At 35.7% G+C, this 40,822-nt stretch carries 40 protein-coding genes, 1 tRNA gene and 4 pseudogenes; 32 read left to right on the forward strand and 13 right to left on the reverse strand.

Features of this window, described 5'->3' with window-relative positions:
• Positions 1-244 precede the first annotated feature (244 nt).
• From P618_RS03350 to P618_RS03375, 6 genes are all read right to left on the reverse strand, one after another.
• Positions 245-850: an ISAs1 family transposase gene (locus P618_RS03350; protein ID WP_021827552.1), complete on the reverse strand. Its 606-nt coding sequence runs from the start codon at positions 848-850 to the stop codon at positions 245-247.
• 52 nt (positions 851-902) lie between these two features.
• Positions 903-1,193 (reverse strand): transposase family protein, encoded by a 291-nt coding sequence (locus P618_RS03355; protein ID WP_021827553.1) that lies wholly within the window; start codon positions 1,191-1,193, stop codon positions 903-905.
• Between the two features lie 259 nt (positions 1,194-1,452).
• Complete coding sequence (locus tag P618_RS03360; protein WP_162147074.1) at positions 1,453-2,325, reverse strand: glycosyltransferase family 25 protein; 873 nt, start codon at positions 2,323-2,325, stop codon at positions 1,453-1,455.
• Between the two features lie 94 nt (positions 2,326-2,419).
• Positions 2,420-2,719 carry an RNA chaperone Hfq gene (locus tag P618_RS03365; protein ID WP_021827555.1) on the reverse strand — a complete coding sequence of 100 codons (300 nt, stop codon included), beginning with the start codon at positions 2,717-2,719 and terminating at the stop codon, positions 2,420-2,422.
• A complete protein-coding gene (locus P618_RS03370) occupies positions 2,719-3,390 on the reverse strand; it encodes an HAD family hydrolase (RefSeq protein WP_021827556.1) in 672 nt (223 codons plus the stop codon). Before P618_RS03370 ends, P618_RS03365 begins: the two co-directional genes overlap by 1 nt.
• 18 nt (positions 3,391-3,408) lie before the next feature.
• Positions 3,409-3,482 (reverse strand) — tRNA-Met (locus P618_RS03375).
• Positions 3,483-4,052: 570 nt separating this feature from the next.
• Between P618_RS03375 and mraZ the strand changes: the two genes are divergently transcribed.
• The 6 genes from mraZ to P618_RS03410 all read left to right on the forward strand — a co-directional run bounded on the left by mraZ (position 4,053) and on the right by P618_RS03410 (position 11,282).
• Positions 4,053-4,502: a division/cell wall cluster transcriptional repressor MraZ gene (mraZ, locus tag P618_RS03380; protein WP_021827557.1), complete on the forward strand. Its 450-nt coding sequence runs from the start codon at positions 4,053-4,055 to the stop codon at positions 4,500-4,502.
• A 2-nt stretch (positions 4,503-4,504) separates the two neighbouring features.
• Positions 4,505-5,368, forward strand: coding sequence for a 16S rRNA (cytosine(1402)-N(4))-methyltransferase RsmH (rsmH, locus tag P618_RS03385; protein WP_021827558.1), 864 nt, complete (start codon positions 4,505-4,507; stop codon positions 5,366-5,368).
• Positions 5,369-5,449: 81 nt separating this feature from the next.
• Entirely contained in the window at positions 5,450-5,764 is a 315-nt protein-coding gene (gene ftsL, locus P618_RS03390) for a cell division protein FtsL (RefSeq protein ID WP_021827559.1), read from the forward strand.
• A gap of 75 nt (positions 5,765-5,839) precedes the next feature.
• Positions 5,840-6,694: a glutamate racemase gene (locus P618_RS03395; protein ID WP_024161156.1), complete on the forward strand. Its 855-nt coding sequence runs from the start codon at positions 5,840-5,842 to the stop codon at positions 6,692-6,694.
• Between the two features lie 171 nt (positions 6,695-6,865).
• Positions 6,866-7,564, forward strand: a complete 699-nt coding sequence (locus tag P618_RS03400; protein ID WP_021827561.1) for a CvpA family protein — start codon at positions 6,866-6,868, stop codon at positions 7,562-7,564.
• Positions 7,565-8,270: 706 nt separating this feature from the next.
• On the forward strand, positions 8,271-11,282 hold the full coding sequence (locus tag P618_RS03410; RefSeq protein WP_024161158.1) for a hypothetical protein: 3,012 nt from the start codon (positions 8,271-8,273) through the stop codon (positions 11,280-11,282).
• A 112-nt stretch (positions 11,283-11,394) separates the two neighbouring features.
• On the opposite strand, the gene P618_RS09315 is transcribed toward P618_RS03410, so the two are convergent.
• Together P618_RS09315 and P618_RS06735 are read right to left on the reverse strand one after the other, a co-directional pair.
• Positions 11,395-11,589: a hypothetical protein gene (locus tag P618_RS09315; RefSeq protein WP_084024582.1), complete on the reverse strand. Its 195-nt coding sequence runs from the start codon at positions 11,587-11,589 to the stop codon at positions 11,395-11,397.
• Between the two features lie 241 nt (positions 11,590-11,830).
• Positions 11,831-12,124 (reverse strand): annotated as a pseudogene (locus tag P618_RS06735) (transposase); the annotation flags it as partial.
• A 196-nt stretch (positions 12,125-12,320) separates the two neighbouring features.
• Here P618_RS06735 and P618_RS09320 point away from each other — a divergent pair.
• Positions 12,321-12,462: pseudogene (locus P618_RS09320) on the forward strand (IS5/IS1182 family transposase); the annotation flags it as partial.
• Positions 12,463-12,482: 20 nt separating this feature from the next.
• Here P618_RS09320 and P618_RS03420 read toward each other — a convergent pair.
• Positions 12,483-12,722: a hypothetical protein gene (locus P618_RS03420; RefSeq protein ID WP_021827566.1), complete on the reverse strand. Its 240-nt coding sequence runs from the start codon at positions 12,720-12,722 to the stop codon at positions 12,483-12,485.
• 131 nt (positions 12,723-12,853) lie between these two features.
• Here P618_RS03420 and P618_RS09325 point away from each other — a divergent pair.
• Positions 12,854-12,995, forward strand: a pseudogene (locus tag P618_RS09325) (IS5/IS1182 family transposase); the annotation flags it as partial.
• 20 nt (positions 12,996-13,015) lie between these two features.
• On the opposite strand, the gene P618_RS03425 reads toward P618_RS09325, so the two are convergent.
• Positions 13,016-13,414, reverse strand: coding sequence for a hypothetical protein (locus P618_RS03425; RefSeq protein ID WP_021827567.1), 399 nt, complete (start codon positions 13,412-13,414; stop codon positions 13,016-13,018).
• 93 nt (positions 13,415-13,507) lie between these two features.
• Entirely contained in the window at positions 13,508-14,197 is a 690-nt protein-coding gene (locus P618_RS03430) for a hypothetical protein (RefSeq protein ID WP_021827568.1), read from the reverse strand.
• 70 nt (positions 14,198-14,267) lie between these two features.
• On the opposite strand from P618_RS03430, the gene P618_RS03435 reads away from it, so the two are divergent.
• Both P618_RS03435 and P618_RS07330 read left to right on the forward strand, forming a co-directional pair.
• A complete protein-coding gene (locus P618_RS03435; RefSeq protein WP_021827569.1) occupies positions 14,268-14,678 on the forward strand; it encodes a hypothetical protein in 411 nt (136 codons plus the stop codon).
• A gap of 587 nt (positions 14,679-15,265) precedes the next feature.
• A pseudogene (locus P618_RS07330) lies at positions 15,266-16,016 on the forward strand (IS5 family transposase).
• A gap of 247 nt (positions 16,017-16,263) precedes the next feature.
• Here the strand turns inward: P618_RS07330 and P618_RS03450 are convergent.
• Complete coding sequence (locus P618_RS03450; protein WP_021827574.1) at positions 16,264-17,283, reverse strand: phosphotransferase enzyme family protein; 1,020 nt, start codon at positions 17,281-17,283, stop codon at positions 16,264-16,266.
• Between the two features lie 6 nt (positions 17,284-17,289).
• Positions 17,290-18,342 (reverse strand): S66 family peptidase, encoded by a 1,053-nt coding sequence (locus P618_RS03455; protein WP_040458400.1) that lies wholly within the window; start codon positions 18,340-18,342, stop codon positions 17,290-17,292.
• A gap of 965 nt (positions 18,343-19,307) precedes the next feature.
• Between P618_RS03455 and P618_RS03460 the strand changes: the two genes are divergently transcribed.
• The 22 genes from P618_RS03460 to P618_RS03565 form a co-directional block, all read left to right on the forward strand.
• Complete coding sequence (locus P618_RS03460) at positions 19,308-19,886, forward strand: winged helix-turn-helix transcriptional regulator (RefSeq protein ID WP_021827578.1); 579 nt, start codon at positions 19,308-19,310, stop codon at positions 19,884-19,886.
• Positions 19,883-20,257 (forward strand): transcription termination/antitermination NusG family protein, encoded by a 375-nt coding sequence (locus P618_RS03465; protein ID WP_021827579.1) that lies wholly within the window; start codon positions 19,883-19,885, stop codon positions 20,255-20,257. The genes P618_RS03460 and P618_RS03465 overlap by 4 nt, the downstream gene beginning before the upstream one ends.
• A 327-nt stretch (positions 20,258-20,584) precedes the next feature.
• On the forward strand, positions 20,585-20,890 hold the full coding sequence (locus P618_RS03470; protein WP_021827581.1) for a nucleotidyltransferase domain-containing protein: 306 nt from the start codon (positions 20,585-20,587) through the stop codon (positions 20,888-20,890).
• Complete coding sequence (locus tag P618_RS03475) at positions 20,871-21,248, forward strand: HI0074 family nucleotidyltransferase substrate-binding subunit (protein ID WP_021827582.1); 378 nt, start codon at positions 20,871-20,873, stop codon at positions 21,246-21,248. Before P618_RS03470 ends, P618_RS03475 begins: the two co-directional genes overlap by 20 nt.
• Entirely contained in the window at positions 21,248-23,008 is a 1,761-nt protein-coding gene (locus P618_RS03480; RefSeq protein ID WP_021827583.1) for an ABC transporter ATP-binding protein, read from the forward strand. The genes P618_RS03475 and P618_RS03480 overlap by 1 nt, the downstream gene beginning before the upstream one ends.
• Positions 23,001-24,575, forward strand: a complete 1,575-nt coding sequence (locus P618_RS08850; RefSeq protein WP_021827584.1) for a Gfo/Idh/MocA family oxidoreductase — start codon at positions 23,001-23,003, stop codon at positions 24,573-24,575. Before P618_RS03480 ends, P618_RS08850 begins: the two co-directional genes overlap by 8 nt.
• Positions 24,550-25,704 carry a DegT/DnrJ/EryC1/StrS family aminotransferase gene (locus P618_RS03490; RefSeq protein ID WP_021827585.1) on the forward strand — a complete coding sequence of 385 codons (1,155 nt, stop codon included), beginning with the start codon at positions 24,550-24,552 and terminating at the stop codon, positions 25,702-25,704. The genes P618_RS08850 and P618_RS03490 overlap by 26 nt, the downstream gene beginning before the upstream one ends.
• Entirely contained in the window at positions 25,695-26,486 is a 792-nt protein-coding gene (locus tag P618_RS03495) for an NAD-dependent epimerase/dehydratase family protein (protein WP_021827586.1), read from the forward strand. Before P618_RS03490 ends, P618_RS03495 begins: the two co-directional genes overlap by 10 nt.
• Positions 26,476-26,991 (forward strand): acyltransferase, encoded by a 516-nt coding sequence (locus P618_RS03500; RefSeq protein WP_024161161.1) that lies wholly within the window; start codon positions 26,476-26,478, stop codon positions 26,989-26,991. Before P618_RS03495 ends, P618_RS03500 begins: the two co-directional genes overlap by 11 nt.
• The gene (locus tag P618_RS03505) at positions 26,984-27,949 is read left to right on the forward strand and encodes an NAD-dependent epimerase/dehydratase family protein (RefSeq protein ID WP_021827588.1); all 966 of its coding nucleotides are present in this window, start codon (positions 26,984-26,986) and stop codon (positions 27,947-27,949) included. Before P618_RS03500 ends, P618_RS03505 begins: the two co-directional genes overlap by 8 nt.
• A 144-nt stretch (positions 27,950-28,093) precedes the next feature.
• A complete protein-coding gene (locus P618_RS03510; protein ID WP_021827589.1) occupies positions 28,094-29,458 on the forward strand; it encodes a glycosyltransferase family 4 protein in 1,365 nt (454 codons plus the stop codon).
• Positions 29,455-30,171 (forward strand): SGNH/GDSL hydrolase family protein, encoded by a 717-nt coding sequence (locus P618_RS03515; RefSeq protein WP_021827590.1) that lies wholly within the window; start codon positions 29,455-29,457, stop codon positions 30,169-30,171. The genes P618_RS03510 and P618_RS03515 overlap by 4 nt, the downstream gene beginning before the upstream one ends.
• 30 nt (positions 30,172-30,201) lie before the next feature.
• Positions 30,202-30,825 (forward strand): imidazole glycerol phosphate synthase subunit HisH, encoded by a 624-nt coding sequence (gene hisH, locus P618_RS03520; RefSeq protein ID WP_021827591.1) that lies wholly within the window; start codon positions 30,202-30,204, stop codon positions 30,823-30,825.
• Complete coding sequence (locus P618_RS03525) at positions 30,822-31,589, forward strand: HisA/HisF-related TIM barrel protein (protein WP_021827592.1); 768 nt, start codon at positions 30,822-30,824, stop codon at positions 31,587-31,589. The genes hisH and P618_RS03525 overlap by 4 nt, the downstream gene beginning before the upstream one ends.
• The gene (locus P618_RS03530) at positions 31,579-32,739 is read left to right on the forward strand and encodes an N-acetyl sugar amidotransferase (protein WP_021827593.1); all 1,161 of its coding nucleotides are present in this window, start codon (positions 31,579-31,581) and stop codon (positions 32,737-32,739) included. The genes P618_RS03525 and P618_RS03530 overlap by 11 nt, the downstream gene beginning before the upstream one ends.
• Positions 32,732-33,970: a glycosyltransferase family protein gene (locus P618_RS03535; RefSeq protein WP_021827594.1), complete on the forward strand. Its 1,239-nt coding sequence runs from the start codon at positions 32,732-32,734 to the stop codon at positions 33,968-33,970. The genes P618_RS03530 and P618_RS03535 overlap by 8 nt, the downstream gene beginning before the upstream one ends.
• Positions 33,971-33,974: 4 nt before the next feature.
• Positions 33,975-35,840 (forward strand): asparagine synthase (glutamine-hydrolyzing), encoded by a 1,866-nt coding sequence (gene asnB / locus P618_RS03540; RefSeq protein ID WP_021827595.1) that lies wholly within the window; start codon positions 33,975-33,977, stop codon positions 35,838-35,840.
• Between the two features lie 16 nt (positions 35,841-35,856).
• A complete protein-coding gene (locus tag P618_RS03545) occupies positions 35,857-36,780 on the forward strand; it encodes an NAD-dependent epimerase/dehydratase family protein (protein WP_024161162.1) in 924 nt (307 codons plus the stop codon).
• A 5-nt stretch (positions 36,781-36,785) separates the two neighbouring features.
• Positions 36,786-37,841: an NAD-dependent epimerase/dehydratase family protein gene (locus P618_RS03550; protein ID WP_021827597.1), complete on the forward strand. Its 1,056-nt coding sequence runs from the start codon at positions 36,786-36,788 to the stop codon at positions 37,839-37,841.
• Entirely contained in the window at positions 37,838-38,887 is a 1,050-nt protein-coding gene (wecB, locus tag P618_RS03555) for a non-hydrolyzing UDP-N-acetylglucosamine 2-epimerase (RefSeq protein WP_021827598.1), read from the forward strand. Before P618_RS03550 ends, wecB begins: the two co-directional genes overlap by 4 nt.
• Positions 38,884-40,089 carry a glycosyltransferase gene (locus P618_RS03560; protein WP_021827599.1) on the forward strand — a complete coding sequence of 402 codons (1,206 nt, stop codon included), beginning with the start codon at positions 38,884-38,886 and terminating at the stop codon, positions 40,087-40,089. The genes wecB and P618_RS03560 overlap by 4 nt, the downstream gene beginning before the upstream one ends.
• Positions 40,090-40,096: 7 nt before the next feature.
• On the forward strand, positions 40,097-40,822 hold a 726-nt coding region (locus P618_RS03565; protein ID WP_040458394.1), incomplete at its 3' end, for a glycosyltransferase.

Consider the following 40,822-nt stretch of genomic DNA (forward strand, 5'->3'; position numbering starts at 1 on the left):
CAAACAAATATTAATATAAAAAAAAATATTGTCAAGCCAAAATACGACTATAATCAGGGCCTACCCATGAAGAATTGTGTTGACACAATGAATAAGATGTTTAAAAGACATAGAATGTTTGCGCATGATAGACTTGATCGAGTGTTCTGGCTTGTCTTTTGCTTTATGCAGTAGGGTTAAAGCCCATTTTCTGAGTATATCCAAATTTTCGGCAGCGCAGTCATTCCGAATGCAGGCTTTGTCCTCATTGAAAACAACATCCAAAACCCAGTTGCAGTTGATTTTCAATTTCCCAATGCTGACGGGCAATCTCATTCAGTTCAAAAGCACTTAATAATTTTGATGAAATATAGTATCGGGTATCTTTTGATTTTTTCCCTTTACGAAGCACCGTTGAGGTAATGCGACCTATGGATTTTAAACCAGGCCATTGATGAATGTCATTCAGCCACTTTGTATGATGTGAAACAACGGCCACACGCTGTTCAATTCTTCCATAGCCTATGTCATTATTTTCGTTAATGAATTCGTGGTTATTTAACTCAGATAAAAAGAGCTTAACATCTTCAAACAATGTTCCTTGTTTGCCTTTGAGTGAAATAACATAAGCACCTTTCCTCTCAACGATTTGCTGACACATGTCCCTTTGAGCTCCCATGGCATCGATCGTAATGATTTTATTTTCAAGATCTAAAAGTTTTAACAATTTTGGAATGGCTTTGATTTCATTGCTTTTTTCATTCACTTTTTCTTGGGCGAACACCATTGTATTCTTATGGCACCAAGCACTTACACGATGAAGAGGCTTATTTGAAGAGCTATTCCGGATCATTTTCTCATCGATATTCATAATGTCACTCGTTATTTTTTGAAGACTTTCTAAAAAAGCGCCAAAGCAATCTCTAAATGGGGCATAAATTATTCCAAAGCCGTTGGTAAGTATCGTGACTTGGCACACCAGACGGAAAGTCAAAATATTTTTTCAACGCTTCCCTATGCATCTCAACAAAATCCTGCATTCCACTAAAACTGTCGATACCACAAAGAACTGCTAACAAACTGGTTGCTATCAAAGTCATAAAAGGGTGGCGTGGGTTCCTTGAGGAACGGGGATCTTCCCATGAACTAAAATGGCTTTCTATAAGTTCTCTCATTTCCTTAAACTCTCTGCTTAAGTTAAGGCAAATATACATCTTTTAAACACAGTTGTAGAATAAAATTTTTTCATGCGTAGGCCCTGGGTAAAACTTCTAGGATTTGAACTTCTTTTTGAAAAAAGGGGCTTTTAATTATGATACTTTTCTTTAAAAAGGGGAGGTCATTTTAGGCTAAATCTATCCTGTTCTCGATACCTTCTTAGTTTTTTTTGAGTTTGGAATTGACATTAATACAAGATTCGTAAAATTTACTCATTCATCAATTTAAAAGCGCTGAAATTGTTTTTTTCTATTCTCATGAACGAAACTTCCCCATTAACGTAAGATAAACGTTGTACATATAATACACAATTGATGATTTTAAATGAAATATTTGACTACGAATTCTTTGTAATTGATTGAAACAAAAAGTTTTTTTAGCTCTTTCTCTTCTGCCCTGTAGCTCTATTGCTGAATCTCCTTCTTTTTCTGTAACTAGCCCTGGAACCAATCCAGCAAATTGAAGAGAATTTCCGAATTCCCACGTGCGTTGAACGTAATGATCAACAGGAAGGACGTACCGTTGTGCTTTGGATAATAAAGCGCGAGCTGCGTTCCTATTAACTAACATTCCGACAGTTCCTGAAGTTTCTGTTAAAAATCGTACAATACTTTGAGAAAAAGAAAACTTTTTGATACAAAAAAAAGAACCAGAAAAACGGGGAGGAAGAAATAAAGAACATATATCCCATTGATGACGAAACTTTATAAGCTCTTTTAATACGCTTTCCAGATTAACCGGATCAAACGTTGCGTCATCTTCTAAAATTAATGCAAATTCAGAATTAGAATTTAAAAAAAGAGCCCATACTTTAACATGGCTTAAAAAACATCCTAATTCGCCTGCTCCCGGGGTTGCGCCATTAAACGCTAACTTGTACCCGTGCTTGTCTACAAATTTTTCTACAAAGGATTTAGAGAGAGTTTTTCCAATCACTCCAGAAACTCTAGAAAAAGGAAAACCTAATGTTTGGACTAAAGGAAGAATATCGTGATAGCGATGAATATCTTTATCTAAATTAATAACGAAGACAGAAATACCGGAACATTTTTTTTTTGAATCTTCGTCAAGAAAAGGGACGCCAATATTAGGCAAGTAAGAAGGTGCACGAACAGAATCAGAAAACAAAAAAACACTTCTTATACTTAAAAACCAGGCAAAGAATAAAAAAAATAAAATAATAGATAATTTTTTTAAAAGCTTCACGCAAAAGTAACCAGAGTTACTCATAAGAAGTAGACTTCAAAATAGAAGGATTAGAGAAATTAGGAGCAGTAAAAGGCGTCACTGGCATAATAGAAGAAATAGCATGCTGATACAAAATCTGAACGATTCCATCTTTTCTCAGCACTAAACAGTCATCACTGAATTGTTCTATGCATCCTTGAAGCTTGATACCGCTCATCAAAAAAATGGTTACAGAAACCTTTTGTGCACACAAAACAGATAAAAAATCTCTCTTCAAAGTCTGAATCTCAAAGATCTGATTTAAAGAATCGTTGGTATTTTTTTGAACAAACATTATTTATTTTCTCCCAAAAAATTATTTTCTATCGATTTTTTTATTTCAGCATAAAAATGAGCAATATTTTCAAAAGAAACAAAATTTCCATCAAAAGTTTTTGCCTGTGTTCCTACGGATACTGGAGTGCATCCTGCGTTTTGAGCGCACATCATATCCACCAAAGAATCTCCTACAAAAAGCACGTATTTCCCAGGAGAAATTCCAACTTGTTTAAGCGTTTGAATCAACGGCAAAGCTGAAGGTTTATCTTGCTCCCAATCTCCAGAACCTGAAACATAAGAAAAATACGACTGCCACTTCAACTTTTTAACCTGACGACGCAAAACATCCCCGTATTGATTGCTTACAATCCCCACAGGAACCCCCTTTTTATACAAAAACTCTAACAAACAACTCGATTTTTTAAAGGGAACAACTACTTCGCGTTGCTGATCTAAAAACAGCTTAAACTCCTGAACAGCCTCTCTATATTCTTCAGGAGAAAATAAAGAAAGAAACGCATCCCTTACAGAAAGCGAAGGAGAAACAACATAGCTATCTTTTTCTATCATCTCTTTCCCTTTATACGAAAGAAAATTATTCATGACAGCAAGACCAGACATCACCGTGTCTACTAAGGTACCATCCCAATCAAAAAAAACCGCTTCAACTTTCTTAAAAATACTCACACGGAATCTCCGAACATCTTGCGGAGGTAGGGTTCGAACCTACGACCTTCAGGTTATGAGCCTGACGAGCTGACCAACTGCTCTACCCCGCGATAAGGTCATTCTATCCTTTACAAATGTGCTTGTCAACACCTATTTTTTATTTTTTTATAGATTTCCTACAAAAAATTATACCGATCTCAAACAGTTATAGAGAGCGGTCCTTGGTGCTATACGATAAATCTTTTGTAATGCAGTACGTTTTGATGAAGTTATCGTGATCGTGTGAGTTTTTTTAATCTATTTTCTTGAATTTGAAAATCTGAAACGAAACAGTGAGCGCATTAGAAAACTTTTTTCTTTCTTTTGTGCCGGGAAAGTGAACGCAAAAAATAAAAAAACAATAAATTTTTTTGTTTCGTCCTTGGGGATTCTTTTCCTATTGACTTTTCATTAAGGCTTAATAATTAACCTTTAAACGCTTGGGATAATCTTGTCCCCATATGTGGATATTTTTTAGATAAGTCCTTTTTATTTTCTAGAATAAGCCTTGCTGTTCAAGGGGAAATCGATGGTTTTTTGTATGTGGATAACTCTGTGGAGAAAAAACCCAAATTATCCCATTGACTCCCAGATATTCCCATGCAATGCTTAATACAGTCCTAATGTATGTTTTGTAGTCGGTGCAACTATTTTTATCTACCTTCCAAAATAAGATCGATAAAAAAGGGAGAGTTTCTGTTCCTGCTTCTTTTAGAGCGGTACTTAGTGATCAGACTTTTCAAGGAATTGTTGTATTTCGCTCTTTGACTCATCCAGCAATTGAAGGATTCAGTATGACTCGTATGGAAAAGCTTAGCCAAGATCTTGATCAATTAGATGCGTTTTCTCAAGATTATGAAGATTGGACCGCAAGTATATTTGCAGATTCTCACCAGCTTCCATTTGATTCGGAAGGCCGAGTTCAATTACCAGAAATTTTTTGTAATTATGCAGGTATTACAGATGTGGTCGCATTTATTGGAAGAGGAAAAAGTTTTCAACTTTGGAATCCTTCGACTTTTGAAATGTATCAAAACCAAGCCAGAGATCGATTAAAAAATAAAGAACATGGTTTAAGAGTTGTGACGTAAAGATGCATACTCCTGTATTATCTAAAGAAATAAGCTTTTTGTTAAATTCAGCCCTTCCTTTTTTGTCTTCTTTTACATTCGTGGATGGAACTTTTGGAAGAGGAGGTCACACGAATATTGTATTAAATCTTTTTCCGGAAAATAAAATTTGGGCTTTTGATCGAGATCCTGAAGCCATTGATTGGGGGAAATCTCATTCAGAGTATCAATCAGTGTTCTGGGTGAACGATTGCTTTTCTCAGTTTGATTGTTATGTTGATCAACGCATATCTGGAATGATTTTAGATTTAGGTGTTTCTTCCCCTCAATTAGATCAAGCAGAGCGAGGATTCTCTTTTCGTTTTTGTGGCCCCTTGGATATGCGCATGAGTAAAACGGGACTGAGCGCAAAGGATCTTTTAAAAAACACTTCGGAAAAAGAATTAAGTCATATATTTTGGACTTATGGGCAAGAACGTCGAGCGCGATATTTTGCAAAGGTAATCAAACAGTATAAAGGCCCTTTAGAAACCACGACAGATTTGGCAACTTGTATTTGTAACTCTTTGGGAATTAGGCGCAAAACGTTTGGTTTTCATCCAGCTACTCGAATATTTCAAGCTCTTCGTATTGTCGTTAATCAAGAATTAGAGGTGTTATCACAAACGCTTCCAAAGGCTATTTCTGCTTTAGCTCCTTTTGGAATACTGATTGTGATTAGTTTTCATTCTTTAGAAGATGGAATTGTTAAGCGCGCTATACAATCTTGTCCTAAAGAAGCGTTTCGCTTTTCCAAAAAGCCATTAGTTCCTTCAAATTTAGAAATTAAGCAAAATCCAAGAGCACGTTCTGCAAAAATGCGCTGGATACAGAGATGGGAAAAATAAAGATGTTTTTTTTGCTCGTTTTATTTAGATCTATCAAAGTTTTTTGACGAGTTTAAATTTTGATCAATTGAAGGGGAAGTGATGAAAATCGTATTGTGTGTATCTTTTTTGATGGCAATGTTATCAGGAATGTTTTTGTTTCATGTCAAGTATCAAGTATTAGAATTGGAGCGAGAATATCAATCATCCCAAATGCAGTGCAAGGAGTTGGAGGATCAAATTTCCGTTCTTCAAAGCCAGTGGTGTTATTTAACACGCCCAGAGCGCGTTGAGTCATTGATTTATCAGCATTGGTCTCATTGGGGAAATCTTAACTTAGATCAAATTATATATTGGCCAAAAACAGTATTTATAGCCGGACAACTCTCAGAAACATCAATTAAAAATCATCTTTAATTCGTGTGTTGTTTAAAAAAATATTTTTGTCAAAATAGAAAAAGAATAAAAAAAATAGATATAAAAAGGAGTGTTATGAATTTGTCTTTTGCTTCTTCTTTTATTTTAAAATCTTTTGAAAACAGACTGCAAGATGTTTTTAAATATCCTATCGGAATCTATGACAGCGGGCTTGGTGGATTAAATGTATTGTTGGCTTTGTATAACGTTATGCCTACTAGGTGCTTTGTATATTTTGCGGATCTGCGTCATATGCCCTATGGAAATAGGTCGTCCGATTCTATTGCTAAATTATCCAAGGATAATGTAAAATTTTTGGAAAAACAGGGGTGTTCTATAATTGTGTCTGCTTGCCACACAAGTACAACATGCTTAAGTGCGATGAATATTGTGCCTTCAAAACATTTTGTGAGCATGGAAGCAAGCATGTACGCTATCATTCAAGAAGCTGTTATTCAGAATAAAATTTCAGAAGTGACTATTTTGGCAACACAACGTACGATTGATAGTTATGTGTATCAAAATTATTTATATCATACACTTCCAGACCTTAAAGTTCGTATGATCGCCTGTCCTTCTTGGGTAATCGCCATAGAATCTCAAGAAGAAAACAAAAAACGTAGCGCAGTTTTTGACATTTTACCGGATATTAAAAACTCTCACGCCATTGTTTACGGATGTACGCATTTTTCCGAAATGGACAAAATATTAGAGGAAGAGCTTCCTTTTGAATGTTTACGTTTAGACCCAAATCTTGCATTAGCTAAAGCTTTAAAAGAACAGGAAAAAACTTTACCTCTTAACGATGTGGAATTTAATCATCAAATTTGTGTGTTTACCAATGTTTCTTTTGCTCCTCAATTAGAAAATTTTCTTAAACAATTTCCTAAAGACTGCGCTAAAATTGAATACGTTTCTGAATTTTATTGATTTTTGGGCGCTTTTTAGTGTATTGATTTTTTATAAGTTTTAGTCTTGTAAATTTCAAAAAAATCTGATAGCTTTCAGCAGAAGCTGTTTTTGGATCGAGCGCAAGCTGGTTAATAAATAATCCTCAATCAGGTTTGCGTTTTTTGTACAAATATATTAAAAGAGAAAAATTTGAGTTTATTACAAGATTTTAACGTTTTTGACGGTCTTTTGTTGACTGTGATGATTTTTTCCGGATGTTTGGGATTTTTTCGAGGATTTGTGAAAGAGACGTTAAGTTTGCTTGCTTGGGGGACTTCTGGGGTGTTATCTTGGAGATATCATGAAGTAATGTATCCATTTTTGAGTAAGTGGATAACGTCTCCTACTATATTGAAAGTCTCGTGTTATGTGAGTATATTTTTGGGGATGCTTGTTATTTTTTTATGCTTTGTTCAGTGGATTGCTTTAAAAATTCGTTCAAGCATTATGGCGAGTGTGGATTCTTCGTTAGGGATCGTGTTTGGTGTATGTCGAGGAGTTGTGGTTATTTTAGGTGTCTATATGTTTTCTTTATTTTTTGTTGTTCCTGGACAACAACCGACAATTATCAAAATTTCTAAAAGTGAGAAATGGCTGAATCACGGAACCATTATTGTAGAACCTTTTCTTCCAGATAGAATAAAAACTAACAATTTTGTTCAAAGTATGAAACTTATACTGCAAGGTATGAAAAAAACAAATACGTTAATGAGCTCTCCATCGATGTCTGGAGATTGTGGATATGTTGAGGAGTCTTTAGGTTCTGAGGAAAATTTGAGTGTTTCTGATGAGCGATTATCGTCTCAAAATGATTCTGAACTTTCGTTGACACCTCAAGCAGTTCATTAAGATGATGTGTTCAGTCCCCGACAACATATGGTTTGGAATGCGATCAAAGTTTAACGGATTTCGCTCAAACTCTTTAAGAATAAATATCAAAAAAAGTTTGATGTTTCAATGATTTAAGTTTACGTTGATGATTATACTATAAAACAAAAGCCATCAAATTCTTCCTAAATTCTTATAATTACTGATAATATGTTTTTGTTGTATATTGTTTGATAATTTTGTTGGAAACTTCCACCTATCCTATTGGTCCAAGGATGTCTAAATTGTGTAAGCTTATGCTCAATTTTATGAGCTTTACAAATTGCATTAAAAGGATGAAGTTTTGGACGAAGATGCTCGGCTAGAAGCGCATAGGTAAATTGAGATCCATTATCAGTAAAGATTTTCGTAATTTTAAATGGATAATGCTCAATAATATTTCTTAAAAACATTGTAGATATATCCCAAGCTATCAATATGCAGCTCTATATAGGCGTTTTTGTAACCCGATAAATACTTTCCCTCTATGGTACGCTCTCTTTAGGTTTTTGTATTTTTTTTCTGAGTCTTAGCGTTGTCTTAGCATTGGCATGCAATAATATTTCCCATAAAGTTGTTTTCTTGCGTTCTTTATAGATTACAGCATAAGAGTTGGGAACTAAACAATTTTCTTGACAAAAAAGATATGTTAATTCAGTATAAGGTTATAAAGTGTTGATTTTTTTTTATGAAATTAAAATTTTTTTTGTTATTTCTATTTACAAACGGACAATCTTATTCTGTAAATAGTTTTCAAATTTTAATCAATGAAAAATGGGAAGATCCAAACCAAATTAAAAATACACTAGAGATATTAAAATCTGAAGGAAACAAGATAAATTTTAGTGACCTTCTAAAAATTTTAGAATTTATGACTAAACAAGCAAAAAATATTCAAGAAGTTAAAAATTTCTTTAAAGAGTATTTTTTTAAAGGTTCTGATCTTTATAAAAAAATTTTTGAAGCACCTCGTGATCCTTCTATAGTTTTTTCAGATAAAAAAAAAGTTTTTGAACTTGGATTGGAATGGCTGTACGAATTACAAGATACTTCTCATCTAACAAGCACTTTTTGGTCAATGTTATTATTAGAAATATTCAAAAATCGTGAAGAGAATGAAAAATTCAAAAATCGTGAAGAGAATGAAAAAATTTCAAGTTTTTCACAAAGTGATGAAAATGTTTTTCTAAAATTAAAAGAAGAAAATCACAATAAATTTGCTGTTTCTATGGGAGCGTTCTTTTCTTCTGGAGGTATCTTAGATCCGGGTATGATGGAAAAATTAGGATTTAAAGAAAGACTTAACGCTCTTGATGACAGTAATTTTGGATTTTTAATTGGAGAGCTCTGTAGTTCGAATCAAAAAATTTCTTTAAACTTTTTCGAAGACTTAGTTGAAAAAATCAATACTTTGCATAGGTATGACTTTATTCATGTCATAAGCTCTATCATGAAATGTAAGCAAACCATTTCTTTGCATGGATTTGAAGTTCTTATACCTAAAATCAATATGTTAAATGAAGAGTGTTTTTTAAGGTTTATGTTGGATTTTTGTAACTCTAATCAAAAAATTTCTTCAGAATTTTTTAAAAAATTGAATTTTAATAGAGATAATTTTTCAAATGCAGCTGACTTTTTTGGTAATATTATTTGTTACCTTTGTAACTCTAAACAAGAAATTCCTTCAGAAATTTTTGAAAATCTTGTGAAAAAAATTAATGAATTAGACGATTTTAATTTTTTTTATGCTATTGAAGAACTATGTAATTCTAAGCAAACAATCTCTTCCAAGGTTTTTGAACATATTGATTTTGAAAAAGTTAATTCATTGAATGATTTTTTGTTCTGCAATAGTCTTTACTGTTTATTTAGATCTAACCAAAAAATTCCAAAAATAATTTTTGAAAAGCTCGATTTCGAAAGATTAAATGACATAGAAGATTCTAAATTCGTAGAGCTTATTTCTTATCTGTGTCATTCTAAAAATGAACGTTTGATCAGTGTTTTTGAACTTATCAATTTTCAAAGAATGAATGCATTGAATGATTTTGAGTTTTCGCACGTTGTTTCTGAACTTTGCAACTCTGAGCAAAAAATTCCTTTAAATATTTTTCAAAACATTCTTGATGTCTTAGATTACAGTACCTTAAGCTATAGTAAACGCCTCATTATTGCGTCTTATTTTTGTAAAATGAAAGATAGCTTAAATTCCGAAATTCTTAAAGAATTTTATAAATTTTTTTTTGAAACTCCCGACTATGAAAAAATTAATCGATTAAGCGATTCAAGCTTTAATATCTTTGTGATTGGATTTTGTAATTATTATGATAAAAAAGAAATCTTGGACAAATTTTCGCAACTTTCTATTCGATTAAAACCAGCAATTTTAAAAAATTTAATTATTTCAAAAAAAATATTAGACGATATTGATACCTCTTTGCTTCCTTTACTTAAAGACAGTAAAAATTTTTCTCTTCAAGAAAAAACAAAGGAACTTATTTTAAGTGTGATTTCCTGCGTAGAAATTGAAGGATTTGCAAATACTATTTTTGAAGTTATTAACGCTCAAAAAGGTTTGGATTACTCAAAAAAATTTGCAAACCTTGTGACGAATTATATAGAAAATAAAAAAGAAGAAGAGGATAGTGAGTTTAACAAAAATTTAAAAATCCAGATATTTCAAGACAATCCGGAATCTATCAATACGCTTAATAAAAAAAATGCGTTCTATGATTGGTGTGCACTGAGATATAAGCACGAAGAGCTTCTTCAAGAACATCGACATTTTTTTATTCGTTTAATGAAAATTTTATGTTTAGAGGCAGAAAATCAAGATTTTTGTCATCAAAATAAGATACAAAGTGCCATGAATTATTTAGATGTTGTGTATGAAAAGAAAACCACCACATTAGCGAAAGATTATGAAAACTTAATTTTACAAACCATCAAAAATAACTCAATCAAAAAGTTAAAAGTATATTTGATGCAAAGACTTCCTTTTTATTTTGAACGAAAAACTGACATTAATCGAAGTTGTGCTAAATTTATTGATATTAAACAAGATTCAAAAGTGAGAAATAGTGTAGATGAAGAAAAAAAAATAAAAAAGTTAAACAAAAAAAATGGTGTATTGCGATTGCGTGACTTTTGTAAAGCATTAGATTGGGGAGTATGCGGGTACGATCTATTTAGAGGGTACGGATACACTCAGTCTTCAGTATCTGAATTCTTTGAGAAGCACACTGTTCCGTATCCTGGGCAATTTGACCCAAATCAAGTTAATGGGGAAACATTGAATCAAGGGTACGAACAATTAGCAACTGATCTTTTTAACATCGTATTTAAAGATAACGAGAGTACTATCAAATATTCAAATTATTTGATCAACGATAAAACGAGTTTTTTTCAAAATTTAAAAAACGATTTGGAGCAATTTTTTAAAAATGCATACCCTTCCACTGATCAGATTTTTACTTTGGATCATACTAAAGACGCAACGTATTACCATCCCGGAAAATTTTGTCTAAGATTACAAGAGATCATTAATGACGGAAAAGGAATGACGTTAGATAAGCATAATTTTCCAGATGCACGATGTCCACATGGAACTTTGCTAAATTTACGTTTAGCGTACGCAGAAATGCATGGAAATACAATGATTGGTTTTGACTTCGAAAAATGTCCCAAATTACAGGACTAATGAAGGTGTATAAAAAATTCTATTTTTTGATTAAATTTGCTGCGAAAGTCAGTTATTGAGAGAGTTAAGAGAGGTAAAGATTAGCTATAATAACCGTAGATCTTCCCCCCTCTTAAGATACGAAAAAACATTCATCATACAAGAGACGGTAAATTAAGTAACGTAAGGGGTTGTAAAATTTGTAATATATAGTAAAAGCAGTCAAATTATGATGAAGTAAAAAAGCACTAATAGACTGATATAATTCTTGGCAAAACCCAATTTTCCGCCTACTCCATCTCTTCATATGTGCCAAAAATTTCTCGATTGGATTTAAATCAGGTGAATAAGGTGGTAAAAAAAACTATAACGCGCAGATTCAAGTAATTCTTTGGTTCTTTGAGATTTATGAAATGAAGCATCATCTATGATCACAACTTGTCCGGGTTTTAATTCTTTTATCAAAAACGGCTCTACCCAAGCTTCGAATCATTGCGTGTTAGAAGAGCCGTTAAAAATCATCGGAGTAATCGCTTTATTATTTACTAAACCCGATACAATATAGTAATTTAGCACGAAAATCGGATTTGAAAAAATGCTGCAATAGCCTCGTAAAATTTATCAAACTGGTTAATTTTGTTCTTAACCCATCTTTTCATATGAGCCCAAAATTTCTCTATTGGATTCACATCGAGTGAGTATGGCGGTAAAAAAATTAACTGACAACCTACAAATTCGATTAACTCTTTTGTTCTTTGTGAGCTATGAGATGCGGCATTATCCATGATTACAATTTGCTCAGGTTCTAATTCCTTAATCAATAACTGCGACACCCAAGCTTCAAATAATTTTGTATGACAAGAACCATTAAATACCCTAGGTGTTTAGTTCCTTATAGATTATACCATAAGCATTCGGAACTAAACATTTACTTTTATAGTTACCTGCTTGGGTAAAATTTATGACTTTTTTCTTAAATCTATACTATATAGACTCGTACATTATCTATCTTCTTAGACAGAATATGGCATATTTTGTATTGCAATTCAACTGTTTTTACTATATAAATCTCGCCACTTGATCAAGAATTTTTTTGCTAAACTTAAGGAAGCACCACGCCATAGCCACACGCTATGATAAAACGTCTTTAAATTCTCTAGGCGCCATTCACTTGGCTTCAATTGTCGTTTGGCTTAATTGAGGCCAGGCCCTAAAAAAATTTTATCCGCTCTCATTTACGTGAAACGGAAGTTTTTCCCAAAATGATGAAACAAATTCAGGCCCTTCAGTGGGTTCACAACATCGATAAATAATTTTATTTAAAAGAACCAAATTTCCAGCTACGTAATGTCGCTCAGGTGACCAATCTCCTTTAAATTGCCATAACGGAAGAGAAATTTCTTGAATTTGTCCATTTGTATCCTTGAGCGTATTATACCATAAGCATTCGGAACTAAACATTTACTTTTATAGTTACCTGCTTGGGTAAAATTTATGACTTTTTTCTTAAATCTATACTATATGGACTCGTACATTATCTACCTTCTTAGACAGAATATGGCATATTTTGTATTGCAATTCAACTGTTTTTACTATATAAATCTCGCCACTTGATCAAGAATTTTTTTGCTAAACTTAAGGAAGCACCACGCCATAGCCACACGCTATGATAAAACGTCTTTAAATTCTCTAGGCGCCATTCACTTGGCTTCAATTGTCGTTTGGCTTAATTGAGGCCAGGCCCTAAAAAAATTTTATCCGCTCTCATTTACGTGAAACGGAAGTTTTTCCCAAAATGATGAAACAAATTCAGGCCCTTCAGTGGGTTCACAACATCGATAAATAATTTTATTTAAAAGAACCAAATTTCCAGCTACGTAATGTCGCTCAGGTGACCAATCTCCTTTAAATTGCCATAACGGAAGAGAAATTTCTTGAATTTGTCCATTTGTATCCTTGAGCGTGATGATATTTTCTTTACAAGAAATTTGAATTTTTGCTGATTCTAAGTTAGGAGCAGAGGAAATGCTAGCAGTTTCCATTTTTTTGAGACGATCTTGCATTTGTTCTAAAATTTTCATAATATACCTAAAATTTCCATCGACCTCTAAAGCCGTTAACGGGCTTTGCCGATCTTTCCAATAAATGATCATATAGAATTATCTCCTTATATAGAAAAAAATTTTTATAAAAATGAAAGTTCTCGAAAGAACAACGGCTCACAGGGAGTTTACACAAAAAATTAATTAAGCATCAGAAATTTCGATGATAGAAAAACTGATCCATAATTCATTATTTTTAAAAAAATAACACTGAGATCGATAAGATTTTCTGTAATTTTTATATACTAAATGGCAAAATACGTCTCCGCGTTCAATACATTGCTTGAGAGAAAGAATTTTGTTTGGGCCATAGATTTTTTGTCCAGGACTCCAATCTAAAACAGTATCCTCATCTGAAGTTTCTGGAAAACAATACCACTGCATACAATCCTTTGGATCTGTACATTTTTCAACACCACAAGGAAGTGGAGAACATCTAGGATTAAGCACACAACTATCTTGAGTAAAAACAAAATCTTGAATAAAGGCAGGAGAGCTTAAATCTAAACGATAATTAGAGCTATCTTCAAAAAGTTCCATATTTTTTTCAAACTCACTCCATCCTATTGGACATAACATCACAGAAACACTTTTGAAAAAATTTTTGGATTGATAAAGTACAGCACCTCGTAAAGGGGGATGATAGGAGCTTTTTTGGATTTGTATTACAGGACGCGCCAAGATAGGCTCAAAACTGAGAAAAGCTTTTAATTCAATACGCAATGGAAATAGATCTGTTACCCTGACAGATTCAGGTTCTTGAGAATCTAGGACTAAAAAAGGATCATCTTGATTTTCAAACTCTGTACTGTGTACATAATAAAAATCTTTCAAATTACGATTACAATCCTGTTTTTACTTTTATAGTATACAATAATTCAAACGGTTTCACAAAATGATATCAATGAAAAAAAGTTTCTCTTTTTTACATACTGCACTAACACTGGGTGTTTGTTTAATTTTTAATCTTTCGTTAAATCCATATTTTGTTTTTGCGCATTCTTCTGTTGGTCAAAACGAGATCAATATTGAAGAAAACAAGATGTCTGTTAGCAATACGAACGCAGTACTCATCGCGTTTAGGGAAGGGGTGTCTCTACCTGGAGTTCTGCCTTTGTCCAATGAAATTAAAATCATTCTGCAATCATTAGAGGGAGTCAATACGGAAGCAGAAGAATCTTTAAAATCTATTCAATTTTCAATTAAAGAAAATTCTGAAAACGCAGAAGTTTTGAAGAGTGTATTAAAAAAATTACGAGCGATGTATCAAGCTAAACAAGTTTCTTTGGTGCGAATTCCAAAAATGTTTTTATAATATATTTATAATAAATACCATTTTCCTAAAAAATAAATTGGATTATCATCACAGTTAATAACCGAGCATATTTACAAAAAAGCTATTACTTCTCTGGATTCAATAAGCAAGGATAGTAAAAAAGCAATAAAACTTAGGGCTATAATTTCAGCCAAGGATAACGGTGCTCATGTTGTGGCCAAGGTATTTGGAACCACAACTCATACTTTTGCGCAATTGGGTGAAGGCGTTTAAAGAAAATGGCCAAGATGGGCTTGATATTATTGAATGCTGGGTCCGGATTTTAGAACAAACATAGAAATGAGATTCTAAAATGGGTTAAAGGTGATCCAAACATCACCATTAAAGAGAGAGCAAGTTAGAGGAAGAATTTGATGTTGACTCCAGAAAGTCTGCAATATATAGGGTCTTGCATAAAAAATGAAACTTTCCTACATAACGCTATGTTCAGTGCGCCATCAACAAGATAAAAGCTCACACGCGGAGTTCATCAAAAAATTTAGACCAAAAGACCTTAGATAGTGTAGTCACGAGATAGGAAATATGATATAAGTGATGCAGTTATTTCATGAATGCATAGGTATTATATGTCAAAAGTCCATCGTCACCACGATATTTCAGACCGCGTATGGAGTTGTGTTAGAGCCTCATTTACCAGGACGAGAAGGTGTTTGGGGCGGGAGAGCTCAAGATAATTGCCAATGTATTAATGCTATTTTTTGGATCTTAAGGACAGGAGCGCCATGGCCAGATTATGGAAGCTGGAGCAGTGCGCACCGTCGTTTTATCAGATGGAGAGACAAAGGTATCCGGGAGAAGTTGCTCGAAGAATGAGTTAATGTTCCGGATTATGAATGGCTGATGATTGATGCAAGTCACATCAAAGTGCATCCTCATGCAGCCGGTGCGAAAGGTGGAAATCAAGAGATGAGCAGCTCAAAAGGGGCTTAATACAAAGGTACATCTGGCCGTGGATGCGCATGGTATGCTGCAGTCAGAATCATTATTACAGACGGTACCACGGCTGATTGCACGCAAGCTTGGCAATTGATAAGCGGCATCGCAGCCGAGTATTTACTCGCAGACAAATATGATAGCGATGCGAGTGTTGCTCAGGCCCAAAGCCAAAGCATGACCGTAGTCATACCTCCAAGAAAAAACCGAAAAGTTCACAAAGGCTATGATAAAGATTTATACAAGTTGCGGCATCTTGTTGAAAATGCATTTCTCCATCTCAAGCGCTGGCGCGGTATTGCAAGCCGTTATGCGAAAAATGTCAGATCATTCTTGGCAGCAGTACAAATTCGATGTATCGCTTTATGGGCTAATATCTCGTGACTACACTATCTAAATAACTCAAGCAAGAAACTTTTTTATTTTGATGAGGCAAGGTTTTTACCCCATTCAAATCTTGGTCGTGGATGGTTTAAAAGAGGCAAAAAAAGCTCAGGTAAAGGCAAAGTTAGGATTTGAAACCTTTTCTTTGTACAGTGCTATAAATGTTAATACAGGCAGCGATGTTTCCCATTTAGTGTTTAGTTCCTTGTAGGGTATACCATAAAAATTTGAAACTAAACATATAATCTCATAAAATTTTCCTCGCATTATAAGAGTCATACGCTCTTTCTATTGAACCATTCGGCAGAAAAACGGGCTGTAAGTGTTCGAAACATTGAATCCGGTCCTCACCACCTTCATCAGAAAGAAAAATATATTCACAATAATCGCCGATGTCCTGAATAATACGCTCGAAGCGGTAATAGGCGAATACAGCATGATTGATTTCTGCTTGACCATAACCTTTATAAAAAAGTGAGGCTTCTTCGTCAGGCGTTAGACTACTATCCGAAATACTAGAACCAATAAACATCAAGTCACGCTCGACAGGGGCAAAGATGAGAGTATCCCAATCAACAATATACAGAGCTCCCTTTTTATCAAGAATCAAGTTCCATCCGTGCATATCAGCGTGGCATAAAACATAAGTAAGGGGCTGTTTTTGAATCGTGATTGCAAGCTCTTCAGCGCGTTCCACAAGTTTAAGTATTTCGCTACTTTTTGATTTCAGAAACTGTGCCATTTTTACAGCGACAGGTTCTTCAAAAAACTCACTTTCAATACGTATCAGAAATGCTTTAACGGTATCGCGCCATTTAGAAGAGAAGGTTTCCCGTGGCACATCTTTTGTTATTGATGCAGTAATATCAGTGCTATGAAGCGTTTTAATGGCCGTCCCAAATTGAGCCCAGTGATCATCTGATAGTTTAGCTTCTACGCCATTACGGCTTTCGACATAAGGGTACAGAATTGCTTTGAAATCACCAAGATTTGTCGACAGCTGCCCAGTTTTGGTTGTAAGCGGAGGTATAACTTGTTTGATACCCAGATCAGCCAAATATTTTGGAACTGAGACCGAAGCTTCTAAAAATTCACCACTTCTTAATTTAAGAAAGTGGTCTGCTCCGTCCGTGGTTGTCACGCGATAAACCGCTGTGTTGAAATCAGAACCAAGAGGCAAAAATACTACTTTTTCTATAGTCAGCCCATATGCATCCCGCAAACACGCAATGATCTTTTCATATTTAAGGTCAGGTTTTATTAGCATTCTTTACTATCTCACACTGTTTTCTAATATTGTCACTGTATTTTCACCTGGATTGATTTCCACCATGACTCCATAAGGCAATATCCACATTGGATCAGAATGACCAAAATCCATACGTGTAACTATTGGGATAGGTGGAATCTTGTATTCCTCGAAGACTTTCAGTAGTGCTTGATCATATTCATGAAAGTGTCCCACCGTCATATACGACCCACCAGGTTTACTAAACAAAATACCACTTAAGCGGCTTATTATGCCTTGAGCTGCTAAGTTTCTCATAAACCTTGTGACAACAGAAGGTTCTATTCCTTCTTCTGATGTCTCAAGAAACAAAACTGCTCGATCCCATGTAGATAAATCGGGCCAGAGTTCAGTATTATTTAAAAATTGCATAACCTCCAAGCAGCCACCAATAAGCCTACCTTTACAGATATGTTTGTTTTCGCCAATGAAATGCCATCCACTTGGCGGATTTAAAGAACGCCTAATACTTTGATTATTTTCATCAAACCAATCCAAAAGTTCTGTTGTCCATCCTTCAGTGTTATTAGGAATTGCACCAATTATTTCGCTTGAAAATAAAGTTTTAAGAATGCCACTTATCGTATAATCATGCATTGCAACATTTTCAGCAAAAGCTGTCATAACAGATGGGCCATAAAAGGAAGTTAATCCTGCTTTAAAGCACATAAAGTGGGTCACAGTAGTATCAGAATAGCCCATTACCACTTTAGGGTTATTTTTGATAATATTAAAATCAATGAATGGTATAAGGCGAAGAGAATCATCTCCTCCGATATTTGAAATGATCGCTTTGATGTGTGGATCAAGAAACGCTTCCATCAAGTCGTCTGCTCTAGCTTTTGGATTTTGATAAATCCATTCAGCGCTTTTAAGAGCATGTTTTGTGTGAAGAACACGCAATCCAAAAATTTCTTCAAGGCGCTGCTTTCCCACCTCAAAACGATAAGGAAAAGTTGCAGGTCCTCCCCAAGACAAAGTAATTGCTGTAACTGTATCTCCGTAATTTAACTTCGGTGGCTTAATTAGTGGCTGCATTTCTTTCGATCTCTGATAATAAATTAAACTCAAGCATTCCACCCGCAATAATCTCAAATGATTTTTGATCGATTTCTAAAAAACCATAGCGAAAAACGTAGCTTCACGAATTTTTATTTTTGATAAAGGGCAGCAGCGGCACAAGCACAGCTGTATTAATCACTTCATCACTTTGAAAACCTGAAATTTGAATGTGCTCCTTCTCTGCTTCAAGTTCTTCTGGTAAAAAGGTAAGCCCAAAGGTTTAGGCAAGATACCGTCACGTAATTTTACAGCTACTTCATACTCAGGAGAGCTGTGGTTAACAACTTTAAAGCTCAAGGTGATCATTTTTAACACTCATCAAATTCAGTTTTTAGCTTGCGCATAACGTATGAAAACATAACATATTTTTCGTTAAAAGGATAGTATAAACTTCTTTCCATCCCTTGATTTAAGCTATTTTCTCCATTTCGAATTTCGCTTACTATTCCGGTTTTCGTTCTCTAAAAAATGTATGAGCAAAATATGGTGATCCTCTAAAACCCAGGTAAATTCAGGGTTTTAAGATATGCGCACCTTCGCCCTGAGTGTTCGCATGTATCGAAGAAGGAGAGCATAAAAAGATAGATTTTGGGGGTAAAATGGTTAAATTAGAGAAAGTGAGGTACGTGGCTGGCGCTAGACGGAAGCTCTGGAAATCTCATAAATACTGGGGTTTCTGGATTGCTTTTCTATGCTCGCAATGACGGTGAAAAAAGTTATCTTCAAAAAATTTGGCGGAGATAGATTGCCTCTAAAACAACCTGTTTCTAAATGGCATTGGAATGGTTGTTTTTTATTGAAAAATAAAATGCTCTGAGCTTCGTACCTTTAGACAAAATTCGAAAAAATTTTGTGTGATGTGCTTGATTTTGTTTTCTAAGTAGGATAGGCTTTGTTCATGAACATGGTTTTGTTAACTTTTTTGGAAACTTTAAAACCTGATGGCCGCTTTTCAAGATATCCGCGAACAGACTGAGCAAAAAGTGATGGTGCATCTCTTAAGTGAGATTGAGCGCAATCCATCCTTTACGCAGCGTGGTTTGGCGGTCGAGCTTGATATCGCTTTAGGTCTCATGAATCAATATCTGAAGCGCTGTGTGACTAAAGGTTGGGTCAGAGCTTCTCAAATCTCCCCTCGCCGCATTACCTATTTTTTAACACCAGAAGGCTTTAAAGAAAAAAGCCATATGGTGAAAGATTATCTGGCACGCTCGATGACCTTTTTTAAAGAAGCACGCGCACAATGTGACGAGGTTTTTGAGCAATGTAAAGCTCAAAGCTGGTCTAAAATAGCCTTAGTGGGCGAAGGAGATTTGGCGGATATTGCTAAACTTGTCGCATCTGGCAGTGAGTTTGTTCTTGACGTTGTGTCAACTCAAGCTGATCTTAAAAAATACGACACCGTGATTATCACTGATGTGATGAATCCTCAAGGCACCTACGATGCCATTAAACACAAGGTTGAGTATCCTCGTTTATTGACGTTAAATCTTTTGCATATTTCAAAGGTGACCCCATGATTACTTGGTGTGTCGCCCATACTCAACCTTTAAAGAAACTGGTCGCTCAGCAACATTTGCTTGATCAGGGATATGAAGTTTACATGCCAAGGTTCAAGAAAACAGTTCGTTATGCACGAAAAGTGGAAGAAAAACTTGTGCCCCTTTTTCCGCGTTATATTTGTATAGGGATGGACCTAGACTCAGCCAGATGGCGAAGCGTCAATAGTGCGCGGGCCGTTTCTCATTTATTGATGAGTTATGATTTGAATACGGCAAAAGTCCCAACACGTATTCTTGAAGACTTACGAGTTGGGGAAATTGGGGATGGGATTGTTCCTGTGGCAAGCCTTGTGAACTTTGTTAAAGGTGAAAAAATGTGCGTATTGTAGAGGGCGTATTTACAGATCAAAGGCCATTTTTGAGTCCATGGATGATAAGTCTAGGGTTCAATTATTGCTAACTTTTATGGGAAGGGAAATGAAAATGACTCTCCCCACCTATGCTGTGGAAGCAGCGTAAGTAAAGAATCTTTTTGGTACTTATGTGTCAGAAATGAATATTAGAAATTTTTGCAGTCTCGGTGATTTCACCCAGACTGCGGCAGCTATGGTGAAGTATTAAATGATTTTAACACAAAAAATCGATATCGTTGTCCGTGATCCGGGTCAAGATCTTTTGATTTATAAGGTTGCCAGAGATGAGGGCGTTACGCTTGTATGACGTTTGATATTACAACATATCATTTTTATCAAAAGCTTATACAGCTCCCCTTTGTAGAAAAAATTATCTTATTCGGTTCCAGAGCAAATGGTACATTTCGCCCTAAATCAGATATTGATATTGCAATTTTTTGCCCTTCAGCGGATACATACCAGTGGAATGAAGTCCTTAATATCATTGAAGATGCGGATACATTACTCAGTATTGATTGTATAAATTTAAATGATTTGCCTTCAAATTCCTCACTTAAAGCCACTATTGAAGCAAATGGAATCGTAATTTATGAAAAAATTAAAAGCTGAACTTTTTCTCAAGGCGATGGACGCATTTGAAGAAGTCTTATCATCGAATGTTGCACCGCCCTCTATTCAAAGAGACGCAGCTATTCAACGTTTTGAGTTTACTTTTGAACTAGCTTGGAAAGCTTTGAAAAATCTTTATTATGAAAAAGGAGTGGATCTAAACTCCCCTAAAGATGTGTTTCGCCATGCCTTTGCTTCCGGTGATATTCAGGATGAAAAAATTTGGTTAGAGATGCTCAAAGACAGAAATTTAACATCTCATACCTACAATGAACCTTTGGCTTGCGAGGTGTTTTCCCATTTACCTAAATACCTCAATGCCCTCAATTCACTAAAACCCATTTTAAACGATCAATAATGTCAACTCCCTCTATCTTATCCGCGATTCAAAAACTTCGCGCGCTTTTAACACGTGATGAAAAGCTTAAGTGGCTTGGCATTGTGGCATTTGCACTCACGACATCGCTACTTGAAGTTGTTACTGCTTCGGTCATCGTTGTGTTTGCACAAGTTTTAAATGCGCCAGAGACGGGACTGAAGTATTTGGGTAAAATTGGTTTTTCGACTGATTTATCTCCAGGACGTGTTGTTTTTTATATAGCCATTATTGTGGGGGCCGTTTACTTGATCAAAAATCTTATCGCTGCAGCAGAAGTATTTTTTCAAAATTTCTCTATTCAAAAAATGAGCTATCATTTTAAAAACAAATTTCTTCACCGATATGCAGAAACGGATTACGGTTTTTATCTGACGCGAAATTCTTCCTTTGGAATACAAGTAGTGAGCGGCGATACTGAAATCATGTTCTCAAGCGGAATCGTTTCCATCGCCAGCATATTATCGGAGGGCATGATTTTCTTGGCGCTTATGGGCATGATCATTTATATGAATCCATCCCTCGCATTAACTATTTTTGCAATTGGAGGAATTGTTTCAATAGCTGTTGTAAAAGGTGTATTGCCTCGATTTTATCGCTTTGGGCAAAAGCTTCAAGAGACAGCCCTGTATAGTGCTCAAAATCTCACGCAATTCTTTCATGCTTTTAAAGAAATTGTGCTTTTGGGAAAGCGCGAATCATTTATAGAAGTCTATCAAGTTCATGCGCGCAAAAAAGCAGGCATTCAAGCCATTCAAACATCCCTCAATGCTCTGCCGCGGATGGTCATTGAAATTTTATTTGTGGGATTATTTGTCACAACCATTGCTTATTTATGTTTAGATCAAGAAAGCCCCGTGCAGATGATTGGAATACTAGGCGGATATCTTTATGTAGGGTTTCGCCTTATGCCGGGGCTCAATCGCATTATAAATCAGCTCAACATCTTTAAATCTGTGATCCCCTCCATTGAACGCGTGTATCGAGAGTACACAATGCTGGCTGCTAAAGAAAATTATGTTAATGTACCAGATTTTCAATTTAATAAAAATATTGAGATAAAAGATCTGTCTTTTAGATATCTCAACACAGAAAAAGATGCATTGAGTCATGTCTCTTTACAGATTCAAAAAGGCGAATGTATAGGTATCGTTGGTGAAACAGGCTCTGGAAAATCAACGTTAGTTGATCTTATTCTTGGCCTTTTAAAACCTTATGAGGGCTTGATTTTGGTAGATGGACAATATCCTGTTCATTCCTATCAGTGGCATCAAAAAATTGGTTACGTACCCCAAAGTATATACCTGACCGATGATACCATTGAAAAAAATATTGCCTTTGGTGAAAAGGATATAAATTCATCGCAGTTAAATTCGGCTATTGATGCCGCCCAGCTTCGAAAATTTATTGACGGCCTTCCAAATGAGGTAAAAACAGTTGTGGGCGAGCGCGGGATTCGTCTTTCTGGGGGGGAGCGTCAACGCATCGCCATCGCCCGTGCTCTTTATCTCAGTCCTGAGGTTCTTATTTTTGATGAGGCCACCTCAGCATTGGATAACGACACTGAGGCACGTTTGATGGAAACTATCAATGCCGTAAGTAAAGATCGAACGGTTATTATGATCGCTCACCGCCTGACAACATTGAAAGATTGTGATCGGATTGTGGTAATGGATAAGGGTTGCGTCAAACAAGTGACGAATTATAGTTCTCTTCAAAATAAAGTGATAAAACATGCTTAATCCTAAAATTTCCGTCATTGGGTGTGGTTACTGGGGCAAAAACCTGGTGCGTAATTTTGCAGAGCTTGGTGTGTTGCATTCTGTGTGCGATGCCAACCAAGAGCTAGCGAAACAAGCAGCCCAAACCTATGATGTTGCCAGCCTCAGTCTTGAAGAATTGCTTAAAAGTAATTGTGATGGTGTGGTGATTGCAGCACCCGCAGCACAACACTATGAATTGACAAAAGCGTCTCTTAACGCCGGAAAGTATGTGTTTGTGGAAAAACCTCTGTCCTTGAAAGTGGAAGAGGCACAAAAACTTTGTGATCTTTCCATGCAAGTGGGTAGGAAGCTTATGGTGGGGCATTTGCTTCAATACCATCCCGCCTTTTTAGAGCTTAAAAGCTTGATTCAAAAAGGTAACCTAGGACGGCTTCAATACATCTATTCCAATCGCCTTAATCTTGGAAAATTCCGTAATGAAGAAAATATTTTGTGGAGTTTTGCGCCCCACGATATTTCCATGATTTTGGGGCTTGCTGCTGACTTACCCGAATCCGTTTATGCAACAGGCGCTTGCCATCTAAATCCACGTATTCATGATGTGACCACAACCCACATGAGTTTTAAAAATGGAATTGAGGCCCATATTTTTGTATCTTGGCTTCATCCCTATAAAGAACAAAAGCTTGTGGTTGTGGGTGATTGTGGTATGGCCGTGTTTGATGATGGATTACCATGGGGTGAAAAACTCAAGCTTTATCCCCATCAAGTGACGTGGATAGATGGTCTGCCGCAACCTGAAAAAGCTGATGTGATTCATGTACCATTAGAAGTTTCTGAGCCTTTGAAAATCGAGTGCCAGCATTTTATAGATTGCATTACTCAAAATCAAAATCCTCGCACTGATGGAGCTGAAGGCCTTCGCGTTTTGCAAGTTTTGGATGCGGCGCAACAATCCCTTCACACCCACCAAGCTGTTTCCTTGAATGCTCAAATTAAACCCTATTATGTCCATGAAACAGCAATTGTTGATGGCGGTTGTGACATCGGGCGCGGCACCAAAATCTGGCATTTCTCACACATCATTAAAGGCACAAAAATCGGCGAGGATTGTGTCATTGCGCAAAATGTGATGATTGGCCCAGATGTAGTGATGGGTAATCGCTGTAAAATTCAAAATAATGTGAGCCTTTATAAAGGTGTAACTTTAGAAGATGGTGTTTTTTGTGGACCATCTTGCGTATTTACCAATGTTCATAATCCACGCGCTGAGATAGAGCGTAAAGATGAGTATCGCCCTACCCTTGTGGAGCGCGGCGTGACCATTGGTGCCAATGCCACCATCGTTTGCGGTAATAAATTGGGCGCCTATAGCTTGATTGGTGCCGGCGCCGTTATTACAAGAGATGTCAAACCCCATGCTGTGATGGTGGGTAATCCGGCTAAACATATCGGCTGGGTCAGCCATGCAGGTGAAAAGCTAGGTGATAATTTGGTGTGTCCGCGTGAAGGACGAAGATACCAAGTTATCGACGAAAATTTAAAAGAGATCAGTAAAAATGACACCGCAACGAAAACTGCCTGAGATAATTCAGCCCATGCAATTCATTGATTTAAAATCACAATTAGAACTTATTCGTCCACAAATTGATGCAGCCATCAAACGTGTTTTGGATCATGGCACTTTTATCATGGGGCCGGAAGTACACACCCTTGAAAAGCAGCTGGCTGAGTTTTGTGGTGTAAAACATGCCGTATCATGCGCTAATGGGACGGATGCCTTAGGTTTAGGGCTTATGGCCAAAAATGTAGGGCCTGGGGATGCCGTATTTGTTCCCTCCTTTACTTTTGCAGCGACCGCTGAAGTTGTGTCCTGGGTTGGTGCAACGCCTGTATTCATTGATTCCCTGAAAGACACATATAATATGGATCCAAAAAGTCTTGAGCAGGGAATCATCCAGGCTAAAAAATTAGTGCTCAAACCCGCAGGGATTATCCCCGTGGATCTTTTTGGCCAGCCTGCTGATTACGATGCAATTCAAGCCATTGTTGATGAATATAATTTATGGATTATGGCTGATGGGGCACAAAGTTTTGGAGCCTCTTACAAAGGGCGTAAAGTTGGCAACATCGGCGATATGGCAACAACTAGCTTTTTTCCAGCTAAACCATTGGGATGTTACGGCGATGGCGGAGCGATTTTTACCAATGATGATGAACTGGCAGCCATTATTAAGTCATTACGTGTACATGGGCAAGGATCCGATAAATACGACAATGTGCGCATTGGGATGAACGGAAAGCTCGATACTATTCAAGCGGCTATTTTAATTGAGAAACTCAAAATATTCCCCGGCGAACTGGTGGCCCGCCAAAAAACAGCCGATGCTTATAATGCAGCGTTAAAAGATATGGTCAGCGTTCCAAAAGTAATTGATGGGACAGCCTCCGCTTGGGCACAGTATACCGTTTTGCTGCCTGAACACATAGACCGTTCCAAATTGATGTCTAATCTGAAAGAGGCTGGCATCCCGACAATGGTTTATTACGTAAAGCCCCTACATTTGCAAACTGCTTATGAGGATTATCCAACAGCAACAGGAACTACTTTGCCCATTTGCGAAAAGCTGTCTGAACGCGTGTTGAGTTTGCCTATGAGCGGATATGTGGGTAGTGAAGATAAGATTGTTGAGAAGATAAGAATATGTCTTTAAGTATTATAGGTAATGGTTTTATTGGTGGGTTCGTTTCTAATAAACTTAATTTTTTAGGGATTAAACATTTTCTATATACTTCCAAGAGTTTTAATTTGTGCGATGAGAATACCTGGAAAAGCTTATCAACGAAAACGACACAGGTGTTTATAGCAGCTGGTAGTATGTCAAGTGATGAAAATGAATTACAATCCGTAAATCATCGGCCTATAAAACTTTTATGCAAATACCTGGAAGATATTGGTGTAAAAAAAGTAGTTTTTCTTTCTAGTGGAGCAGTATATGGGGATTATCCTTATGACACTCATCCCGTCATTGAGTGTAAACCATCTTCGATTTATGGACTTTCAAAGTTAAACGCAGAGAACTCCTTATTAAGCTCTTGGGGAGGGGCATTAAATATAGTTCGTTTATACTTTACATATGGTCCTCATCAAAAAAAACCAAGATTGATACCTAATTTGATTGATAGAATTCAAAAAAAAGAACCTATATTAATTAATAATGATGGCGGTCCCAAAATTACCCTTAACCACGTTGATGATGTTTCGCAACATTTGATAAACACGTTTATTGTGAATAACCATGAAACAATAATTCAGAATCTTGCGTCACCTTTTAATATATCGATAAAAGATTTAGCCACTCAGTTAGCAACATATATAGGTACAAAACCTATTTTCAAATTTAACAATATAAATGAGCCTAATCATACATCTTTACCTTTTCCTGATATGTGGCCTAAATCTGGGCTACTAGAAGATATTTTCCATGCGCTTTAGTGACCAATTATTTTATTTTATTCAATCTTGCTTAATCAATTGGGAATTTATTTTTTTTGAGCATTTGAGACCTTTTATTTATCGCTCATTTTTCAAAAAGATGGGAAAAAGAGTGAGAATCTCACCGGGCTCACATTTTAAATACCCCAGTGAAATTAATATAGGCAATGATGTGTATATAGGAAGAAATTGCATTTTTGTAGGTAAAGGTGGATTAATAATCGGAAACGATGTTCTGATAGGGGCTGGAAGTAAGATATGCACAACATCTCATGTATATAAAGACGTTAGCATCCCGATCAATAAACAGGGGTTACGTTCGAAACCCATTTCCATAGGTGACAATATATGGATTGGTTTCGATTGTAAAATTTTAGGCGGTGTACGCATTAAATCACATTCAATATTAGCGACAAATAGTGTTTTACTAGAAGATCAATTTTATGAAGAAAATTCAGTTATTGCAGGAGTTCCTGCAGTCAAAAAGGGTGTAACAAATGCTTAAAAATAAAAGAATATTTATAACTGGAGGAGCAGGCTTTATTGGGAGCTTGCTTGCTGAAAAGTTAAGTCATCAGAATACGATATGTATTTATGATACCTTTTCAAGAAACTCTATTAAAAATAAAAATTCCATAAAAGATAATAATGTTACTATTATTGAAGGAGATGTTACTAATGAATTAGCCTTAAAAAAGGCTATTACTGAGTTTTCTCCAACCCATGTAGTCCATTGCGCAGCAATAGCGGGTATTAATACCGTTATAAAAAGCCCCGTGAATACCTTAAGGGTCAATATTTTAGGAACAGCCTATTTGCTGGATACATTAAAGTCTATGACTGGACTCGAGCGTGTAGTTTTGTTTTCTACAAGCGAGATTTTTGGTAGTCATGCATTTCAAAATTCTGAATTACATTCAGCTGTAATCGGGCCTGTAGGGGAAGCACGGTGGACATATGCAGTTTCCAAACTTACAGATGAGCATTTTGGATTAGCATATCATAAAGAATTTGGGTTGCCATGTACGATTGTAAGGCCTTTTAATGTGTATGGTCCTGGACAAGTTGGTGAGGGGGCACTGTCAACATTTATTCAAAAAGCTCTCCAAAATGAAGAGATAATGATCCATAACGACGGGACACAAATTCGTGCATGGTGTTATGTGGATGATATGGTTGAAGGTGTAATGAAATGCTTGCAAAATCCAAAAGCAATCGGTGAAGCTTTTAACATTGGTAATGTTCGAGCTGTTAACACAATATATGGTCTGGCGAGTGCTGTTTGCAGATTGCTCGGCTCAAATTCAAAAATTGTCTTCTCACAAATGAAATTTGCTGACGTAGAGCTCAGGATTCCAGATGTTACAAAAGCAAAAGACTATTTAGGTTTTGAAACTAAGGTGGATCTTGAAGAAGGTATACCATTAACAGCGGATTATTATAAAAAATTATTGAGTTTATAAGGTTAATTTGAAATGCAGTGTCTTGAATGCAAAGAAAAGGAAGATGTGGTATTAATTTCAGTCTACAAGCATGATTGGATTTTTTGTAACGTATGTGGGAGCGCTACTTTTCTAGTTACCTTTAAAATTCATAGGACGTAAATTATGAAATTAATATTTACAAAAACATGGGCTTTTATATTCAATTTAATAAATATTTTTTTTAAAATATTAGATGCGATACTATCCATTTTTCTTTTTCTGTTGTGCCCCATATTGGTTTGTTTTTTAAAATTAGCCTTTTTTAGAAATTCCGCACCTGCTTCCAAGAAAATTCTTTTTATTGGTTCTTCCCCCCCTAACAAAATTTATAAAGTTAATGAAAAGAATTATTCTAAGATTATCGATGAATCTAGAAATTCTCAATTTACCTTACCTTTCTTTCCACACACATATGCTTTGTATTTTTGTGGATCTCAGAAAAGTATCTATAAATTAACACCAAAAGTCATAACTATAGTATTTCCTAAAAAGCTAAAATTTCAACTTTTCAAGAGAACTTTTAAGGTTATCAGGCTTTTTTATGAGCTTCCTATTCTAACAAAATTAGCAAAAAAAATAAATCCATCCATTATATATACAAATATTCCAGGTAATAATATTTTAATCTCAGTATTATTGAAATTTATAACTAGGCGCCCTTTAGTGGCGCAAGTCATGGGGTCATATGATTTGTCAAGCTATAATGACTCCCTAGAAACTCAAGAGGGCATTAAACCTTTTCTTCTTAGAAATTACAATAAAATTCTATTAAGTTTTGCATTTAGATATTGTGATCTTGTTTTAGGATTTAATAAGTACTGTTCTGATTTTTCTATTCATAATGGTGCTCACCCATCCAAAGTAAGAAACGTAAGGATCATCCCTCACTTAATGCATGGGTATGAAGTAGAGGAATGTTTCTTTCCTATTAGCAAACTTTTTAATAATTCTCGTCTTAAACACTATATGATTTTATGGTCCCGACTAAGTTCTGAGAAACGCCTAAGGTATGCTATTGAAGGTGCATTGAAAGCTATGCAAGCTAGAAAAGATTTAGGTTTAATCATATGCGGAGAGGGAGATTTAAAAGAATCTATAGAAGAACAATTATTACCGGTCAAAGAACGAGTATATTTTGCAGGCTATACTCATTTGACTCAACTAGTATCTTATATTAAACAGGCAGATATAGCTCTGATCCCCTTAGGAGGTTATGCATTAACCGAAGCCGCTTTATTAAAAACTCCCATAATTTCTTTTGATATAGAGTGGCACCGAGAGTTACTGACTGACTATGTAAGCGGTTTTATCGCAGATTATCCAAATATAGATCAATTGTATTCTAGAATCATATATATATTAGATCATCCTAAAGACGCTCAAAATATTGCAGACAAAGCTTACCTGCAGACTATGCAGATGTTTAATTCTGTCCAGCAAAAATTTCAAGAGGTGATAAAAGAATTTTTTCCTGAGGATACAAAATGAATAGGTGTACTTTTTTTTCTGATAGTTTAGCACTTCCCAGACCAGAAGAAGGTGTTCCATTGGAAAAAACATATATGTATGAATTGCATAAAAATGGCTGGCTCATTATTGACCGATGCAAGCGATCAGCAGATACTACAAGTTATTTAAATGTTCCCCATATGGAATTTTGCGATTTATATATGAACAATTCCTTGTATTATGTAGTGCAATTGGGCTTCTGTGATTCTTCTCCTAGAATTTTTACAAAAAGACAAAAGCTGTTCATTCAATTTATGCAAACATTCAAATATGGAAAGATATTAGCTGACAGAATATTTAATATTGTAACAAAAAATAGATTTTATATCACAAAAAAAAGATCAATTGTTAATGTAGAAATTAGTGAATTTGAGGAAAATATAAAAAAAATAGTAAATAATATTATTTATCAAAATAATCAAATTAAGAAAATTATTTTAATCAATATTCTGCATCCCACAAGCATATTTGTTGAGAGGAGCTACAATGTAATTAATTTAATAAAGAATTACAATAATATTATTAACAATCTTTCTGATGAGTATGATGAAAAAATTTCAATAATAAATTTTTTTGATTTTACTAAGGATAACCCAGGCATCCTTTTAAAGGATGGATATCATTATAACATAAAAGGTCACGAATTTTTATACAAAAGTATATTAAAAATCATAAAAAAAGATTCCATATGATTGCTTTCTTGATATTTTTGGAGAAAATCAATGAATGATGAATTAATCGTTGGCGTTGTGGATATTGGTTATGGAAACATTCAGCCTATAGTTAATATTTTGAGGCGATCTTATATTACATCTTCCCTTGTTAGGTCTCCCACTGATTTGAGAAGCTGTCATAGGTTAATTATTCCTGGAGTTGGATCATTTGACAATTTTATGCAGGGCTTAAAAAGCACAAAGTTAGATAGTTCTATCATTGATTTTGCTCATTCGAATAAGCCAGTATTAGGCATTTGTGTGGGAGCACAAATTATGGGCAGAGAAAGCGAAGAAGGAGAGCTCAAAGGTCTTAATCTTATTAATATGAGAGTGAAAAAATTTGATTCTAAATTTTTAAATGACTTACCAATTCCCCATATGGGCTGGAATCATTTAACAATTGCAAAGCCACATTTTTTATTTGAGCACTTAGCTAATGATCATCGATTTTATTTCGCACACTCCTATCATTTTGAGATAGAAGATGACAGCTGTTTATTGTCTCATACGTCTTACGGATATGATTTTTGCTCTGTAGCAGGTAATCAAAATATTATAGCTATCCAATTCCACCCAGAAAAAAGTCATGACCATGGCTTTAAAATTTTACAGAATTTTTGTTTGCAATGATTAATAAAAATAGAATTATTCCAATTTTACTTTTAGATAATGGTGAAGTGTACAAAACTCTTCAATTCACAAATCCCCAATATATTGGAGACCCCATTAACACCATTAATATTTTTAATGAAAAAAAAGTTGATGAGTTGATCGTTCTTGACATTAGCAAAGAGACAAAAAGCAAGGGGCCTAATTTTGAAATCTTAGCCGATATTGCAAGCGAAGCTTTTTTCCCTATAGCTTATGGGGGAGGCATTCAAAGCCTCGAGCAAGCAAAACGGATTATGGGACTAGGGTTTGATAAGCTTTCTTTTTGCTCAGCGGTTTATAACAATCCTTTGTTAGTTGAAAACTGCGTAAAAACGTTTGGTGCGCAATCTGTTGTGGGCTGTCTTGATTTTAGAATGGGACCATCTGGAGATATAAATATTTATATCAACAATGGAAATGAAAAAATAAATTGGAGTGTCGAAAAATATATGAGTGCAATTGAACAGCTTCATGTTGGAGAACTTGTCATCAATAATATAGATAAAGACGGTACATTTAGCGGATATAACTTTGATTTACTGAGAAAAATAAAAGCAAAAATCAAGATTCCAATGATAGCGTCTGGTGGAGCAAAGTCTTATGGGGATATATCATCTTTATTTTCTATAGTAGATATTTCAGCGGCAGCAGGGGCACTTTTTGTTTATTATGGCCGTTACAATGCGGTTCTCATCTCTTATCCATCTAAGGAAGAAAAGTTAGAGATATTAAATGGAAAATAATACCCATCAAATATGTGTACGCTGTATCATGGATACGACAGACCCACTGATACAATTTGACGAACAAGGTATATGCAGTCACTGCAAGAGTTTTGATCTCAGAAAAGATCAAGTGCTGTTTCCGAGTGATGAAGGTAAAGAAAAAATAAATCAAGTTATCAAAGAAATTAAAGAAAAAAACAAACATAAAAAATATGATTGCATTCTTGGACTGAGTGGCGGAGTTGATAGTTCCTACTTGGCTTATTGGGCAGCAAAATTTTCGAAGCTAAGAGTTTTAGCTGTTCACGTTGATGGTGGATGGAATAGTGAAATTGCTGTGTCTAATATCGAAAAAATAGTCAAAACGCTCAACATTGATTTAATCACTCATGTTGTTGATTGGAAGGAGATGAGGGAGCTACAAGTTGCTTTTCTCAAATCTGGTGTTGCCAATCAAGACACCCCCCAAGATCATGCATTTTTTGCTGCGCTTTATAATTTTGCTAATAAAAATGATATTTCTATTGTGTTAAGTGGATATAACTTTACTTCTGAATCGGTATTGCCTCAATCCTGGGGATACAGCGCCATGGATCTTGACCATATTAAGTCTATTTATAAAAGGTTTGGCAGAACAAAATTGTCCAAATTTCCAACGGTTTCTTTTTTTAAAAACTATGTTTACTATCCTTACATCAAAAGAATAAAAGTTATTTCTCCCCTTAATTACCTTGATTATGATAAAGAGAACGCCATAGAAATTTTAAAGAAAGAATTGGGCTGGAGTTATTATGGTGGTAAGCACCATGAGTCTAAATTTACAGCTTTTTTTCAATCTTTTTGGTTGCCAACAAGATTTAATTACGACAAAAGAAAAGCACATTTATCAAGCTTGGTCTTAGCTGGCCAATTAGGGCGTGATCAAGCTTTGGAAATCATCAAGGTTTCTCCCTTTGATCATAAAAAAATTCCATTTGAGAAAGAATTTATTGCAAAAAAATTGAACATATCGGTCAATGATCTTGATAACTTTTTAAAGCAGCCATTAATATCGCATACAGCATATAAAACGAATCAAAGGAAAATGAAGATGTTGCAGTACGCTTTATTCGTCCTATCCCTTCCAATGACTATTCTTGCTCGGCTTTTTAGGAAAAAGAATGGCTAAAATCATTGTATCTATAACACCATTAGCCTTAGATAGGGATAGCCGTACTCTTAAGATAGCTCATTCTTTTGCCCAATGGGGACATCAATCAATTGTTGTGGAGGGTCAAAAAAGTGCCGTTGATTTTTCAAAGTATGGTATTAGGCTTATTTCTCTAGCAGATTCGTTTGAAAAAATTCCGAGCAATGACGTGATTCCTTCAAAAAATTTCGTAGTGAAGATTTTAAAAGCGATATGGTGCCAGCTTAAGAAAATGCGACTTATTTTTTTCCTGGATTACATATCTTTTTATAATTTTAAAAGAAGATTTTATCAGCAATATATTAGTGGTATTGACAAAAAGATACCTGATGCAGATATCTATTATCTTCATTCTTATGAATACTTTCTTGCAATAAAGAAAAAAATTAAAAAAAATCAAGCTAAATTAGTTTACGATGCTCATGACTTTTATACAAAAATTAACCCTGATAAACCCTTTCTAGGAAGCAATTTAATTAAAAAATTTCAAAAAAGAATAGAAAGGTCTCTCATAAGAAACGCTGACCTTATGTGTACGGTAAGTGAAGGGGTAAAAAAATTATACACGGATGAATATAACACCAGTCCTATCGTCATACGGAATGCCCACTGTTCAGATATAGATATTCCAAGCAAAACTACAATAAAAACTTATTTTGGCTTAAATCAGAGTGACATTATTACTGTCATTATTGGAAATAAAAAAGAGGGGCAAGCTCTTGATCAAATAATTAAAGCCTTTTGGGGATGCACATCCAACAATAATTATCTTGTTTTTATTGGGGGTGGGTATTGCACACTAAAAGAATCTCTTTCTTCTAAATACCAAGAGAGAATCCTATTTTTATCACGCCTGCAGCCTACAGAGATTGTATCGGTAGCTTCGGAAGCGAATTTTGGTATTCTTCCTTATTTTGCGCTCACGAACAATTATCGGTATGCTTTACCTAATGGTTTTTTTCAGATGATTGCTGCACAGCTACCAATAATTTTTTCAAAAGATCTTGAAGAAATAAATGCATTAAATAAGATAGAACATTTTGGTTTAGCAACTGACTTTAATGATCCGACTCAACTCAAAAAAGATTTAAAAAACTTTTTTGAGAATTTTTCTAAAAAAGATGCTTTGAGTGCTAAACAAAATCTAACCTGGGAAAATGAAGAAAATATCTTGAAAAAAGAGATTCAAAAACTAACAGAGCGTAAATAAGAAGATGTGCTCCATATTCGGTATAACCCAACCTTCACAAGAATACAAAAACTTCCTCTCTCACCGGGGGCCGGATCATTTTGATTCTTTTTCGACAAAAGAGATCTATCTTGCCCATAATCGTCTGAGCATCATAGGGTTAGATGAACGATCTAACCAGCCAATGCAAGGGCGAAATGGTACGGTTATTGTTTTTAATGGTGAGATTTATAATTATAAAGACCTAAAAGCGAAAAAACTTTCTGATTACGTCTTCAAGTCTCACTCTGATACGGAAGTTATTCTTGCGTTATATGAGAAGTATGGCATTGATTGCGTTCAGTATTTGCGCGGTATGTTTGCTTTTGCTATTTGGGATGAAAATGAAAAACGTCTTTTTTGTGCCAGAGACCGGTTTGGCATCAAACCATTTTATTATACCAAAAACCAAGATCAATTCGCTTTTGCTTCAGAGATGAAGGCCCTCCTGCCATTGGTTCCATCGATTGAAACCAACCAAGAAGCTCTATCTGAGTATTTAACTTTTCAATATACGCTTGGGGCTGAAACGTTATTTCAAAATATCAACCAACTAATGCCTGGGCATTTATTAATTTATCAAAAGGGTGACCTCAATATTAAAAAGTATTGGGATGTGTCTTATGAAATAGATTTTAGCCACTCACCAAAATATTTTGAAGAAAAATTAGAGTCCTTGTTAACTGACTCTGTGTGCTACCATCAAGTAAGTGATGTAGCTATAGGCAGTTACTTAAGTGGCGGGATTGATTCTTCCCTAATAACAGCATTGGCGTGTGAGTCAAATCCTAATTTTTACGGTGCATTTCATGGAAAATTCACAGACCATCCTGGTTATGATGAAAGTTCATATGCCATTGATACCGCATCCGCATTGAATAAATCCTTATATACAATCAACATTACCTCTCAAGATTTTACAGACAATATTTCAAAAATCATATATCACCTAGATACACCGGTTGCGGGACCAGGCGCATTTCCTCAATATATGGTATCTAAGTTAGCCGCAGAGCATGTAAAAGTTGTGTTAGGCGGGCAAGGTGGCGATGAGTTGTTCGGCGGCTATGCACGTTATGTGATTGCATATTTTGAACAATCCATTAAGGCAGCGATCGATGGTACCCATAAAAATGGGCATTTTGTCGTAACACCAGAATCCATTATTCCTAACCTGACCTTACTTCAAGAATATAAACCCTTAATTAAAGAATTTTGGAAAGACGGCTTATTTGGTCCTCTTGATGAGAGATATTTTAGGCTTATTAACAGGTCTGTTGATATTCAAGATGAAGTTGATTGGGATCTATTTGATTTAAGAAAGGTGATGGAAAAATTTAAAGGAATTTTCAACAATCAAGAAAATGTTCAAAAGGAAGCCTATTTTGATAAAATGACCCATTTTGACTTTAAGTGTTTATTGCCAGCACTTCTTCATGTGGAAGATCGTATGAGTATGGCCCATGGGCTGGAGTCACGAGTGCCCTTTTTAGATCATCCCCTCGTGGAATTTGCAGCAACCATTTCAGCAGATATTAAATTTCCAGGGGGGCGTATGAAATCCCTTTTGAAAGAAGTTTTCAAACATAAGATTCCTGAAAAAGTTTTAATGAGACGGGATAAAATGGGTTTTCCAGTTCCTTTAAAGGAATGGTTTTCTGGAAACTTAAAGGATTTTTTGCAAGACATTTTTTCATCTCAGCAAGCCCAAACGCGTGGTTTTTATGATGCAAAAAAAGTTGTGAAAGGTTTAGAAGGATTATCGCAATTTTCAAGAAAAATTTGGGGATTGCTTTGCTTAGAGTTGTGGCATCGTGAGTTTCACGATAAAAGTCATGAATATCGTTATTAATCATAGGAGAAAAAATATGAAAGTTTTTATCACAGGTGGTTCTGGTTTTATCGGATCACACTTAGCCGATCGCTTGCTTGCGCGGGGCGATGAGGTAATCGTCATAGACAATTTTGCAACCGGAAGAAGGGACAATTTAAAAGCCCATCCGAAGCTCAAAATTGTTGAAGATTCTATCTGTAATGAAAAGCTTATGCATCAACTGATGCAGGAATTTAAGCCTGACCTTGTAGTTCATGCTGCAGCTTCCTATAAAGATCCCAATAATTGGGTAGAAGATGCCTTAACAAACGTGATGGGGACAGCCATTGTTTGTCAGGCTATGGCAAAGGCTAATGTTAAAAGGATTATTTATTTCCAAACAGCACTTTGTTATGGATTAAAACCTGTTGAACAACCAGTGACCTTGAATCACCCCATTCTTCCCCGTGGTTCAAGCTATGCGATTAGTAAAACAGCAGCTGAAGATTATGTGCAGCTATCAGGCTTAGATTTTGTGACATTCCGCTTGGCAAACGCTTATGGTCCTCGTAATATTAGTGGTCCACTTCCTACTTTCTTTAAACGGCTTACAACCAATCAAAAGTGTTTTGTGATGGATACACGCCGTGATTTTGTTTACATCGATGATATGATTGATTGCATTATGCACGCGGTGGATGGAAAAGGAAACGGCACATACCATATTTCATCAGGCAGCGATGTTTCTATTAAAGAATTATTCGATGCAATCAATAAAGCATTAAATATGGACCTTGTTGTGGAAGTAAAACCACGTCAACCTGATGATGTGTTCTCCATTCTTCTTGATCCATCTAGAACAGAGAATGAATTTGGATGGAAAGCTCATGTACCACTTGTCGAAGGTGTTTCCAAAACAATTCAGTATTACAAAGAACATGGTATTGAAGAAACCTTTACCCACCTAAAAGTGAAGTAATAAATATGCGATTTCAAGGTCAAAAAATCCTGGTCATTGGAGGCTCTGGGTTTGTTGGTAGTAATTTATGCTACCAACTCCTTCAAGAAGGAGTTCACCATCTTACAGTTGTTGATAATTTATTATCTGCTCAGGCTGAAAATCTTCCAAAGAACGAGAAGGTCGACTTTGTTTTTGGGTCAATTTCAGATGATAGAATTCTGATGAGTCTTGCTAAGGATTATGACTATGTCTTTCATCTAGCAACATATCATGGAAATCAATCCAGCATTCATGATCCCCTTGCGGATCATGAAAATAATACAATTACAACCCTTAAGGTTTGCGAGCACTTCAAAGGGTCATCTCATCTTAAAAAAATGGTTTACTCCTCTGCGGGGTGCACGGTTGCAAAAAAAACTTATGATGATGTGGGGGCAACCAATGAAGACGCTGAAGTATCTTCATATCATGATAGTCCTTATCAAATATCCAAGATTATTGGGGAATTTTATGGAAACTATTACTGGATGAAGTATCAGCTTCCTTTTGTTAAAGCACGTTTCCAAAATGTTTATGGCCCAAGAGAAGTTTTGGGTGCTGGCAGTTGGCGCGGCATCCCTGCTACCGTATGGCGCAATGTAACACCTACTTTTATTTGGAAAGCGTTACATCAAGAAGAACTGCCACTTGAAAATGAAGGCAAAGCATCACGTGACTTTATTTACGTAGATGATATTGTTGAAGGGCTCATCGCGTGTGCTGTGAATGGAAAAGCGGGTGAAGTCTATAATTTAGCTTCAGGTTATGAGACCACCATTAAAGAGTTAGCAGAAGCGATCAATCGGTTAACAAACAATCCTACTCCTATTTTGTATACAAATCCAAGACCGTGGGATCGCTCTGGAAAACGTTTTGGATCAACAGAAAAAGCCCAAAAAGATCTTGGTTTTATAGCAAAAACCTCTCTTGAGGATGGGCTTGACGCAACAATTAAATGGACAAAAGAAAATCGTCTCTTCATTTTGGCCAATATCTCTAAGCATCTCTATTTTATGCCTGAGCTTTCAAAATATCTATGACTCTTTGTATTCACACCATTCTTGGCGCGAGGCCTCAGTTTATTAAAGCTGGGGCTTTTTCTCGCACCTTAAAAAAGCATCCAAACATTAAGGAAACTATTATCCATACGGGACAGCACTTTGATGCCAATATGTCGGATATTTTTTTTAAAGAGCTGGATATTCCGAAGCCCCAATATTCTATGAATATTAACAGTGGCTCCCATGGTCAAATGACAGGGCGCATGCTTGAAGGAATTGAAGCTATTTTACAAGTCGATAAACCTGATGCCGTTCTTGTGTATGGGGATACCAATTCAACCCTTGCTGGTGCTTTGGCTGCCGCAAAACTTCATATTCCTGTCATTCATATTGAAGCAGGTTTGCGCTCTTTTAATCGCAAAATGCCAGAAGAGATTAATCGTGTTTTAACAGATCATGTAAGCGATTATCTTTTTTGTCCTACACAAACTGCGGTGGATAATCTAAAAAATGAAGGCATCAAAAATGGCGTCTATCATGTGGGGGATATCATGTATGATGCCACCCTTTATGCCATGGATTATATAAAAACAAACTTTTCTGCTCCCCAAAAGCTCATGGGCTTGCCATCAGATTTTGCATTCATGACCATGCACCGTGCTGAATCTACGGAAAGCATGCAAGACTTCCAATCCATGATGGATTACGCCTTGTGCTTTGCAAAAGAACAGGATTTGAAAATCATTTTCCCCGTCCACCCGCGCACAAAAGCCTTGCTTCAAAAAACGCAATTAGATGATACTTTTATAAGTTTAGAACCTTTAAGCTATTTTGAAACTCAGTACTATTTAAGCAAAGCTCGTTTTGTTTTAACAGACTCTGGAGGATTACAAAAAGAAGCCTATTTTCATCGCGTGCCTTGTATCACCCTACGCCAAGAGACAGAGTGGGTTGAAACGATAGAATGTGGCTGGAACCGCTTATGGACTGTTGAAAATTATAAGCCTTGCAAAGATATTACAGATTACGGTGATGGTAATTGCGCTGGGGAAATTATCAACCTATTACTTGAAGAATTTTTATGAAAACACTTTTATTGCACTCTACATATACTGAAAAAATGTCATACTTTGATGATTGGATTGATGCTTTTAAAGCTCATTCAGATTTTAGTACCTTATGCATAAATGTTTTTAATGCCTCCAAGGATTTAATATCAGATGTAAAAAGTAAAATAGAAAATTATGAACTCATTGTATTACATCACTCAATGAATGGGGATACGTTAAAGTATTTAGATCCATTTATAGAGGCTCTAAAAAATCGGCGAGGAAAATTAGTTTCTTTCGTTGGAAATGAGGTAAATTTACCAACAATAGGAATGGCTCCTAAGATTAAAAATCTACAAGAAATAGAAGCTGACTTTATTGCTACACAACTTTTAGAAGAAGCAGGACAATGGCTCTATGAAGACTGTAACAAGGCCAAAGTGATTTCTTTGCCACACGCTCTTAACCCTGAAGCATTTTTTTCAAAACATGCATTCAAAGATAAGAAAATTGATATTGGAACACGCTCGGCACGCTACGGTGTTTATGTTGGCGATAATGACCGCAATTCTATTATACAATATTTTTACCATAATGCTCATTCGTTAAACTTAAATATCGATTTAGGATTAGATAGCAATTCACAAAAAAGATTTAATCGCCAAGAATGGTCTGATTTTCTTTCTTCTTGCAAAGCAACATTATCAACTGAAGCTGGTTCATTTTATTTGGAGAAACATGACATTATTGTCAATAAAATACAAGATTTTCTTAAAAAAAGATCTGTTAAAATTGTTTTGCCCCATGAAACATTTGCAAGAAAAACCTATAGAAAAATTGTGCCTAGTTTTGTTCGTAAAATCATAGTATCTCTTCTGAAAGATCGGATCGTTGAAATTGATAACATTGATCAAGAATGTGATTTCGATGAACTCTATGAAAAGTTCTTCAGGCTTGCCCCAAAACCACCTGTTTATACCAAAGCAATATCATCAAGGCATTTTGATGCTATCGGCACAAAAACTCTCCATGTTATGTATCCTGGACGTTACAATGATATTTTAATTCCAGGAGAGCATTATTTTGAATTAAAACCAGATCACTCTAATGTCGAGGATCTTAAAGATTTTCTATTAGATGCGAAGACTGTAAAAAACATAACCGAAGCTGCTTACAATCACGTCATTACACATCATACTCACAAGAATAGGCTTGATGCCTTATTGAAAGTCTTGTGAAGATATTATGCACCTTACCCTTATTATATCGTCGCTCAACTCTGGCGGAGCGGAGCGGGTTTTAACGGATCTTGCCAATCATTGGGTGTCAAAGGGACATCAAGTAACGCTTGTTACCTTGGCGTCACCGGATGCAAAACCTTTTTATCCTTTAGATTCAAAGGTCCGTTTGATCCAACTTAACCAAACTCAAAATGAATCCTCTTTTGTAACGCGTCTAGGAAATATCCTCAGGCGCGTTTTTTGTTTAAGGAAGACGCTGAAAACCCTTAATCCAGATGTGGTGCTTTCCTTTATGGATGTGATGAACCTCACCACCCTTCTGGCAAGTGTTGGGCTTAAAACACCTGTGATTGTGTCAGAGCGTACGCACCCCTTTTACCATAAGCTTCCTTGGCTTTATCATCGTGTGCGGACCCTTTTGTATCCAAAAGCTTTTCAAGTGGTTGTGCAAACGCAATCAGCAGCTGATTATTTTAAGAACCTATGCAATCTTTTGGTCATTCCTAACGCTGTGAAAAAGCCTTCTTTGCAGAAAATCACTATGCTCGATCAAGCAAAGCATATCATCTCTGTTGGAAGGTTGTGTCCATTTAAGGGGTTTGATACACTCATCCAAGCCTTTTCACGACTTTATCCAACCTATCCGCATCTGCGTCTTACGATTTACGGGGAAGGCCCCCAACGAGAGAATCTTCAAAACCTCATCAACTCTTTAAATCTCCAGGAAAGA

Origin of the sequence: Holospora obtusa F1, from assembly GCF_000469665.2 — a bacterium.
GTDB classification, from domain to species: Bacteria; Pseudomonadota; Alphaproteobacteria; order Holosporales; family Holosporaceae; genus Holospora; species Holospora obtusa.

Bases quoted from the DNA above. Each gene is read 5' to 3' on its own strand.
- hisH (WP_021827591.1), top strand. From the start codon at position 30,202: ATGAATGATGAATTAATCGTTGGCGTTGTGGATATTGGTTATGGAAAC.
- P618_RS03535 (WP_021827594.1), top strand. From the start codon at position 32,732: ATGGCTAAAATCATTGTATCTATAACACCATTAGCCTTAGATAGGGAT.
- P618_RS03525 (WP_021827592.1), top strand. From the start codon at position 30,822: ATGATTAATAAAAATAGAATTATTCCAATTTTACTTTTAGATAATGGT.
- P618_RS03515 (WP_021827590.1), top strand. From the start codon at position 29,455: ATGAATAGGTGTACTTTTTTTTCTGATAGTTTAGCACTTCCCAGACCA.
- P618_RS08850 (WP_021827584.1), top strand. From the start codon at position 23,001: ATGCTTAATCCTAAAATTTCCGTCATTGGGTGTGGTTACTGGGGCAAA.
- P618_RS03475 (WP_021827582.1), top strand. From the start codon at position 20,871: ATGAAAAAATTAAAAGCTGAACTTTTTCTCAAGGCGATGGACGCATTT.
- P618_RS03560 (WP_021827599.1), top strand. From the start codon at position 38,884: ATGAAAACACTTTTATTGCACTCTACATATACTGAAAAAATGTCATAC.
- P618_RS03490 (WP_021827585.1), top strand. From the start codon at position 24,550: ATGACACCGCAACGAAAACTGCCTGAGATAATTCAGCCCATGCAATTC.
- P618_RS03395 (WP_024161156.1), top strand. From the start codon at position 5,840: ATGAATTTGTCTTTTGCTTCTTCTTTTATTTTAAAATCTTTTGAAAAC.
- P618_RS03500 (WP_024161161.1), top strand. From the start codon at position 26,476: ATGCGCTTTAGTGACCAATTATTTTATTTTATTCAATCTTGCTTAATC.
- ftsL (WP_021827559.1), top strand. From the start codon at position 5,450: ATGAAAATCGTATTGTGTGTATCTTTTTTGATGGCAATGTTATCAGGA.
- P618_RS03365 (WP_021827555.1), bottom strand. From the start codon at position 2,719: ATGTTTGTTCAAAAAAATACCAACGATTCTTTAAATCAGATCTTTGAG.
- P618_RS03480 (WP_021827583.1), top strand. From the start codon at position 21,248: ATGTCAACTCCCTCTATCTTATCCGCGATTCAAAAACTTCGCGCGCTT.
- rsmH (WP_021827558.1), top strand. From the start codon at position 4,505: ATGCATACTCCTGTATTATCTAAAGAAATAAGCTTTTTGTTAAATTCA.
- P618_RS03505 (WP_021827588.1), top strand. From the start codon at position 26,984: ATGCTTAAAAATAAAAGAATATTTATAACTGGAGGAGCAGGCTTTATT.
- P618_RS03410 (WP_024161158.1), top strand. From the start codon at position 8,271: ATGAAATTAAAATTTTTTTTGTTATTTCTATTTACAAACGGACAATCT.
- P618_RS03455 (WP_040458400.1), bottom strand. From the start codon at position 18,342: ATGCAGCCACTAATTAAGCCACCGAAGTTAAATTACGGAGATACAGTT.
- P618_RS03460 (WP_021827578.1), top strand. From the start codon at position 19,308: ATGGCCGCTTTTCAAGATATCCGCGAACAGACTGAGCAAAAAGTGATG.
- P618_RS03350 (WP_021827552.1), bottom strand. From the start codon at position 850: ATGAATATCGATGAGAAAATGATCCGGAATAGCTCTTCAAATAAGCCT.
- P618_RS03510 (WP_021827589.1), top strand. From the start codon at position 28,094: ATGAAATTAATATTTACAAAAACATGGGCTTTTATATTCAATTTAATA.
- wecB (WP_021827598.1), top strand. From the start codon at position 37,838: ATGACTCTTTGTATTCACACCATTCTTGGCGCGAGGCCTCAGTTTATT.
- P618_RS03545 (WP_024161162.1), top strand. From the start codon at position 35,857: ATGAAAGTTTTTATCACAGGTGGTTCTGGTTTTATCGGATCACACTTA.
- P618_RS03450 (WP_021827574.1), bottom strand. From the start codon at position 17,283: ATGCTAATAAAACCTGACCTTAAATATGAAAAGATCATTGCGTGTTTG.
- P618_RS03470 (WP_021827581.1), top strand. From the start codon at position 20,585: ATGACGTTTGATATTACAACATATCATTTTTATCAAAAGCTTATACAG.
- P618_RS03550 (WP_021827597.1), top strand. From the start codon at position 36,786: ATGCGATTTCAAGGTCAAAAAATCCTGGTCATTGGAGGCTCTGGGTTT.
- asnB (WP_021827595.1), top strand. From the start codon at position 33,975: ATGTGCTCCATATTCGGTATAACCCAACCTTCACAAGAATACAAAAAC.
- P618_RS03435 (WP_021827569.1), top strand. From the start codon at position 14,268: ATGAAAAAAAGTTTCTCTTTTTTACATACTGCACTAACACTGGGTGTT.
- P618_RS03425 (WP_021827567.1), bottom strand. From the start codon at position 13,414: ATGATCATTTATTGGAAAGATCGGCAAAGCCCGTTAACGGCTTTAGAG.
- P618_RS03495 (WP_021827586.1), top strand. From the start codon at position 25,695: ATGTCTTTAAGTATTATAGGTAATGGTTTTATTGGTGGGTTCGTTTCT.
- P618_RS03530 (WP_021827593.1), top strand. From the start codon at position 31,579: ATGGAAAATAATACCCATCAAATATGTGTACGCTGTATCATGGATACG.
- P618_RS03420 (WP_021827566.1), bottom strand. From the start codon at position 12,722: ATGTTTAGTTCCGAATGCTTATGGTATAATACGCTCAAGGATACAAAT.
- P618_RS03355 (WP_021827553.1), bottom strand. From the start codon at position 1,193: ATGTATATTTGCCTTAACTTAAGCAGAGAGTTTAAGGAAATGAGAGAA.
- P618_RS03465 (WP_021827579.1), top strand. From the start codon at position 19,883: ATGATTACTTGGTGTGTCGCCCATACTCAACCTTTAAAGAAACTGGTC.